The sequence below is a fragment of the Paenibacillus bovis genome (assembly GCF_001421015.2).
GTDB classification, from domain to species: Bacteria; Bacillota; Bacilli; order Paenibacillales; family Paenibacillaceae; genus Saccharibacillus; species Saccharibacillus bovis.
This window is the reverse complement of the sequence record NZ_CP013023.1, coordinates 1208357-1266027: the sequence shown is the minus strand read 5'-3', so window position 1 is coordinate 1266027 and position 57671 is coordinate 1208357. Positions and strand designations below refer to the sequence as shown.

Sequence of the window (57671 nt, the reverse complement as noted above, 5' to 3'; positions counted from 1 at the left end):
GTAGGTGGTCAGCTGGGTCATCTCGCCAGTATCTAGATGAATTGAGAACAGATTGGCGCTGTTATCCCTATCGGATACGAACAACAAACGTCTGCCTTCGTCATACAATCCATTTTCGGTAAAGTACAGCTGGCGGCTATGCCCCCGGTAATCGGTCAGCTGATGCACCTGCACGCCAGTCAGTGGGTCATGATATTGTTTCCACTCTGGAGCCCATATTGTACCTTTTACCATTGCTATTGTTCTGGACATGATACTTCCCTCCTCCACCCGTTACCGAACAGCCGCTCAGGCGATTTCACTTTCTCTTCTCTAACGAGTACCCGGCTCTGAGATTGTCTAATCAATTACGATCTGATATGTAATGCAGGATGCAGCTCCCATTTTCCTGCATTAGAGGCACTGGACCCTTCATCGCCAAATAAAAAATCCCTGCCAATTGTATCTGACAGGGACTCGGTCTATTGATCTTTATACGGCTAGCTTATTTCTCTTTAAAATACTGCTGTAGGATCTTCAGGAACAGATTCGGAAAAGCGTACTTTTCCATGTCTTCCTGGCTGATCCAGCGGTAATCGTAAGCAAAAGCTTCACCCAGCAGCGTACTCGGTACAGCAGCATACACTTCCTGCTGTTCGGCGACCTGGCTGATCGGCTCCACGATGTCCGTTGCTGCACTTGCAGCCAGCTGCTGACGAATATGCTCCAGACTCTCCGCTGTAGCTCCGGACAGCTTGATATCGAGCGTACCCTGCTCCGGTTCCTGTACCTGATTCAGCGGCAGCTGGCGATCAGAAATATCCATCTTCGCACCACTATGCAAGGCGGATGCAGGTTCTGCTTTTTCATCAGATCGTCTGGCCAGCTCATCCGCAGACTGAGCACCGACTAGATTCTGCTCGGCTGTGCTTGCTGCACTAGCCTCCGTACAGAGGAATACACGCATATACCACTGAATATGGCTAAAAGTATGCTCGGCTGTCATCCAGGCTTCTCCAGGACGTACCTCTACACCTTCGTTATGCAGGGCCATGCTTAGCCGCTGCATGGCGGCTTCTTCAGACAGATTGGCTCCAGCCCCGGCTTTTTTGGACTCTTCCGCGATAACATGCGGCAGCTCCCACATCCGCGCCAGCAGACCGGTAGCCGGACGCTGACGGATCAGTACTTTACCGGCGTGCTCTCCCTGGCCTTCGATCACTGCCAGCAGACGATGTTCGGGACGCGGCGGCTTGGCTTTGGTCTTCACCGGCAGCTGCTCTTCCATTCCATTGATTCGTCCTTTGCAGTGCTTCATTACCGGACATGTCAGGCAATGCGGAGATTTGGGTGTACAGATCAGCGCACCCAGCTCCATCAGTGCCTGGTTGAAGTCAGAAGCTCTGCCAGCAGGAATCAGCTCTCCAGCCAGCTTTTCCATTTTGATCCGGGTTGGATTTTTGGCGATATCGTCTTCCAGACAGAAATAGCGCGACAACACACGCATGACATTGCCATCGACAGCAGGTACCGGTACATTGTAGGCAATACTGAGTACGGCACCGGCCGTGTAGGGACCGATACCTTTGAGGGCAGATATTTCTTCCGGCGTATCCGGTACGATCCCCCCATGACGCTCCACGACCTGCTTGGCAGCAGACTGAATATTGCGGGCTCGCGAATAATAGCCCAGACCTTCCCAGCACTTCAGCACTTCTTCTTCCGGTGCATTGGCCAGAATCTCTACTGTCGGGAACTTCTCGACAAAGCGCAGAAAATAGGGGATTACTGTATCGACACGGGTCTGCTGAAGCATAATCTCCGAGATCCAGATATGATACGGATTCCGGCTGCGCCGCCAGGGCAGATCCCGTTTGTGTTCGTCATACCACGCCAGCAGTTCGCGGCTGAAGTAGCGTTTGGCTTCCTGTTCTGCTGTTATATTGGACATTCTGATTCTCCCTTGTTAAGCCTGTATTCTCTCTACAACAGCGAATGCCGAAGCAATCTCTGTCTGATGTGAAATGCTCAAATGTACTTGATAGGCTGCCGCCCCACCTTCCAGATCAAGCCTGTCCCAGGCGGCATGGGACAGCTGGACGACCGGTTTGCCAAGGGCATCCGGCAGTATTTCCATATCGGTAAAATTAATTGTCCGGCCTATTCCGCAGCCAAAAGCTTTGGTGATCGCTTCCTTGGCAGCGAACCGGCCAGCGACGAATTCGTTTAACTTGGCGCCTTTGGTTCTGGAGATAGCGAGTTCCTGCTCGGTCAGTACACGATTCATGAACTTTTCTCCCTGTGGACCGCTGATCAGAATAGCCAGCCGTTTGATCTCAAGTACATCATGCCCTACTCCATAGATCAAGGTTGCTCTACCTCCTGCATGATTGGATTTCTTTATTGTAACAGAGGTTGCCGGATAAATCTCCAATGCCGGATGTATTCATTTTATCTTTATCCTTCTCGTACAAGTCCCTTTTTCGTGCCTGTATCCTCTATAGCCAACCTCAACAACAGCAGGCTTTTGCTCATAAAAAGGACAGCCTTTCCTTTATGGATAAGGCTGTCCCTTTGTAGCTTGCGATTGTTTAGGTTATTCATGGCACAATCGAATTTGCGCCCAGCAACTGACTTGTTGCTTTACTGCTGGGTTTCGAAACAGGATATTAGATACCCGGGATCGGATCGCGTTTGTGCGCTGTACGCTTGTAATACGACTCCAGTTTTTCCGCTACTGCAGGCGCAATCGTTTTGCCTTCCAGATAGTCACTGTTATCGGCATAGCTGATACCCAGTTCGGTCTCGTCCGTCTGATTTTCCCACAGACCGGCTGTAGGAGCTTTGTCCAGAATAGACTGAGGGACACCCAGATGGGAAGCCAGCTCACGAACCTGACGCTTGTTCAGGCTGCTCAGTGGCGTAATATCGACTGCACCATCACCGTATTTGGTAAAGAAACCCGTGATCGCTTCGGAAGCGTGATCTGTACCTACTACCAGCAGATTCAGCGCATTGGCGATACCGTACTGGACGACCATGCGTGTTCTTGCTTTGATGTTGCCTTTGGCCTGCGGAGTGATCGCTTCCTGCTCCAGTTGAGGCATTACGCTGTTCACGATCTCTTCGATCGCGTCCACGCCTTTTTGTACATTGGTTTCGACTTTGTACTTCAGGTCAAAAGCTTCGGCAGTCGCGTAGCTGTCATGAATATCCACCTGGGAACCGTATGGCTGAAACACACCAACCGTTTTGTATTCCTTGCCAGTGGATTCACTGAGCTCGTCTGTCGCGCGCTTGCATAGTCCGGCAGCGACGGCGCTGTCGATCCCGCCGCTGATAGCAATCAGAAGTCCGTTGGAACCGGATTTCTCAATGTAGGACTTGAGGAAATCCACACGTTTGCGAATCTCCGCATCCGGCTCGATTGTAGGCTGTACTTTCAGGTCATCAATAATTTGCTGCTGCATACTCATATTCGTTATCCACTCCTTCGACTATTCTGATCTGTCCTGCGACTGTGCCGATCCTGTCTGCATGGCAATGATAACCACTGCAACAGGGCATCACCTGGTGATATTACCAGCACAGCATTCATTCTATTTATATATACCCAAAACACAAACATCCTGCAACCATCACATAAGGTGACAGGTGCAGGATGTTCATAAAGGAAAGCTGATGATTACTGGCAGTACTTCTCGAAAGCTTCGTTCAGTGCTGCTGCAATATCTTCAGCCGAATGGTTTTCGATATGATGACGCTCGATAAAATGAACCAGCTCGCCGTCTTTGAGCAGTGCGATCGACGGGGAAGATGGTGGGTATGGAGCAAAGTACTCACGCGCTTTGGCAGTGGCTTCTTTGTCCTGGCCAGCGAATACCGTATACAGATGATCCGGCTTCACACTGCCCTGCAGGGCATGGGCAACACCCGGGCGACATTGTCCGGCTGCGCATCCGCAGACAGAGTTGATAACAACCAGTGATGTACCGGAAGCATTATCCAGGCTCGCTTCTACTTCTTCAGGTGTGCGCAGCTCGGTAATTCCGATGCTGGTCAGCTCGTCACGCATCGGCTGAACCATATCTCTCATATATTGATCAAATGACATGGACATCTTATTCACTCCTTACTTTTAATAAGCATTAACTTATATTATACACAGGTTGCCCGATAATACCAATGAACAGGATGGGATTCCTGCGAAATTTTCCGGAATATACAGTCAAAATCCACACTTCGCAGACGTTGTCCCCGGTTTTATCTACGCATAGCTCTATTCATCAGACCGGCTCTTCCGATTCTGCCTCTTTTGATCCAAAGGAATGGGAGAAAATAACGGAAAAAGTCGTTCCTTCCCCCTCTACCGAATCAACCACGATACGTCCCTGGTGGCGCTCCACAATACTGAGACACAACGACAATCCCAGTCCCGTACCTTTGGATTTGGTTGTATAAAAAGGCTCAAACAACTTGTCCAGCTTTTCCTGCGGAATACCGGGTCCAGTATCGCGGATACGCATAATGACCTCGCTGGCTGTAGCTTCTGTCTCGATAATCAGCTCGCCCTTGTCCTCCATCGCTTCCATGCCGTTGCGCGCCAGATTAAGAATCAGCTGCTTGATCTCTTTGGAGTTCAGATCCAGCCGCGGCACATTCTGACCGGGAATAAAGGTAATTGACTGTCCACGCAGATTGGCATCGGCCCACAGCAGCGGCAGCAGCTCCTCTATAATAGAATGCAGATTATAGAGCTGCTTTTCCACAATACGATTCTGGGCCAGAGAAAGAAAGTCATTGATAATGCTGTTCGCACGATCCAGTTCGTCCATTACAATCAGATAATAATGATCAAGCGAAGACGGACTTTTCTCGCGCATCAGTTGAAGGAAGCCGCGGACGACCGCCATCGGATTGCGAATCTCATGCGTAATACTGGCAGCCATTTTGCCGACCAGACTGAGCTGTTCGACATGACTCAGTTCATTGCGCAATCGTTCTACTTCTGTAATATCCTGAGCAATAATTACCGTACCGGTCAGACGATGATCCGGCAGCTGGTGAATCGGCGCTATACTAATATAAAAAGTACCGTAATCCAGACGCATCAATTCACTATGAATATGCTGTTCCTCCGGCAGACGGCGAATAATCTCTATCGTACGCTGCAATCCGGAAGTGACCTTGTCGCTATCCAGGCGCAGCAGATTGATATTAAGCGCTGTCTCACGCGTAATATCCGGTATAGATCGTCGCAGGATCTGCAGAGCATTTTCATTAATAGCCGTAATCTGTCCATCCGCATCGATAGATGTAATCATCATGGGCGCTACATTCATAATCTGGCGCAGCTTTTCCGCTTCCGTGATGACACGATTGGATAGATTCAGCATTTGCTGATTCAGCTGTTTGCGTTCCATGATACGTTCTATCGCCTGAATGGAATAACTGCCTGCGACAATCGCAGCTCCGACAATAAACAAAATAACCCACCAGGTAGCGGTATCGAGATTGTGCAGCCGCATACGCAAGCCGGCAGCTAGCATCGTCAGGATAGCGCTTAACAGAATAAGCAGTCCGGTAATAAGCCTTTTTTTGCGAAGGGAAGATTGAAGAAACATGGATGAGCATAATGCAGCAGCCGGGTATAACAATACGCCGCTATGCACGAGAAAGTCGACGACCCCACTGCCCGAACCGAGCATCAGATACATTATAGTCTCCAGGACCAGCAGCAGAACCCCCCGCGCAGCTCCTATGTAGAGCACTCCAATGACCATAGCTACCAGACTCATCTGAATCTCAAGCGTAATTGCACTATAAATAGAGAGTATCCAGCAAATCACAATGCTGAACGCAGACGAGAGCACAAGAATCGGGGAATATCCCCGCCAGGTCAATCGTACACTGTGCAGGGAATCATCGCCGCTGCGTTCCACGATGTTCGAGAACAAAAACACGGCAGATCCTACAGCCAGCATTTGCAGCAGGATTTCCTTCACTGCAATAATAATGATGTGCCCCTCCCTCTCTCTCTGTCGTAATTCGATTAAAGCATAGCAAGCCAAACATTACAATATATAGTATGTTGACCCAGCATTTTCAAACCACTTATACAATACCCCTAATAATACCAATTATAAACAGAATCGCTGCGCTTCGGCCTTTTCCTGTGCAATGAGATGCCGAAACTGCCGAAAACCTTGAAGATTGGCCGTTTTTCAATATGGATTAATGGTATATTAAAGTAGTGAGTACTAACATTAGATAAAAAGGAAAGATACGATTTGAAATACGATATTATTGTAATAGGCGGCGGCTCCGCAGGTCTGATGGCCAGTGTAGCTGCCAGCGAAGACGGTGCCAGCGTACTGCTGGTGGATAAAGGCAACAAATTGGGCCGCAAACTCGGGATTTCCGGCGGCGGTCGCTGCAATGTAACCAATGCCAAAGAAATCGACGAACTGATCAAATATATTCCCGGCAACGGGCGTTTTCTGCACAGCGCACTTGCCAAATTCAGCAATATGGATATTATGCGTTTCTTCGAAGATATGGGTATTGCTTTGAAGGAAGAAGACAATGGACGCATGTTCCCGGTTACCGATAAAGCCAAAACGGTCGTGGATGCGCTGGTGAACCGTGTACGCGCCCAGGGCGTGGATATCCGGGTGAACAGCCCGGTGGCGGAAGTACTGTACGAGGATGGTAAAGTATACGGCGTGCGTCTGCGTTCGGGCGAGGTTATCCGCAGCCATGCCGTCATTGTTGCTGTAGGCGGCAAATCGGTACCTCAGACCGGCTCTGAAGGAGACGGCTATCCCTGGGCGGAAAAGGCCGGACATACGATTACCGAGCTGTATCCGACTGAAGTGCCGATCACCTCACCGGAATCCTTTATCCAGAGCAAGGAACTGCAGGGGTTGTCCCTCCGCGATATCAGCCTGACCGTATGGAATCCCAAAGGAAAAAAGCTGGTCACCCATGATGGCGATATGCTATTTACCCACTTTGGCATTTCCGGTCCGGCGGCTCTGCGATGCAGCCAGTATGTCGTCAAAGCACTCAAAAAATTTCCGGTGACCTCTGTACCGATTACCCTGGATATTTTCCCGGACAAAACAGCGGATGATATTTACCGTGAAACCCTGCAAATCGCCGAACAGGAATCCAAAAAGGCGATCAAAAATGTACTCAAAGGCTATATTCCCGAGCGTATGATTCCGCTCATTCTGCAGCGTGCGAATCTGCCGGAGGATCTGACCTACCATAACATTCCGAGACAGCAATGGATGGACATGGCTCGCCTGATCAAGCAGTTCCCGATTGCAGCGAATGGTACACTGTCGCTCAAAGAAGCCTTTGTTACTGGCGGCGGGGTGAATCTCAAGGAAATCAATCCGCAGACGATGGAATCCAAAATGACGCAGGGGCTGTATTTCTGTGGAGAAGTTATGGATATTCACGGTTATACCGGCGGCTACAATATTACCGCCGCTTTTACAACCGGGCATACAGCCGGTCAAAGTGCGGCTGCATCGCTGCAATATCAGGGATAATCTTTTCATGTGCAGACGGTACGGTAATTGATCAGTGGATGCCTGTATAACTCCTCTATGACTCCTGTACCGGCTGCCCTATCCTTATACACACCACCAATCGGAATTTGATTATCTGGCAAGCGAAAGGCAGGTAAGCATTCTTATGAACGAGCCTCAGACTCCCTGGATAAACCATCTTCCTTCTATAGAAGAATGTCGTCGTATATTCAGGTCGATCGCCATGCTGGATGCCATTTTGATACCGGAATGGGAGTATCGCTATTACTCCTTTAATTCGGTATGGGCAGAAGGTGAAGAAATGGCATCTATGCGTGACGGGGAAGGCAGTCATTATTTTGCGCTGTTCACCCGTGACGGACTGATGATCAAAGGATATGACGCCGAACAAGCTGCTTCGGGTCTCATGTTGTCAAAAGCCCAATCTATAGATCCCCTGCCCGCTGCTGTTGCTGATTTTTTGCAGGAACCGGCATTTATGGGTGAACAGACGACGTTCTGTCTCTGGTACCTGTATAGTGAGAATCGCTGGTTGTCTGATCGACCTTATACCGAGCAGGAGTGTTCGCTGCTGCAGGCATTATGGAGCGGAGCATCGTATTATCGTGAGTGGGCAGCCGATTATACCGAGACCGAAGTTCATCCGGAAGCGGTACACCGGATTTTTGCCGGAGAGCCGCTGACATCTGCTCTGATAGCACAGCTGAATCCAGAACTGGAATTCGGCGATCTGGAAGAAGATATCGAAGAAATTGATTATCCGGCGACAGCTGATTAGTTCATCGGCAATACGCGAATCCGGTATAAATACCGGCTGTTTTACTTCCCACGATCAGGCAAGGAGAACAGGCTGAATTCTGCCTGAATGATAAAGTGAAGTATCCGTTTATGGTTCATCACAAAGCCCTTTGCATAGGATAGGCAAAGGGCTTTTGCTATTGGCTGTATAATGGCTGGTCATCCTACCTTTTTCAGGCAAGAAATCTGCTGTGTTCCCGCTGCATTTCGGAATCTTACCTAGTCAGCATTTTACCTAGTCAGCAGCATGCTATCCCAGCCACCCATACGCTCCATGCTGTTCATTCAGATAACGGATCAGCGCTTCGGTATAATCGGTCTGGATCATATTGAATCCCCGCTGCTGGTGCCACTGCCAGCCTTGCTTGGGATCGATCAGTGACGCTCCATCGGTATGCCCTCCACATAGTGAATCCCACATCGTATTCACCCACAGCCGGCAATCCTGATCGATAATGGTCTGCAGTACCATCGGATGGATCAGAGCGCTGTCTTCTGTATCAAAGCAGATCTCCACCGCCTGCGGACGTACCTGTTCAAACAGCTGCTCCAGACGGTGTACTAGCGGTTCGTTGGATGAATCGAGAATATGCATATATAGCGGCGGTTTTATTTTATCCTGCAAAAAATATCGCACCTCTTCCGGAGAGGCGCTGCTTTTGAACAGGGCATGATCCACCGTATCGGTACGCAGCAGTGCTGCATAGACTTCTTCGCGAAACTCCCAGCATTTATCCAGATTAAGCATCGCTTTGCCGCGAATCAGGATCAGCGCTTCTTCCAGAGTAGGGATTGTATAATTGGTGAGCGGCTGGCAGACGCCGCCCTGATACTGGCGCAAACGAAGACTTCGCAGCTCGGCTAGCGTCATATCGGCAATTCGTCCTGTACCGTCAGTCATCCGGTCTACGGTCTCGTCGTGCATCAGTACCAGAGCTCCATCACTTGTTCGATGCACATCAATCTCAATCATATCGGCCCCGGCGACAATCGAGTACTGAATCGCCGCCAGCGAGTTCTCCGGCGCCTGCTTCCAGTTGCCGCGATGTGCAGCGACCATCATCCGTCCACGGCTGTCGAGAAAGCTGGACATTATCTCTTCAATCACAGGCCTGTATTCCTCACGCCAGATCGTCACGGAATCATCTCTCATCGCATTCAATCTCCGATTCATGTATTTACTCATATCCTTGCAGGTAATTGTTGGCAAATGACTTTCTATTACTTTACCGCTTCAGCGTTAACGGGAATAGGCATTTTTGCAATCTCTATGTAAAAGCTGGAGAACAGTTACCAACAGTATATGCACAAATTAGGACTAGATATCAACCGATTAGGCACAGGTTATCAACATGTTATACACAGCCTGAGGATAGATTTCAGTAAATTCCTGTCATTCTATACACAGGCAAATATAATTATGCAGACAAACCAAAACGAAAAAGGCTGAAAATAGCCGTTTTTGCCAAATACATTGCATATTGTAACTGAAATATTCATAAAAAGGACTGTATAGAACAGTCTGTTTATTTATACACAAGGTTATCCCCAAATTTTATCCACTTATCCACAATAAGTACACAGATTGCGCACAATGTATTTTCAGCTATTTTTATATCGTAATTGTAAAAAAATAGTTATCCACAATTTCTTTTTTATACCTGTATGCCTGCTTTTGATCCTTACATAAACGCAATTTAAGATTTAAATTTAATATTTAAAATGCCCGGCATTGTGACAAATCACATATTCTTCTATTTTAAATGGAGATAAGATAAAAATAGATCAACGTTCCGCTTTTATCCCATTAACCAATAGATTCTATAGAACTTATCATCAGAAAGGGTGACTGTATCATGATTAATATGTCTATGAACAATACCGAACAATCCATGCATCTATACCGTGTTTTCGCCAAGGCCTTCAAAAGTTTAAGTGAACATGCTGTCGCCGGAAGCAAAATCGAAGGCTTCAACTCTACTGCCTTTTCCGTTATGGAAGTACTATATTTCAAAGGCGCCCAGCCTATCCAGCAAATCGGGGCCAAGCTGCTGCTGCAGAGTGGCAATGTAACCTATGTGATCGACAAATTGGAGCACGGCGGACTGCTGCGCCGTCATCCTTGTCCAACAGACCGCCGTGTGATCTATGCGGAGCTGACAGATCGCGGACGTAATATGATGGATGAGATTTATCCCAAATACGAAGATCGTCTCAGCTATGCACTGGGCGGATTGAATACGCAGGAAAAGGAACAACTGATCTACCTGCTCAAAAAACTCGGCATGGAAGCGGAGCGTTTGTCTCCTGCTGCGCGTAAGTAAGTATTCACGCGGTACCTCTCGCTATCCCCAAAAAGCCATTTCTGTTTCGACAGCCGTATAACAGGCCGGGAAACGGAAATGGCTTTTTGATTTGCAGCTTGTTTGCATTTTGACTTGCGGAAATGGAACAGGAATATTTATCCGGCATCTATATGGAATACTTTTCTTCCACTAATCGCCCCTGCTCCAGGGTGAGCATGCGGGCTCCAGACCCTGCGAACAGCTCCGGTTCATGAGTCACGATGAGCAATGCTGCTCCCTGACTAGCCGCTCTGCGGCACAAATACAGCAGCCGATCTATTGTAAAATAATCGGCAGCCGAGCCCGGTTCATCGAGGATATACAATGGACGGGGCAGCAGGAACTGGCATACTGCCGCGAGCAGACGCTTCTGTCCTCCGCCCAGGCTATACGGGGAATCTTCACGACGTTCCAACAACCCTGCAAAACGCAGCATATCTTCCGCTTCCTTCCGGTAGGACTCGGGCAAAATATCCCGTGAACGCAGATTCAGACTCGCCCGGATCCCATATACGCACTCTTCCCACACTGTAGAAGCAACCCACTGATGATCGGGATGCTGAAATACATAACCGGTATCCGCAGCCCGGTCGTAGATAGACTGTCTGCCGGTATCCTGGCCATTACGATAGATACTTCGTACCGGAGGCTGCAGCAGACCAGACAGTAGACGGGTCAATGTCGTTTTTCCGGAGCCGTTGACGCCGCAAAGCAGCACGATCTCTCCCACATGTATAGTAAATTGAACCCCGTCCAGTGCCGGATAGGCTGCGCTACCTGAATAGCTGTACGTCAGATCGCGTACCTCTACGACAGGCTGCCTGGACACGACAGTCGCAGATGCAGGCACAGCCATACTCATTGTCTCGCTATAGTAATTATGATGCTCTTTCTCACTATGCTGATGATGCTGTTCTGTTTTTGATGTTGTCCTGGTAATAGCCTTATCTGCCTTCATGGTATGATCTGCATGGAAATTCTGATCGGTATCGGAGTAACGGGAATATCCTGCTGCAGACATGACTGCTTTGCTGGCAACAGACTGCCCTGTACGGGGCGGCAAAATATACAGCTGTTCCAACAGGCTCCGATGATGCAGCAGCAGTTCATCCGGTGTTCCTTGCAGTACGATACGTCCTTCGGACAAAATAACTACCCGACTGCAGAGCATGACTGTCTCCTCCCAGCGGGCAGATGCAGTGATCAGCGTCCCTCCCGATTGGTGCCAGTCTTCGATAATACGCAGCAAATCCTGTTTGCCCGCCGGGTCCAGACTCGCGGCAGGCTCATCCAGGATCAGTAGCTGCGGCTGTAGTGACAGTACTGCTGCCAGAGCGGTACGCTGACGCTGTCCACCGGATAGCTGATGGACCGACTCATAGCGAATCGATTGCAGATTCAGCGCCTTTGTCCAGTGATCGATGCGGCGACCGATTTCCTCTGCCGGTACGCGCAGATTCTCCGGCCCAAAAGCAATCTCGTCTTCTACCATGCCTACGACCAGCTCGGCATCCGGGTCCTGACCCAGCGATCCCATACGGCTCGCCAGCAGACCCGGTTCGGCAAACCCGGGGTCGATATCACCAATACGCACATTGCCTTCACGCTGTCCGCCGGCGATTCTCGGCAGCTGACCATTCATCACCCGGCAGAGCGTTGATTTACCACTGCCGCTGCCGCCGATAATCATCAGCCATTCTCCAGACTGAACCTCCAGCGAGATCTGCTCCAATGTGGGAGAAGTACTGTCTTCATAGGTGTACGACACTCCGCTCAGCTGGACAAACGGAATCCATTCTGTAGACATTTAGCGTTCTCTGGAGAAGGCGGCGAATCGGCGCAGTAGTCCTGTTTTGCCAATTGCTTTGCCAAAAATCACTGTCAGCATCCCGCATAGAATCACGCCGCTGGCGATCCGTACGATCATGGCGATGCTCAGTACAGTCATTCCCCATTTGGAATAACCAAACATCTGGACAGCTACAAGGAACCATATTGGTACCATCGCTCCGCCGACCAGCATCATTACACCCATGGACCAGCGGCGGTAGCGCAGCAGTCCGAAGATCAATTCGGCAATAACCATATAACAGAACGCTGCCGCGAGAGCCGAAGCGATTCCGTAAGAAGTACCGACAAAGCACTGTACCAGCGCCCCCAGTGCATAAGTGATTACAGCCGTGCCTGGTTTGCGGATAATATAATAAGCCAGCAGACCGTAGATCATATACAGACCGGTAATACTGGATGTCATAATCGGGCCGCCGATACTGCTGAGCAGCTGGTTCACTCCGGACAGATACATGGTCATTACCGCATTGGCCGTAGCCAGCAGTGCCATCAATACAATCTCCATAGTGGTAAACGACTGCAGCGTTTTATTTACGCTGCGATTCATTACATTACTCATATTGCACTTCGCTCCTCGAATCTACATTGTTAACTACATTTATTAATGTAGGTTAACAATAATGATAAGTCAATTTTTTTATTTATTCTTTAATAAAAGGTCTGCTTATTCTCATACAATCTGCATTGTCCGCTGCTCCTGCTTTTACAGGATTATATACAGCATGATCGTGATCAGCACACTTCCGCTCATCCAGTATAATGCCGATACCGGTAGAACAAATCGATGATAAAATGTGCGATCTGGATACGCTCCGAATCCTTTGGCTTCCATTGCGCCGGCAATATGCTGGATGCGGCGAATCGAACCGGTAAATACCGCTCCCATATAGTCTTTGGTTTGCAGCAGTGCTGCCCATCCCCGGGCTTTGCGTTGACTACGCAGACGACGGGCCGCCAATGCCAGCCTGGCTTCCTCACGCAGCAGCGGCAAAAAAGTCAGCGCAAGAGCCAGTCCGTAAGCAAAGCGATAAGGCACTTTTAATTTCAGCACCAGGGCGCCGACCAGTTCACGATAATCGGTTGTAAGCGACAGCGCTACCGAAGTCAGACACAGGATAAAAATACGCAGCGTCATTACCGCTCCATATTCCAGTCCTCCGGAAGTCAGCTGCAGCGCTCCCCATTGCCACCAGATATCGCCTTGTCTGACCGATAGCATGGATAAGCCAAAATAAGGAATCCCTATCGCAGCCAGTAGCCGGAGCAGCGGTCCACTCACCAGTTGACCGGCACCTATGGCTATTGCAATCCATACTACCGCAAACAGCAGCAGCTGCGGCAGTGCGTGCTCAATATGGACAGCCAGTACCGAGATACAGAGCAGCATGACCATTTTGGTCAACGGATCGATCCTGTAGAGAAACCGGCGAGACTCCGGTCTATTTTTTGTTGAACTCATGCGTTTGTCTCCATCCTTTCTTTCCATACCGCTTCCGCCACTTGTATCCTTTTGTCCAACAGGCGGAACATTCATATATTGACGAAAAACGACATTCCCGTCAATCCCCTGTTTGGTCTTCCGGCGCTGTCAGCAGCAATTCACCAAAAAAAGCGTATCCCATAAATGCATTACGGGATACGCTCTTTTTGCGAAAGAAGACAGCTGCCTCGCGGGTGATCAGCGATTAGACGACAACAGATGATTTCTGTCCCGAGCGAGTACGTTCCGGGAGGTTACCACTCTGATGAGAGACCACTTCACTGCACAGCATCGAAAGGCGCTTGCGAATTTCTTTGAGTTCTCCGATACCTGTGCCGGTGATCATATATTCCTCACCATTCGCAGTCAGCATATTCTCGGTAGTGAGATGTTCCAGCTCCTGCTTCACTTCACGATCCCCCACACGATAGCCGTGACTCTCCAGAATCGGCTGCATATCGTTGATCGTCAGTTTATGCTGAGTAGCCTGATGCAGCATATGAATTCGAATAAAAAGATTTTGTACCTCCGCGTGCATATACTCTTCTCTCCTTCCAGTGATGTGTTAAGTATGAAGGCCGTGTATCCATTCCTGGCTAAGAGTTCGTTCAAACAGGGATATAGCCGCGGCAGATCGAGCCTTTTCTGTCCTTAAGGTATTCATGCTGTACTTACCCTTGCTGCCTGTCTAATAAACAGGTTCGCTGCGCTTTATTCCAAATTTTACCTTACAGGCTTAATCGACTACTCGGCAGTCAATTACATCGTATCTTCATTTGCAAAAACACCTGTGAGCGGTATACTATCCCTATGCGCTGTTCTGCGATAATTTGGTACGGATGCAGCCAGCATGTCTGCAGTCGATCCGGCTGTAAATTTTATATCGAAAAGGTGAATCCCATGTTTGAAAATATAGCGTATTCCGGTTCCCGTGAAGAGCAGTACAGTATGGCACTCAGCCAGCTCAAAGGTCTTATTCATGACGAACCCAATCGTATTGCCAATCTGTCCAATGCTTCTGCGCTGCTGAAGCAATTCCTGACCGATACTAACTGGACAGGCTTTTATCTGTATGATGGCAAAGAATTGGTGCTTGGCCCATTCCAGGGTCTGCCAGCTTGTATCCGTATTCCGCTGGGCAAAGGGGTGTGTGGTACATCCGCAGCCGAACGCCGTACACTGCTCGTGGCGGATGTGCATGAATTTCCGGGACATATCGCCTGCGATGCTGCTTCCAACAGCGAAATTGTGGTTCCACTGGTCAAAGACGGCGAGCTGATCGGCGTAATCGATATCGACAGCCCGCTCAAATCCCGCTTTGACGAGCAGGATCAAAAGTTCCTGGAAGAGTTTGCCGAGATTCTGGTTCAGTCTTTCTAATTGCATAAGCATGTCCGTTACAGACAGCCCTGTTCATTATTCGATGAATCGGGCTATTTTTGTACAGCATGGATCCTGTTTATATTGCTTCTGTTATGTAGTTTTTGTTTCCATTTCTCCAATCCGCTGTCAGATGATAGAAATCTGGCTTACATTTTATTTTGTATTTTTATCAACTATAATGAAGATATGGCATTTTATTTTACATAATATCAGGAGGGAATAAACCGTATGTCAAAAATATTGACCCGATCTGAAGTCCCTGTCTCCTCAACCTGGAATATAAGTGATCTCTATGCAACAGAAGCTGACTGGGAAAAAGACCTACGTGCCTTGCAGCAGCTTACCGATAACATTCAATCCTATCAAGGGCGTCTGGGTGAGTCGGCGCAGACGCTATACGAATGTCTGAATCAACAGGAATCCCTGATACAAAAAGCGATGAAAATAGGCAGCTATGCCAGTCTTCAGCAGTCCGAAGACGGAACCAACCCAGCCAATATGTCCCGTGCCGCGCGTTCCGGCGATGTACTGTCCGCTGTCTACGCCCGGCTGACCTGGATCGACTCCGAGATTCTTGATCTGCCGGAAGGCACGATTACACAATATGTTGCCGGATATCCGGCACTGGCCGTCTATGAACGCAGCCTGAATCTGCTGCTGGATACACGACCGCATCGTCTGTCACCCGATGTGGAAGCAACCCTGGCAGCTATGGGCGAAGTGACTGGCGCTCCTTATCGGATCTATCTGCGCAGCAAGCTGGCAGATATGACGTTTGACGATGCTGTCGATCAGCAGGGTCAGGTGCAGCCTGTTTCGTTCCGGCTGTATGAGAATGCTTATGAGGTATCGCCGGATACCGAGCTGCGGCGCAGTTCATTTGCATCCTTTACCCGCACGCTAAGCCAGTATCGCAATACGATAGCCGAGACCTATGCCACCGAAGTCAAAAAGCAGATCGTACTGGCTCGTCTGCGCGGCTATGAATCGGTCACCGATATGCTGCTCCAGCCCCAGCAGGTGACACGCGATATGTACGATAATATTCATAATGTACTGCTTCGGGAACTGGCCCCTCATATGCAGCGGCTCGCCCGGCTCAAACAGCGCGTACTGGGACTGGACCGCATGACTTTCTGCGATCTCAAAGCACCGCTGGACCCGGACTACAACCCGTCGGTGTCTTTTGCAGAAGCGGAAAATACGGTCAAGGAAGCGCTCCAGATCATGGGAACGGAATATATGGCTATTATGGAAGAAGCCTTTTCTTCCCGCTGGATCGACTATGCGGATAATGTCGGCAAATCGACCGGTGCTTTCTGCTCTTCCATTTACGGGGAACATGCCTATATTCTGATGGCATGGGCAGACAATATGCGCAATGCTTTTACCCTGGCGCATGAGCTTGGACATGCCGGACACCTGACGCTGGCTGCCCGTAATCAGCGTCTGTCCAATTATCGCCCGTCGCTCTACTACATTGAAGCACCATCCACCATGAATGAACTGCTGCTCGCCGATCATCTTATGAAAAGCTCGCAGGATAAGCAGCTGCGCCGCTGGGTTATCCTGCAGCTGCTGAGCACGTATTATCATAACTTTGTCACTCATTTGCTGGAAGCCGAGCTTCAGCGCCGGGTATACGATGCCGCTATGCATGGGCAGGCGATTACGGCAGACTGGCTGTCTGCTACCAAAGGCGAAGTGCTGGCCGGCTTCTGGGGAGATACGGTCGAGATCGATGAAGGTGCTCGCCTGACCTGGATGCGTCAGCCGCATTATTACATGGGACTCTATCCATATACGTATGCTGCCGGACTCACTGCTTCTACAGCAGCTATGCAGCAAATTCGCGATGAAGGTCAGCCTGCTGTGGATCGCTGGCTCACCGCACTCAAAGCAGGCGGATCATTGCCACCTCTGGAACTGATGCAGCTGGCAGGCGTCGATATGTCCGGACCACAGCCTATTTCGACCGCTGCTGATTATGTCGGCTCCCTGATCAGCGAGCTGGAATCCCTGTACGAATAATTGGTAAATAGCACCGAGAATCGTAGCGCCCAATCATCTCCGGAGTAAACACCATTTGCTTATTTTAATAAACATCCACTAGCTGGTGACCTCAACTATCCATACTGCATTTCGAGCAATGCAGTCATGGATAGGCAGGCACCAGCTTTTTAGTTATCTCGTATTTTGTATGTATATCTGGTGATTCTGTTACATTTTGAACCTTTATTATCCATAGGTAGACAGATATTTAACGTTTTTTATCTCTAAGTAAAGATTTTTTTCGAAAAAGGGGTTGATTTATGAAGAATATGTAGTATCATTAAAAAAGTAAGTAACAAACATTTACATACAACCAAGGAGGATTATCCAATATGTCTACTGAATTTATGAAAGCTCTTGAGAACCGCCGCTCTATCTACGTGATCAGCAAAGAATCGCCTATCGAAGACAGCAAAATCCAACAAATCGTTGAAGAAGCTGTTAAATATACACCGTCTTCCTTCAACTCCCAAAGCGCACGCGTTGTTGTACTGCTCGGCGAACAGCATGATCGCCTGTGGGATATTACGACCGAGACACTGCGCGGTATTGTTAACAACGAAGAAGTATTCCAAGCAACCGCCGACAAAATGAACATGTTCAAAAACGGCTACGGAACTGTACTGTTCTTCGAAGACATGGATATTATCGCCAATCTGCAAAACCAATTCGAAGCTTATCGTGACAACTTCCCACTGTGGGGACAACAGGCTAACGGAATGCTTCAACTGGTTATCTGGACAGCTCTGGAAGCAGAAGGTCTGGGCGCTACACTGCAGCATTACAATCCAGTTATTGATGAAGAAGTAAAATCCACGTGGAACATTCCTGCTCAATGGCAAATGGTTGCACAAATGCCTTTCGGTAAACCAGCTGCTCCTGCAGGCGAGAAAACATACCAACCGGTTGAAGAACGCGTGAAATTTTTCAAATAATCTATTGATATAATGTATTGCAAATATCATTAGAATTAAAAAGGACCTGCCTTTTCCTGAGGCAGGTCCTTTTTGGTATGCTTTTCTGATATGCTTCATCGGAAATGATCGGATAGAGCATGATATGCACGGTGTACCTGTATGCGGTTCGTTATCCGCGTCTACAGTGCATACTCTATATCCAGCCAGCATCAATCTCCTACTGTACTGCCATCCTGATACTGGGTACGAATACGCAGTACATTACCGTCTTTGTCCAGATCCAGGCGCACGGTTGTACCCTGCAGCTTCTCGTTATCCGGATCTTTTTGTGCTTCGTATTGAGCCGACTTGGTATAGGTCATTTCTTTTTCACCCTGCTTGATCACGACCTGGGTATCTGTCTGGGACACATACATACCTACAATATCCTGCTGGGAGTTATCCGCATCGTCTGCTTTGTCAGCAGGCTGTGCGACTGTAATACTGCCATCCTGTGCACTCAGGGTTACACTGATTTGCTGACCGGGAAGGTCGGTAGATGGCGGCAGAGCAGATGCCGGCTCGTACGAGTTGCTTTTCGGAATAATCAGCTGTTTGCCGTTAACATCCAGCGTCATCGTATCTTCATTCTCCGCTACATACTTACCCACTACATTATAGTCCGAGTTGGGATCACTTTTGTTGGGATCGGAAGAATACTGGCGATAGTCGGTTTCCGTTGTCTGCGGATTCGAGTTATCCTGTCCGGTATCATCCGGTTTGGACTCGGAGGCACTCTGTGCGGCAGAAGTAGGATCATTGCTTTTACTTTCCTGTGTATCGCTGCAACCTGCTATTACGCCGGATAGCAGAAGCGCAGCAGCTGCGCTCATTGTTAAAGACTTCATCATCATGACAAGCCCCTCTCTGTAATCTCCGTTACGGGATCAATTTACACACTCACATGTTCCTTTACCCCAAATCCGGGTAGTTCCAAACCTTAACTTAGAGGGGCTGCCCTGCCTGAGGTAGTCCAAAAGCTGCTGCCAACTGCTCAATAGCGCGCATCCGGTTCGCAAATCCGTACATCAACGGCAGCAGGAGCACTTCGTCTGCTCCATAGTCTGCAGCCAGCGCTTCGATACCCTCGCGTACGCTGTCGGCGGTACCTACCATCATCCGGCGGCGATTGCGGGCTATAACTTCCAGATCTCCTATCGTATAGTCATAAGACTGAATCGTTGCCGGAGCCGGAAAAGAAGAACGACGCTGTCCCTTGTTCTCCGACATCAGCAGCCAGTGATCCCAGCTTCGTGCCAGCTGCTCCGCTTGCTCTTCGGTATCCGCTACCGTCACGAAAATACCGACTATGCCCCGCGGCGCCGGCAGGGAAGCCGAAGGCCGGAAATTGGCCCGATACTGCTGCATCGCAGCGATCCCTATCGATGATGAATTAATAAAATGGGCAAAAGCCAGCCCGATTCCATGTGCCGCTGCCAGCTCGGCTCCTCCGCGTCCGGTACCCAGCATCCACAGCTCCGGCTGCGTGTCGATGATCGGTGTTGCTTTGAGACCGGGAAAGCGATGATCTGCCGGCTCCTCATCATTCAGATAACGGATCAGATCGATCAACTGCTGCTCGTAGGAAACAGCTTCGGTACGTCCTTCATTGAGAGCCTGTTTGCCGATCCGACCGGCTCCGGCGGCTCTGCCGGCTCCAAGATCGATTCGTCCCGGATGCAAAGCCTCCAACATGCGAAAATTCTCTGCGATTTTGTAGGCACTATAATTCGGCAGCATGACTCCGCCCGATCCGATGCGAATACGGTCGGTCTGATCCGCCAGATGCATCATCAACAGCTCGGGATTACTGCCAGCAAGCGGCGGCAAATAATGATGCTCTGACACCCAGAATCGGTGATAGCCCAGCCGATCGGCTGCGCGCGCCAATTCGGCGGTTTGCTGCAGCGCTGTCCGATCATTGCTCCCTTCGTCTACAGGAGAATAATCCAGTATCGATAATGAAATCATGCGTCATTCCTCCTTTTCCAACAGTAATGTCCATTATTTACCATGTTTCGCTATAGGGATAATGCGTTACATTCACATAGGCGTATAGATTCCTAAATACAGATATTATTTTTTACGATTCCTAAAATATTATCAGCAACTAATTCTATATAATCGTGTATAATGAATCAAATGCGTTTTACATAAAAAACCAGCAGAGAAATATTCACCCTTTCTGTGCTGCGGGGGGCTTTATACCGTCATCTATTGTTAAATTCATATATAAAGGAGCTACTCATGAACATATTTAAGAAAGTAAGTATGTTATTTCTTACTTTAACCATTTTACTGCCAGGTTTGTTTGGATTTCATTCGGTTTCCGCTGCGGATATGGGCGCGGCTTCGGATACAGCAGTGTCTGCGGCAGCACCGGATTCTGCTCCTACAAGTGTACAGTCCGATACGTACGGTCAGACAGGCAGCGGAGGTACGGATACCTCGCCAGGTACATCTACGCCGCCCGGGAATACGGATACACAGCCTCCTGTAACTCCCGAAGATCCGGCTACTGATACATATCAGAACATTATTACCCGGATATTCCTTACGGATGCCAACCTCAATGAAATTAATGGTCAGGTCAACCCTGACACCCAGATTGACCCGAATGCACCGGTCTATCTGAATTATGAGTGGGCATTGCCGGATAATGGCTCTTTCCACAGCGGATCTACTTTTGAATTCGATCTGCCATCTGCTTTTCAGTTATACAATGATATCAATAATGTCCCGCTGCAGTTTGAAGATGGAACTGTAGGCAGCTTCAGTGCTACACGCAGTGGACATGTGACGATGACATTTAATGATACGATTGAACAATACTCGAATATTCACGGAACGATGCAGTTCCGCACCGCATTCAGCCAGGAAGTGATTCATGGCAGCACCGAGGTACAGATTCCGGTGCCGTTGAATGGAGACTCCAACTTTATTCTGGTGTATTTCAAACCGGATAAAGGAACGTCTATCAGCAAGCGTGGTCAAGCACTGGATCAGAGTCATATCCAGTGGACGATTGATGTGAATACGACCAAGGAAAAAGTCGAAAATGCTGTAGTTACCGATCCTATCGCTGCAGGCATGTCTTTGGATACAAGCTCTATTCAGGTACACGAGCTGAATGTCAATGTAGATGGAACGACAACCCGCGGACAACAGCTGACATCCGGCTATCAACTGGAATCGGACAGCAGCAGCTTCAAGCTGACATTCGACCCGGTAATCCGCTCTGCCTATCGCATTACGTATGTTACGGATATTACAACTGACACACAGAGCAAATTTACCAATACGGCATCTTTTGCCAGTAACAAAGGTACACTGACTGCCAAAGCGGAAGTTTCTGTCGAACAGAAATTCCTGACCAAAAAAGTGGAAAGCTATGATGAACAGACCGGTATAATCTCCTGGTCGATCGGCTATAATCTGAGCAGCCGCTCGATTCCTCAGGATCAGGCGACACTGCAGGATCGGTTTAACGCCAGCCAGCAGCTGGTGACCAATTCGATCAAGGTGTACAATACGAACACCAACAGTCTATTGAGCGAAGGTCAGGACTATACTATTACACAAGCGCCTGTCAAAAATGGCCGTACCGGATTCGATCTGAAATTCCTGTATGCGATTGATTCTCCTTACACGATCAAATATCAGACTCAACCGATCAATCGTGTAGATAATGATGAAAAAGTAAGCAATACGGTAACCTCAGGCGGAGTCAGCGATAATGCCTCCCAGGTCATCAAAAATGTGGTCTTTACCAAAGCACTGGTGGATGCCAACTATGTACGCAAGGAAGCAACCTGGATGCTGTCGCTTAACCGTGATGGTTATGCAATGTCCAATGTGATCATCAATGATACCTTCCCGAATGGCGGACTGGAATTCCAGCCGGATTCCCTGCAAATCCTAAATGCGGATGGCAGTGAATACCCTGCTTCCGACTATACAGTGAGCAGCGAGAATGGACGATCCGGATTCAAAATTACATTTAATGAAGATATTACTGCTCCATTGACGATTATGTATCGCACCCTGTTCGATGTCGAATGGAAAACGAACAAAACCGATACTTCCTTTTTGAACCGGGCGCAGCTGTCCTGGATTGAAAATGGAAAAACACGGACAGACGATGCAGAAGCACGCTTCTGGCCGGATAGCATGACAATCAATAACGGTTCCAAAGACGGCTCCTACAATGCAACGACCAAACAGGTTACCTGGAATATCAAAGCCAATTACAGCAGCCGTCAGCTGACCAATGCATATATCGAAGACATGCTGGAGCCGGGTCAATCGTATGTGCCAGGTTCACTGCAGGTCAATCATATGAATCTGGTCGGTGTATGGAACAGTGTAACCCGCGGCAAAACGGTAGCTCCGTCCGATTATCAGGTGGTACTGCCTGCTGCTGGTGAAGACGGTGGCAAGCTGCAGGTACGATTCAACAAGCCGATTAATTCACCGTACTGGATTACCTTTAAAACAACGGTGGAGAATCATATCGTAAAACCGACGATCCGCAACAATGCGATGCTGCACAGTGACGAGGCTGTCTATCCATGGGCCGCATCTGTCAGTATCCCCAAAGGCGGAGAATATGTATCCAAAACCGGTACACAGGACGGCGACAAAATCTATTGGACTGTCTACATTAACCGTGGACAATCCTATGTAGAAAATGCTCGCATTACCGATCAACCGACACCTAATCAGATTTTGCTGACCGACTCCTTTAATTTGTACTCAGCGAGTGTGGCGAGTAACGGTGGATTAGCCAAAGGAGCCAAACTGGTACGGGGTACCGATTATAAGTTAACTATTACTTCGGGCAGTCCCGAGAAATTCGAACTGTCTTTCCTGAAGCCTATCCGCTCGGCCATGATTCTGGAGTATTCGTCCATGATTACGGCAGAAGACAGAGAGCAGATCGGTAATACGGTACAATTTGCCGGAGACGGTGTTACGACCGGTACGGTAGATACAAGCAAGGAAATCACTGTCCGCACTTCCTCGGCTTCCGGTACAGGAACCGGTGTAGTCGGCAATCTGGTAGTCAGCAAAGTCGACAAAGATGATCCTTCGCTACCGCTGGAAGGTGCAACCTTTGTATTGCAGGATGCTGCCAAAGCTAAACCAGCTATCAAATTGACTACCGATCCGCAGGGTCGCGCTTTGTTCACCCGCCTGCTGTATGGCAAATACACGCTGCAGGAAACAAGTGCTCCTGCAGGTTATATACTGGACTCCACTGTACACACGGTGACGATTAATTCCAGTATCAAGCAGTCCAACAATGCGGTATTCCTGACCTTGACGAATACCAAGCAACCGACCGTACCTCCGGGTACGCCGGATAATCCAGGTACACCAGACAACCCTGGTAATCCAGGTAATCCAGGCACTCCCGATAATCCGGGCACGCCAGGAACACCTGACAATCCAGGTAGTCCAGATAACCCGGGTACACCGGATAATCCAGGCACTCCGGGTACGCCGACAGACAACAAGCCAGATAAAGACAAGCCTGGCACACCGTCTACTCCACCGGGAGGTACCAATCCATCAGGAGGTACGCCTGTAAACGAACCAACGATTCCGGTTGAAGATGAACCCACCCCATCGGGTACAGTTGATCCAACACCGTCTAATCCATCGGTTCAGCCGGAGACACTGCCTCCGGTACCGGGTAATCCTTCAGAACCGGAAATTCCGGTACCGGATGAACCTGTACCAAGTGGTACCGTTCCACCAGCACCTGCTCAACAACCGGATATCCCGGTCAATGAAGAGCCTGTGCCAAAAGGAACAACACCGCCGGAGCGTACTCCTTCCCAGCAGCAGCAACCAATGCTGCCACAGACAGGGGAATCAAGCCGTATGCCATTCTGGCTGACCGGTGCAGCGCTGCTCGTAATGGGTGTTGTATTGCACCAGATGCAATCGGCACGTCGACGTTCCGAAGGACGCGGCGGCTCCAACAAATAAACGCATATTCTTTTAAATAAAAGCACCTGTTGTTTGTTCGATGAATAGAACTCATCGTATACAGACAACAGGTGCTTTTTCATTTGCAGCATTCTAGATTTTCAGCATATAACTGAGATCGGAAGCCGGAGTTGGATAAGCGTACAGTACTTCACGCATCTGATCGATCGTGAGATGAAGACGAATCGCTATAGCAAAGTAATTAAGCATCTCATCGGCCTCACCACTCAACAGATGCGCTCCGAGAATTTGCCGACTGGATGTATCGATAATAATTTTGGCCATGGCCGTTTGTTCATTCGTGCGCTTGTACGTATACCAGGTTGATGTATCAAACGTATTGATCGTCACCCGATCACCCAGCTTGCGGGCTTCTTCTTCGGTCATGCCGATAGCACCCAGCTTGGGAATCGTAAAGGCTATGCTCGGCATTGCCCGGTAATCCGGCTTGCGTGTATTGCCATGGAGCAGATTGTGGGTAGCCACCTGCGATTCCAGACTGGCCAGCGGGGTAAGCGGCAGCCCAGGCGAGTCCGTACAATCTCCTGCAGCGTATACTCTGGGGTTGCTGACGCTCTGCATATACTCGTTAACATGAACCCCTTTTTTGCCGAATTCGACTTTTCCCTGATCCAGCTGGATGTCCATAATATTCGGTACTCTACCGGCGCCATGGACGACCAGACCGCATTCCAGACGCAGCTCCTGATTCCCTTGCTCTCCATCCTGCTGATTGGCACGGATCATATAACGTGCCTGATTCGCTGTGCCTTTTGTCAGCTGCTCTGCGCCGGATGGCTGCGAATCTGCTGCCACCTCGCCTTCCAGCTGTTCTATCGACTGCAGCGATGTATTCAGATGGATATGGATACCGATCTCCCGGCTTCGCTGCACCAGTTCCTGCACCAGTTCCGGATCGAATCCTTTGAGTGGCTGCTCATCCTTGTGCAGAATATGTACCTCTGCACCTGCGCGGGCAGCAATATGGGCAAATTCAAAAGAAATGTATCCGCCACCAACGAATACCAGCGGAGACGGCAGCTGTTCCAGATTCAGAAAATGGTCGCTGTTCGCCAGATACTGCTCGCCTTCCACCGACAATGGTGCAGGCTTGGCACCCGTAGCGATCAGAATATGTTTGCCGGTCAGTCGATGACCGTCTACATCTATCGTGTCTTCACTGACAAATTTGGCGTGACCATGAAAAGTATGAATGCCTGCATCCTTGAGCTTTTTCTCATGGGCACCCGGAATATAGTCTGTAAATGTATGCTTGAAAGCCATTAAATCCGGCCAGTTGATCCGGACGCTGTCCTGTAGTCCTTTGCCAATCATTCGTTCGGTACGATCGACCAGCTCGGCTGCTCCGACCAGTACCTTTTTGGGATCGCATCCGCGCAGTGCGCAGGTGCCGCCATATTCGCGTGAATCTACAATCGCAACTTCCCAGTTTTGTTCGCGGCATGCCTGGGCGGTAGCTGCGCCTGCACTGCCGGTACCGATTACAACCAGATCAAAAGTCTGTTCCATGGATTATCGCCTCATTTATATAAATTCAAGTCACCTGGTTACAGTCACTCTTCTATTCTTTTAAACTACAAATGAGGACAGCAATCGGTGCCAGCTATCTTGCAGGGTTGCGCAACACCTGATTCGGCAGTCATAGGCTGCTACCCGGCCTTTTCTGACGGCATCTGAGACTATTCAACCAATTTGGCAAATATTCGATGCGATCTGTAATAATCTTGAATTTCTTACCTTTTCAGTCTTTCTTTTTATTGACCTCACGTGTTAAATTGTAAAAATAATCTAATAAATACATAATAGAGGGGTAACTTACATGAAAAACAAACTACTGCTGACCTTGATGCTCGCAGCATTGGTCACCGCTTCTTCCGCACTGCCTGCCAGTGTAACTTACGCAGCGACAGACGATGCACCTGACGGCAACTATACGATGGATCTCACTACCTCTGCAGATGGCGCGGCAGATAACTCGGCTGCGGCTGAAGAGAGCGCGGACAGCGATACGTACGGAGATGAAGACAGCTGGGCTGACGCTGATCCAGCCCTGGTCGAAGAAGCTTCCGGTTTCCTCGATTACTCCGATCAAATGGACCCGCTATTCACGTATGAGACCAAAGCATGGGATGCCTACAACATCAATGAATACGTAAAAAGCTCCAACCGCAAACAGGAATACAAGTTGATGACCTACACAGTCGTACCCAACTACACCAAATTCGTATCCGGTATCAAACTAATCAAACCACAAAATAGCGAACTGGCCAAAATTCATGCCAAATATGTAAAAGGCGCTTATCTGGAGCTGGAAGGATTTGTACTGTACAAAAAATATGTATCCAGTGCCAAGCTCGATGATGCAATCCTCAAAAAATCCAAACTCAAGCTGCAAGCAGGCGGGAAATTGATCGATCAGTTCAACACGGAAATCGACAAATATATTACCAAATTCGACGCGCTGCAATAATGATCGGTATCCTACATTATCCTATCTATGGACCAAGGAGCGAATAGAATGATAAATCGGAAAACACTATTTGTGCTGACTCTCTCTTTGCTGCTGACAGGCACCAGTCTATTTTCTGCCCGTGCTGTCCACGCTGCTGACGAGTCAGCTTCCAGCAGTTCTGCGCCTGCAGCAGATACTACCAGTAATGATCTGAGCGAAAATAATGACAGTCAGCTCGCAACCGAAGTCAATCCGTTGCCGGATTATCTGCGTCAGATCCAAAAGATTGATTCCTATGAAGACAAAGCGGTAAAAACCTATAATTCCTATCGTTATGTGACATCTTCGAATCGCAAAAAAGCGTATGCAGCCATGAGCAATATCGTCGTGCCCAACTACACTCAATTTGTGATCGGTCTCAAGCAAATCAAACCGGAAGATCCGCAGCTTGCCAAAATTCATGGCAAATATATCAAGGCGACTTCCCTGCAGCTGCAGGCGCTGACGTTGTTCCAAAAATATGTCTCCACTCCCCAGCTCAATGCCGCTACCCTCAAACAGGCTAACCTGAAAGTCGATGCCGGTATCAACATGCTAAAAGAGTATCGGAACGATATAGATCAATATGAGGAACAATTCAAATAAGCTACAGAACAGAATGGAAATACGATAGCACAACTCTATCAATCAAAAGCCCGGATCATGCTCTTCCTGTCAAGGAATGAATGATCCGGGCTTTTGTCTTTATACTAAGTCAGGATGGATTAAGCTGGATGCAGTACAGTGTTATCGATAATGTTCCACGTTACATTTCCATCTGCGCTAAAATCATAACAGCCGCTCCTACAGATACGGCATTTTCCTGCAGTACTCCTCTGGAAAAGACCGGCTGAAGACGTTCTTCACCATAGATCTGCTTTTTCGCCACAGCGATAGCTGTATCATAATAACCCTGATCCGCATTGATGAGTGCACCGCCCAGAATAACTTTTTCGGGCTGCAGGGTATTGATCAGATTGGCCAGGCCGATACCCATATAACCGGCCGATTGGTTGAACAGTTCCCGCAGGACAGGATTACCGCTTCGCAGGGCATCCACCAGCGTATCAAAGTGGATCTGTTCCGGCTGCAGAGGCTGTCCGTCCCTGGTAAATTCCATCCCCATCCGGCTCCGCTGACGTACCTGCTGCTCCAGTGCCTGAATCGATACATAGGCTTCCAGCGCCCCATAATTGCCCTGCTCCTGCAGCCTGGCGCCGCCAGCTTGTACGACCATCTGTCCTACAGCACCTTCTTTGTCCATTGCACCGCGTACCAGTTGGCCGGAGGACAGAATCGCCGAGCGAATCCCTGCTCCTGCATTAACATACAGCATATGCTGTATATTGCTTTCGCGCATCGCCCAGTGTTCTCCGATAAGTGCCGTATTCGCTCCGTTATCCAGCACAGCCGTCAGACCGGTACGTTCGCTCAGCATCCTGCAAATATTCACATTCTGCCAGCCAGCCGCCGGGAAATAGGCTGGATTCAGGATCGTTCCCTGTTCATGATCCAGCGGACCGACAGCGCCAATCCCGATTCCCATAATCCGCTGACGGCTCAGATGCCGCTCGGCCAGCGCTTCCTGAATACGTGCGGCTACATAGTCTGCCAGCACTTCCGGTTCCATCTGTTCATCCATCTGCCAGCGATGCGTATACAGTGCATTCATTCGCAGATCATACAGTCCGAGTACCGAATAGATACGGGAAATATCCAGTCCAAAAATATAACGATGGCCTGCATTGATCCGGTATAATGTCGGTCTTCGCCCGCCGGTGGAAGGGCCCAGGCCGGATTCCACAATCCATCCTTCATGCAGCAGTTCATCGAGCGTACGATTCAGACTGCTGCTCGTAATATCGATATCTTTCATCAGTTCAAGCTTATAAACGTCATCCTGAACGGCTATCCGGTCATATACCTGCCGTTTTAACGTTTTGGCTGTAGTCTGATACACAATCATTCATTCTCCCGTCCATGATAACATTGGCTGCACGCAGCACTTGATTCTATTGTAGCTTCCGAACTGCCGAATAACCACCCGTATCTTGTTTGTGCGACTTTGACAAGGTTGAGGCTTCTTTTGGCTTGATCTCGATCATAATACGTGTCACATAATCCTCTTTGTCCTTTGCTGCTACATCATCGATCAAGTATTCTTCATACAGAAACTCACCGGTCGACAATCCCTGCTGCTCAATCCACCGAAACATAGCCTCATACGTATCGCCCATCCGTTCGTAGCTGCCATGATGGTAGCCGATGGCATACCATCCCTTGGGCTTAATAAATATATTCAAATCTTTGCGCTTGCTGGCCGTCTTCACGAAGAAATAAAAGCCTGGCTCTTTGTTTTCCAGAAGATCTACGACTGAAGTCATCGTGCCAATAAATGAAGACGCATCAGACTGGGTCAAGCGATCAAATTGCAGAAATTGGTTCGTCCATTCCAAATAAAACGTACCCGAATCTTCTTCCATGATCGGCCCGCTTCGAATCAGCCTCTCTTCTTCATACTCTGCCAGTTTGAATTGCCCTGGTTTCGCAGCAATTCCCTCTTCCGCCAGAACGATAGTCTCTTTCAGCATTTTGTGAATATTCTGCAGCTTCTCAATCTCCTGCTGAATATGGGGCAGTTCCAGATTCGCCATATCAATCATATGCTGCGGTGTCCGATTATTCATATATTCGCGAACCTCTTTCAGAGGCAGCTTCAATTCTTTTAATGCCTGTATCAGTAAAAATACATCTAATTGATGATGGGAATACGAGCGGTATCCTTTCTCATCCGTGAAAGCAGGCTTGAGCAGATCAATATCATCGTAATGGAACAATGTGCGTTTGTTGACGCCACATAACTTTGCAAACTCTCCGGTTGTCAGATAAATCTCTGTGTTTCCTTTTTCCATAAGCCCTCCTTGACTATCCCGTTACGGTATACCTTATTGTAAACAATATGAATAGATAAAAGGAGATTAAATACTATGCTTCATGTTCAAAAGAACATCTTGGATGTTTTATTTATCTTTTCTCAGGTCCAGGCTGTTCTCCGCTACATTCAGTTCCCCCAAATCAGACGCAGGCACTTCATCCTGACGAGGAGAAATCAAATATGACCTCATTGTTTAAAAATCGTGTTTTTATGATCGTGGCCAGTGCCGATCTTCTTCAGCAGATGGGTATCTGGATTCGTAATATGGCGCTCTTGTTTTATGTGATGGAGCAAAGCGGCAACAATCCGGTTGCAGTGTCCTTGCTGACCGCATTAGAGTATCTGCCGATCTTCTTGTTCTCGCTGATCGGAGGCACATTCGCCGATCGCTGGAATCCCAAAAAGACGGTGATTATAGGCGATGCGCTGAGTGCCCTTTCCGTCCTGTTAATCCTGCTGCTGGTGCTTGCCGGTCACTGGCAGGCTGTATTTGTCACTACTGTTGTATCGGCGATTGTCAGTCAATTTTCCCAGCCCTCCTCCTCTGTTCTGTTTCGGCAGCATGTTCCCATCGAGCAGGTGGGCAGCGCTGTCGGAATCACGCAGAGCCTAATGGCGATCTTTACTATTCTGGGACCTGTGCTGGGTACATTCATCTATACCCAGTTAGGTCTGTATGCTTCATTAATCGCATTAATCATCGTTTTTCTGGCTGCAGCAGGTATTCAGCTTCTGTTGCCAGATTCCAAGCGCGAAGCGAAGCAGGAAGCCACTTCTCCCTGGGCAGATCTCAAAGAAGGACTTCATTATATATGGGAGCGCTCGAATCTTCGCATTACTGCCGTATTATTCCTGATCAGCGGACTTTCGATCGGATTGACGCAGCCGCTGGATGTATTTTTGGTCATTGAACGACTGGGTTTGCCCAAAGAAGGCGTACAATGGCTGACTGCTTCCGAAGGAATCGGTATGCTGATTGGTGGACTTGTCGCCGTACTCCTCTCCGGTTGGGTCGGCCGCCATCGCCGGGGCGTGATGACCGGTATTATGCTGATCTGGTCATTGCTGACCTTTATCGAGGTGCTGTCTGTATGGACGCTGGTTACTGCAGGCGCACGTGTATTATCGGGCTTATGCGGTGCATTTTTTGAAGTCATCTTTACGGCGTTCATGATTCAGGAAGTGAAGCAGGAATATATCGGACGTGCCAACGGCGTGATGATTCCCCTGATGATGGCGGGAATACTGCTCGGTACCGGTATCTCCGGCGTACTCATGAATGTCTCTTCATTATTTGTCGTATATGGTCTGTCTTCCTTACTGACATTGTCCTGTTGTGCACTGACTCTCAGACTCAAGCTTGAAACAACCAGCTTGAAGCTAACGAGCCGACAATTCACACTTTAATTCTTAAACGGTAGGCTCTGTGCATTCCTTTCTTCCTGTATACATTGCTCTGACAGGTAGAGCCTACCGTCTTTCTTTTCTATTCAAATGCATAATAGATCTTCCATTTTCCTTCCAATATGCCGATAGATATAAAGGAGACTACTATACATAGATTTAAAGGAGAGAAAGAATTGAATAATAATCGTCTACTCACAGGAATACTCAGTATTGTATTACTGATCTCTGCCATGCTAACTTTACCATCGCCGGCTTCGGCAGAATCTGATGCAAACGCTGCATCAGTTCCAGCTATTACGTACGAAGATATTCTGAACTACCCTGAATTGCAAACTGCGTTAAAACAATATCTGAGCGATTATCGTGAACTGGTAGAACCGGATATGCTGGATGCTTATGATGATTACGTATTGTATCTGACTACCATTATAAAATACCGGAAGTATGAAGCGTTGGCCGGCAAATCCTATGAACAACATCGGGTAGATTCTGTAAAAACACGGGTCCAATCCTACAACGCCATGACGCAGACTATTATTCCCAATTATCAGCGATTTATTTATTTGATAAAAACTATAAAACCGGCAGAGCCCCAACTAGCCAAACTCCATCAGCAATTTATCAAGGGTACGATTCTTCAGTTGGAAGGCTTTAAATTGATGCGTGAATACCTCAGCAAAGCCAAGCGTAATGATACTCTTTTCTATAAAGCAAATAACAAAATAAAAGCCGGTAAAACGATAATTGATCAGCACAATGCAGCAATGATGAAATATGCAGCCCAGTTCTAAGATCTAATTGCTCTCCGTCATACCGATAATTTTCTTTAGGCTTTTGCAGTCATTTCATGCTGCAAAAGCCTTTTTTGTATATATGCCAAATTTGAACCTTCTTCCGATTAATGGTAAAGTCTACCTAAACATCTATGTATTATGCAAAAGGAGAAAGATTACATATGAAGAAATATACGCTACTGCTACTGACACTGGTTATGAGCACGTCGCTACTGGGCTGTACACAGCAAAGCAGCAAGCCAGCAAGTAACAACGAACCAGCAGGTGCAAGCGGAACAGAAGCTGCCGCAACGACAACTACGACCGCCCCTGCAGCGACGACAAGTGAACCTGCTGCTGCCGGCAAACAAGGAGACACAGTAAACGAAGAACAGCTCAAAGCAGCGATTGAAGTCGCCAAAAAGTACAAAGAAACGGAATACACTGTACCTGATTACACCAGTCTGGATCTGGAGTTCGAAATTCCAAAGAAAACAACAGATCCGGTGAAGCTGCCACCTTCTATGCAGCAACAGTATGACAATTTGCTTCAATATGCGACCCAGACAGCCATGGATAACAGTTTGCGTAATCGTCTTATTGATCTTCCACTGCAATTGGCTGTGAAGGAAAAATCGCCTATCAGTCCGCAGCATCTGGAATTCCATGCTGATCCGGTGCTCAAGGTAAAAGGTATTCTGGAGATCGACTATACAATGAAAGTACAGCTGGATCGAACCAAAGAACAACTCCCTCTGCAAGGTACCGTGCAGCTGCAGCAAATCGATGGAACATGGAAAGTTATCAATGATAAGTATGACTCTGATGATCGCAATAAACTATTCACTCGCAGGACGCCAATCAGCAAACCATAGTAAGCGCATATACAAATACACCCGGAAGAGTCTTATACTCTTCCGGGTGTATTTGTGCATCTGCCCGGGTTCATTATAGAACCTGGCGGATTTTTGACGACGTCCTGCTTTGCCTCAGTTAGAATTCGGATTTCCTGCAATAATCAGTCTGCGATTATTTGCGTGTAACGGTATATCCTTTGTTTTCGAGCAGTTTGATAATACCGTCATTGCCCAGATAATGGGCTGCTCCGACGACGACAAAGTACTGCTGGTTATTATTGCTTTTCAGATAGGTATCGATCTTGTTCGCCATATTGATATTACGGTCAACCAGGATCGCTTTGTGGTATTCCGGCTCTACCATCGAGCTGTTGGTCACTTCCATCAGCGCTTTTTCATCACCGGTTTTCCACATTTCACCCAGCTCTTTCTCATGATCATCGGCTGGCTGGTTCTGCTTGTTGTCATCAAAGGAAGCCAGTGTGGAATACAGCAGCTTTTCCTGCAATTCATCCGAGAAGTTGTTCAGCATCCGAAGCTGCGATTCTTCGGTCTCCAGTCCAATTACCGGAATATCCTTGTCTTCTGCCTTTTTGATAAAATGCAGATCAATTCCCAGATCGGCGTCATATCCGGAATCATCCGGCGCAAACGATGAGACGATCATTTCCGCGACCCAGGGCTTAAAGCGATCCAGCGCACCAGACTTCATGTCGTTGGCCTCTAAAATCCGGCCAAGCTTCTCGTATGTATAGGTGGAAATATGATTGCGGAGTGTGCTTCCATCATGGTACATGCCTGTATCCAGTACATGCTTCTGGAAGTCTTCCGATGTGTCTTTGGTAATATCGACTTCTACGCTCAGTGAATCGGCTTCGGCAAATGCCTGCTCATATTCCTGACGAAGCGGGTAAAAGCTGTCATCTGCTACATGAATCGAGCCAACCAGATAGACGGTATTACCATTGCTTTTTACTTCCCACATAAATCCGCGAGCTCCGGTCTGAACAGGTGCTGGCGCTGTAGTAGTATTAGTTGTTGCTGGAGCAGTCGTTGGTGCTGGTGTTGAGACTGCTGGTAGTTCTGCATTGGTAGTATTGCTGTCTGTAGGAGCAGCTGGTGCGGGTGTACTATCCGCCGGGCTGCTGGCTGTTTCATCGGCAGCTGGTGCTGATGGGACAGAGACAAGCTGGATCGTACGGGATTTGGCATTCCAGCTTACCGTGTAGCCTGGCAGTTCGCCAAAAGTACGAATCGGTACGTAAGTAACACCTTTGATCTGGGTAAGTTTGCTTTTGATCGTATGACTCTGACCCTCAACTACTACGGTAATACTGTTTTTGGTTACCGAAGCCAGTTGAATGCCCATAGCCTTCAGGGTGGAGCGGAGTGGTACCAGTGTGACCTGCTTTTGTACGGTTGGTGCACCGCCGGTACGGTATTCGACTTTGTGGTCATTGACTTTGACAACCAGCGGCTGTGCTGCGGCGCCAGCCATGGTTGGTGCTGCCGTCGTAAGCAGTCCTGCTGCCAGTACCAGAGTCAGTAATTTATTATGCCAGGATTTCATCGCAAAACTCCTTTTAAATGTTATTTTTCTGAGTATACCAAAGCGATTGGCAAGCCTATGAATTCCGGCATAGAGGCAAAGATAGACGTGTCTCTCTAACTATTGCATATCCGTCTGGCAATCACAATATATTCTTGCAGAATAAGAATATATTGTGATTTATTCCAGAAGATATACTTACTTTCAGTCCAAGTGCAATCGAAGATTTTACTCGCTGTCCTGTATAATCTGGCTGCTGGAAGCATCCACGATCTGTCCTTTGACAGGTTGTATATCGTTTTTCCAGCGAATACGAATCGACTTGTTGGTCATTAGATCCGGCCCGTCAGATACCTGAAAATGCATATGAGCTTCACTGGAATTACCGGAGTTGCCCACTTTGCCGATCGGATCACCTGCCTGTACCGAATCACCCGGCTTGACCGTTACAGAGCCTTTTTGCAGATGGGCCAGCATACTGTATTCACCACCGTGATCGATCACGACCATATTGCCGCCGGGCTGCTTGGGATTCATTACACCGACCGGTTCGTTATCCGCAATAGTATTGACTACCGATACGACTTTGCCGTCTGCCGGAGCGAGTACCGGCTGACCAAAAGCATAATAGCTCTCGTTCTTTTTCGGATCGCCACTGTAGGACATGCGCTTTTTGGACTGTACCAAATCATACGCGTAACGCTGCGATTCGACAGCGTAGTGATAATTCTGCATCACATTGGTTCCGCCCCAGAATACATACCATTCTCCGTCAAAAGGCATCCGGTAGGTAGTCTTGCTCAGACTCTTGTCCGTTGCCGGAAAGCTCTCTACCGGCTGCAGCTGCATTGCTGCAATCCGATCCTGCTTATCCAGCATGGTGGTCAATCCCAGCTTGCCGTTATCGCTAAGCCAGCTGTCCTGCCGATATCCATTCAGTTCACTGCTGCCGCCTACAGACTGGAATGACTGAACACCCTGCAACATGGAGCGGGCAGTGCTTTGAAGATCCTCTTCGGAGACCATCTGCTTGAAATCGTCGGTCATCTGGGCATGAATCCGGCTCGTATTACCAGCCAATAGTGCAGCAGGAATATCTTTCGCCTGCAGCTTGCCTGCTGTGGAGTTCTCACCTGTATCATTGTTATTTTTCATATCTGCTGCCTCCTTCGTCTGCTGGGATGCGGTCGGTGTGTTGTCATTAGTCGTGCCGGGATCATTATCTGTACTCTCCTGTCCACATCCGGCCAGCAGTATAGCTGCAAGTATCCCGGAAGCAAACAAAACATTTCGTTGCCTTATTTGCTGCTTGTTTGTCCATCTATTTAGTGTAATGGGCATGATTATCTTCCTCCTCGGTTATCAGGTAGAATGATTCGGATATAGCAAAAGAGCTGGCTTGAAATAAAACTGCTCTTTTGCAGATGTCATGATGTCTCGTATAAACGGAATTCCATGAATAAAGTAAACTGGCTAAAATAAATCATAGGTCGCACCAGATGGATAGACTTGATCCTTCTATATGTTGTCTTACTAAATGCTGGGCAGCAAGATTATTTCCGTACGACATCGTATCCTTTATTCTTCAGCAGTTGAACAATACCCTGATCTCCCAGATAATGCCCTGCACCGACAACGATGAAATATTCTTCCTTATTACCATTTTTCAGATAGCCATCGATCTTGTTGGCCATATCTATATTCCGGTCTGTCAGCATCGCTTGATTGTATTCGGCATCATCAGACATCGTATTAGTGAATTCCAGCAGTGCCTGATCATTGCCGGTTTTCCACATTTCTGCCATTTGATCCATAGCGGTACCCATTTCATCATAATTGTCCAGTGCAGTATTGAGGTTTTTCTCCTGCAGCTGTTTGGAGAAATTATTGAACATATTCAGCTGGGATTCATAGCTTTCCAGTTCGATGACCGGAATCTTGCGTTCCATGGCTTTCTGGATAAAGTGCAGATCAATCCCGGCAGACGCTTCATATCCAGCTTCCATCGGTTTCAGGGTACTAATCATTACTTCGGCGACCCATGGTTTGAAAGGATCGAGCGCATCCCGTTTCATTTTGTTTTTCTCCAGTATATCGCCAAGCTTGGTATAAGTCTCGCTGGAAATATGATCCTTGAGCGTGCTGCCATCCTGGTACATCCCCAGCTGCATAATCAGCTTTTGCTGTTCTTCTCCAGCTGCTTTGCTGATATCTACCTCTACACCGAGATGATCGGCTTTGGCAAAGGCTTCTTCATATTCTTTGCGCAGTGGATAAAAGCTTTTGTCCGCCAGATGCATGGAGCCGACCAGATAAACAGTATTGCCGTTGCTTTGTACTTCCCACATGAATCCGCGGCCGGTCTGGGAGGCTTCGGCTACAGGAGCCTCTGTTCCACCTAACCCCGGACTTGTGGATACCAGCTGTACGGTACGTGTCTGTGCATCCCAGCGAACACTGTAACCTGCCGCATCACCAATAATCCGGACAGGGACATAAGCCACACCATTGATCTCGGTAAGCTTGCTTTGCAGGGTGATACTTTTGCCATTCACGACTACTGTAATGCTGTCTGGCGTCGTACCTGTCAGTTCTGCATCCAGCGCCTTCAGTGTAGAGCGCAGCGGTACCAGTGTAGTCTTCTCACTGATTACCGGCGCATCAGTGCCGTAATTCACCTTTTGCATATTTACTTTAACGGTGGCTGGCTGTGGCGCAGCCATAGCGGCAGGTACGGAAGCAGCTGTGAGCAGACTGGCAGATACGGTAAGGGATAACAGCATTTTTCTCCAGAGTTTCATTTGCATGGGTGATTTCTCCTTTGAGAATGGGATGACAGGATGAACGGCTGACGATATAAAGCCCGAATAGACGATCAAGCCGCTCACCTGCAGGATGGGTACTGCTGGATACGAAGACGGAACAGCAATGTTTAACAGCTTGTGATGTAATGATTGCCTGTATTTAGATTTTGTAGGCCTTCATCGCTTTGCGAATTTCTTTCCAGCTTGGACGCTTGCCGTACATCAATACGCCGGTGCGATAGATTTTGGCAGACAGCCAGCCGAATATAAAGATCGCAATGACCAGAATAAGCAGTGAAATAGTCAGCTCCCACCATGGCATATTGCCAAGTCCGATCCGCACGATAGCAGTCGTCGGTGAGAAGAATGGAATATACGATGAAATCTTCATCAACATGGAATCCGGATTGGTCATACTGAAAATTCCGATATAAAAAGCGGCCAGTGTCAGTACGGTCAAAAGCGAAACTGCCTGCCCCAGGTCTTCTGTTCGGCTGACAATCGACCCGACTGCCGCATACAGGGTAGAGTAGAGGAAATATCCCAGTACATAATAGACCAGACCGAGTACCGCCACTTCCCAGGACAGATTGCTAATATGAATATCGAATTGTGCCAGTACCTGCTGATAATACGGCAGCATAAGATGAACGATAAAGACAAGTGCATACAGCCCCATCTGCGTCAGTCCCACCAGGAAGATACCGATGATCTTGCCAAACATCTGTGTTAGCGGAGACACACTGGTAATCAGGATCTCCATGACTCTTGAGCTTTTCTCTGCTGTAATCTCTGACGCAATCATATTGCCGGTCATGGTCAGGGAAATAAAGAACAGAATCAGCAGCAGATAGACGAGGATATAATTTTCCATGGTCAGTGCGCCCGATTTGCCATCTGCACCCTTCATATTATCCAGTGCAATTCGCGTCAGATTGACCGGTGTGCCAATTTCATTCAGCTGGGCTTCCGTCAATTGTCCACTGGTGACAGAGCGAACCTTGGCTGTCTGTGCTGCGGCCTGCAGCATCGCCTGTACACTCGCATTATTTTTCTCACTAATATAGGTGATAGACGGGAAGATCTCACCCGCCGCAGGCTTTTGCAGCTGCAGATAACCGTCGAGCTTGCCGGCTTCGATCTGCTTACGCAGCTTCGCCGGATCTGCCGGTTCCGCCTGCCATTCGATCCGGGTGACGCCTGTTCCTCTGAGCGCGTTCACTTCTGCAGCCCCTGCATTATCGGTATTGTTGGCAGCTACCGGTTTTGTTGCAGCTGTTTTGTCTGCAGCTTCCTTGATCTGCCCGGCGATCTGCTGATACGATCCGCTTGCTATACCAATACGAACAAGATCCTTGTCTGACTGTCCGGAGAATAACTGGATAAAATAAGGAATATTCAGTCCTACGACCAGCAGCAGCAGCAAAATGAACGTTGTCCAGCGAAAAGACTTGGTCTTGGTTTTGTTCCGATAGGTAAATCCGATAACTGCACCCAATTTATTCATGAGAGGATCCCACCACCTTAATGAAGATTTCATTCAGCGTCGGTTCTTTGACCTCAAATTGATCGACAGCTCCCTGCGACATGGCCAGCTGCAGAATCTGCTGGGCCGCCTGCTCCTGTTCGATCCGGATCATATAACGCCCACTGTCCTGACGTACCACTTCGGTGACTCCTTCGATCGTATCCAGACCCTGAACTTCGGTGGCCGTCCGCAGCACAACCTTTTCGCGAGGATAACTGTTCTTGATCTCGTTCAGATCTCCCTGTAGCACCGGCTTGGAGCGGCGCAGTACGGTAATGTGACGGCACAGTTCCTCTACATGCTCCATGCGGTGAGTGGAGAACAGGATCGCTGTTCCTTCTTTGCGCAGCTCCAGCACGACCTGCTTGAGCATTTCTACATTGACCGGATCAAGTCCGCTGAATGCTTCGTCCAGAATCAGGATCTTCGGCCGGTGAATAACAGCAGCGACAAAGCCCATTTTCTGCTGATTGCCCTTGGACAATTCCTCGATCCGCTTTTCCCGGTATTCCATCGCATCAAAGCGCTGCAGCCAGTAATCCAGACTCTGGCGCGCATCGGCAGCTTTCATGCCGCGCAGCTGCGCCAGATACAGCATCTGATCACTTATTTTGACCTTGGGATACAGTCCGCGCTCTTCGGGCAAATAACCCATCATCGCCTGCAGCTCGGTGCGGTAAGGTTGTCCATGATAGCGGATACTGCCTTCATCGGGATGAATAAGCCCCAGTACCATACGCATGGTGGTCGTTTTGCCTGCACCATTGGCTCCCAGCAGCCCGTAGATCTCGCCTTCTTCCACTTCCAGTGACAAATGGTCTACCGCCGTATGACCAGCATATCGTTTGACGATGTGATCCAGCATTAACGGATTCATAAACGTGCCTCCCTGTCTCTTTTGAGATGATAGTCTTTCACCCAGCAGGACAGAAGCTCTTCCCATTCCAGCCCGTGTACCTGTGTGACAATACCGCTCTCCTCTGCAGTCTGCTGAAGGATCTGTGCATCCGATGTCAGGATGCGAACCGAACCGTCCGGCTTGTCATCCCACTCGATGATGCCCGGACATTCCTGCAGCCAGCTCAGTGTCTGCATATCCTGTACCGGATTGATCCATACTTCTTTCCACTGCTGATACAGCTCATCCTTTTCCTGCATCCCGCAGATCTGTCCCTGATGCATGAGTACGACATAGTCAGCCAGCCGCTTGACCTCCTCCATCCGGTGGGTGGTAATCAGAATCGTGAGTTCTTCCTGCTCCATCGCCTGATTGAGCATAATAATCATGTCTTTCCAGGCAAAAGGATCCAGTCCTGATGAAGGCTCATCCAGCAGCAGCAGTCTGGGCTTGGCGGCAATCGCTGCGGCCAGCTCAAATTTTTGCCGTTGTCCTTTGGAGATTTTGGACAACTGTGCATCTGTCGGTACATCAAATGTCTGCAGTAGCTGTTCAAATTGCTGCTCATCCCAATTTGGGTACCAGTAGGAACGGAACGCTGCTGCTTTGCGGGCAGTCATGCGGTCTTCTTCACGGGAGGGATTTTCCGAGACGTAGGCAATTTGCTGTCTCAGCGCAAGCGGCATCTCGCCCTGCACTGTCTGACCAAACCAGCTGATCTCTCCGCTGTCTGGATAAAGGGTACGCAGCAGCATATGCAGCAGGGTACTTTTGCCCGTACCATTCTCGCCGACCAGTGCGGTAATGCAGCCGCGCGGCAAAGACCAATTCAGCGGCCCTACTGTATGCTGTCTGCGCTCCTTGCTTACATTTTTCAGTACGATAACCGAATCTTTGGCTGCATGGCCATGTTCCTGTATGTCATAAGCTATAGTCCTGTTCATTATTCATCATCTCCCGTTTAAGAATCCGATTCTCTGGCATCCAGTATTTCCTGAAAAAGCTGTTCCAGCTGCTGGCGATTCCAGCCCAGGTTGTAGCTGCGGCTGATCATCTCGTTTATGAGCTGCCGCACACTTTCTTCCCCCATCCGCGTGCGCAATTCCTGCTCTACTCCGGTAACAAAGGTTCCGGTGCCCTGCCTTGTTCGCAGTAATCCTTCATTCTCCAGATCTTGATAGACCCGCCGCACCGTGATTACGCTGCATCTGAGATCCGAAGCAAATTCACGGATCGAAGGCAGCAGTGTGCCTTCTTCCAGCTGACCGCTGATAATCAGCGCCCGCAGCTGGTTCTCTACCTGGCGGTACAGCGGCTCTGCACTGTTCTCATTAATTTGTACCGGTATTCTCATCGTTGTATCCTCCGTATCGTATACTTCTCGACCTCCCTGGGCTGTATTCACATCAGATCACGCTTTTTGGCTTTCCGATCCGTCCACCAGAATGCAATAAACATGGCTGCAACTCCCGCTGCCATCAGAATCCAGACCATGGGTGACGCTAGTCTGTCCTGGATAGAGATTCGCAGCAGCTGACCCGATATATTGCTGTGGCTGAATGTTCCTACTGCGCCGAAAATAATCAGCACGACCAGCACAATCAGGTTATAGGTACGATATTGCTTATAATTTGTAGTAAATTCCCAATAGATATAGACGCTCAGCAGCAGCAGTCCAATCCCTGCCCAGCACAGGGCAAAAGCGAAATAGCCATCCAGTGTCATATTAGGTATATGCCGGGCTCCAAAAACATAGACAACAGTGAAAAAGATAATCCAGTTATACACGAACATGATGATCATCTGCTGCAACCTGCTGCCCAGAACTGCCGCAAATGGAATAGGAAGCGTACGATAGTAGGCAAGCAGCTCGGTGTACATATCTTCTCTCATCATACGGAACGCTCTGCGGGAATAATCCGTACCGAGCATCAGAGCAGAGATCAGCATAATAAAATCAATCATTCCGGAATCCAGTACTTCACCCACACTTATAAAATAGAGACCGCCTACAAGCAGGCTCATATATAGCATGAATGCAGCAGCCCATACAAACATAATCCGGTTCTGCGAAATTTCCTTGCGTGTCAGAACCCAGCCATTTTTGAAATCAAACATGATAACACCCTCTCTGTGATCATTGTGTATAGTGTGTATATCCTTAAGCACAGTATATACACACTATACACAGTTCACAACCCCTTTTCGCAAAATAAATAAAAAAAGCCCTCTGGCATAAGCTGCCAGAGGACATGTATTTACAATTTCAGTATGGTTACAATCAATTTCAGGTGGTGCGTGTAATGTGAGCGGTAGCCGCTCTTGCAATGTGCTGATACACGGGTTCATTAAGAGACGGATGAATTCAGTCGAATCAGTTCATCCTCCACAAGAAGCGTGAGTTCTTCTTCGTATCCTCCAGTTATGTGGTATTTTCGCACATATTCTTTCACGAATTTCTTTGGATCCTTAGGCCGGAAAATTCTTGTCATCTCCCGTAGACTTTCCTTGACTTCGTTATGACCTTTAGTTGCCATGGAATTCCCTCCCCAAAACGTGCCTTGTTTTTGAGAACGCCGAAAAGATCCGTGATGTGTAGTGTGATATGAAGTTGTGTGTCGTCTGTGATCTTTTAGCACTTTCGGTAGGCATTTATCCTTAACAATACCCCTGCAAAGTCGTGCTGAATCATTCCGGCTGCCCGCTCCTATCTTGGTTTACAAGGCCGATCTTGCCTGCATAATTCTGGAATCTCTGTAATGACTGTGCCTCTCTGGCGCACTGACTGTGCAGGCATGGCTGTCTACAATCAGTACTTATCTAAGCACCATCTAGCTTTATCATACCACATATTGTGGCGGCATATCATCTTTCTGGCATAAGTTATTTAGCGAAATTGGTTTTAATTTGGAATATGGATCTTTTAAAAAGCATAGATTTGGCAGTAATCACGGCATTATGCACAAATTCGGGTAAAAGACAGTAACCTATCCGAAGGAGAATCCCGATGAACGAGAAAATACCCATTCTAATCTCATCCAATCTGCTGCGTCCTGCTCTGCCTGCCACTATGGCTCTGAACCCTGCGATTGACGAACAGCAGCTGCGGAAAACAGATCAGCGGCTGGAGCAGGAATATCCGCGTATCAACAGCTTCCTCGTCGCCCAAAGTGGACAACTGGTATACGAGAGCTATTATAATGGCAATACAGCCGGCAATCTGGCGGATCTGCGCTCCGCGACCAAAAGCTTCACCTCGGTACTGGTCGGTATTGCCAGACAGCAGGGACTATTCCAGGATATTGATGAACCGATCGAGCACTATATGGCGGATCAGTTCCCTGCGCATCCGTCTGCCGAGCTGTGCTCTACCACGATCCGGCATCTGCTTACGATGACAGCAGGCTTTGAATGGCAAACCGGCAAAAAGCTGGGCGAGCCGGATATTCATCAGTTTCACCGTACCCGTCACTGGACGCGTGCTGCACTGAAGCGGCCTATTATGCCGGAGACCAGGGATCATTTCCAATATCGCAGTATTGATTCCCATCTGCTCTCGGTACTGATCAGCCGCTGGACCGGACAGGATGCCTTTACGTATGCGCGCGAGAACCTGTTCGGCCCTCTGGGTATTGAGCAGGCAGCCTGGTCACCTTCTCCGGAGGGAGACTCCATGGGTCATGTAGGTCTTTGCCTGACACCACGGGATATGCTGCGCTTTGGAATTTGCTGTCTGCAGCAGGGCAAATGGCAGCAGCAGATTATTCCTGCGGATTGGCTGGAAGAGTCATTTACTCCCCAGTCCGAAGGCTATGCAGGTTATGGTTATTACGGATATGGATGGTGGACCGGCAAGCAGGATGGGCTGGAGTATGCCTGTGCGCATGGTCATGGCGGGCAGGAGATCATTATTTTGCCGCAGCTGGATACGGTAGTTGTATTTACATCGGACAGCAAAGTGCGCAAATACAAAAATCCCCGGCATCTGCTGCCGGAGATGCTGTTCCCTGCACTTCAGGAGGCACAACAAGCGGATGGTACATGAATTTGAGCAGGAAAGGACTATCTATATGCAGCATGATTCACCCTGTGTTCTGATTGTATATGCGAGTTATGGCGATGGACATCTGCAGGCAGCCCGCTCCCTTCAGAGCCGTCTGCACCAGCAGGGCATCGAGCGGGTTATTCTGCTGGATCTGATGGCAGAATCCCATCCGTGGATCAATGAAATGACGCGGTGGGTCTATATGCAGAGCTTCAAGACTATTCCGCATCTGTATGGCTGGGTCTATTATCGTACCCGGCAAATGAAAACCGGAACAGTGCTCTCCAACTGGCTGCATTCGTTTGGAACACGACGCCTGCGTAAAATAATGGAACGCGAGCAGCCGCATCTGGTTGTACATACTTTTCCACAGCTGGCACTGGCGCATCTGAAGACCCGCTGGGAACTGACGACTCCACTCGTAACGATCCTGACTGATTATGATCTGCATGGGCGCTGGCTGCATCCGCATATCGATCATTATTATGTGCCCTCCGAAGAAATGAAAATCGAAGCTATGGATCGGGGCATCGCAGCCGAGCGCATCAGTGTAGCAGGAATTCCGCTGCATTACAGCTTTGAACAGGACGTGCCGGACAACACCAGTCCCCAGCAGCTGCGACTGCGTGCAGGACTCGATCCGGAGCGCCGAACAGTTCTGCTGCTCGCCGGAGCCTACGGAGTGCTGCAAAATATACAGGAGATATGTGAAATGATTCAACAGCGCGATGATACCCAGCTAATTGTCATCTGCGGTAAAAACAAAAAGTTATGCGAGGAATTAAGCCACCGTTATCAGTCGTATTCCTCTATACGGATCGAGGGATATACAGACAGGATGCAGGAGTGGATGAGCATGAGCGATTGTGTCATTACCAAGCCTGGCGGCCTGACAATGGCGGAATGTATCAGCTGCCGACTTCCGGCATTTCTGCTCGCTCCGGTACCTGGACAGGAGCTGGAAAATGCGCGGTATCTGGAAGCGAGACAGGTGGCGCGGATATGTTATTCTCCGCAGGAGCTGAAAATGGCGCTGCATAGCGCACTGGATCAGCCGGAGCTGCTGGAACAGATGCAAACGAGTATGGATACTCTGCGTATGCCTCCAGCCTCGGCGCAAATTGCCGAAGACCTGGTGAGCCGCTACCTCACCCATATTACCGGTGAAGCAGCTGCGATACGGCCCAGACTTGCTTTTCCGAATAGTCGTTATGTCTGATCCTGCCTTCTGTAAGGATATCAATCAGCGAATTGTACCTGTCCATCTGCGAGACCGGCAATGCGTACGAGAGATTCGAGTCGGTAGCCTTCATCGGTCAACAGCTTGGCTCCCGGCTGAAAAGACTTTTCGATTACAATACCGATACCGGCTACCTGTGCTCCCGCCTGCTGCACAATACGTGCCAGTGCAAACGCCGCTTCTCCATTGGCCAGAAAATCATCAATAATCAGCACCCGGTCTCCGGGATGCATAAATTTTTTGGATACGGTAATATCATTGCTCTGCTGCTTCGTATAGGAGTAAGCCGTCTCCACATAAATATCTTCCGTCAACGTCAGCGACTTTTGCTTGCGCGCAAAAATCAGCGGCACATTCAGTTCCAGCGCTGTCATAATGCCCGGCGCAATGCCCGAAGATTCGATGGTCAGTACACGCGTGATCTGTTCACCGGCAAACCGGTTGGTGAATTCCCTGCCAATTTCCTTCATCAATACAGGGTCCATCTGGTGATTCAGAAAAGAATCGACCTTGAGTACATTGCCTTCAAGTACAATACCTTCATTAATCACCTTGTTGCGCAGTAGTTCCATAGGGCTCATCTCCATCTCTTTTTTGATTATATTGTATATACCATATTCACGGTCGGACATCTACAATAAGCTCTTGGAATAAGCTCTCCGGGCATTGGCAAATGTATACTACCGGAGATGTATTCGACATTTCCTTTTATCGGTTTTGTGAAATACACTTCTGGGACCAGGCAAACAAAACAAGCGTTCCCGAGACTTTGGATACAGACTGATTTTGAGAGTTAACCGTGTCTTTATTTCTATAAATCATCTAACAACCTCTTAATGCGCATGATTACATTTTCCATTAAAATGGATTTTCCCCGATTTGGCGGTGAATTCGGCGGAAAACTTATGATTTTGGAATCAAATCCGATATATAATAGGGACTGCATTGATCAGTAGCTCTTTTTATTCCAGTATCTTGCTGGTCACAGTTCGCAGCTTGAATAATAGTTAACAAAAGTATTACATACTGTAGACTTCCCTGTTTTCCTTGCCAGCGTATTATAATACTTTCAAATCTATTATTTATATTTTTTGTAAAAATTGCCTATATGGTAGTGAATAGGCGTATACTATTGAAAATGGAAGTATATTGGTTATGCAGCACTGTTATGGAAGTTATCCAAAGTAGGCAATAATATCGCACCGTGATATACTTTATGTATTGTCTGCGGCTTTTCTCCTACTTCTTATATTATTCAGGTCGCATACATTATAGCTTCATTAGGAGGTCTTTGTATTGTTCGCCCAACGCCTCAAACAACTTCGCAAACGGCGAAATATGTCGATGAAAGAAGTCGCAGATTATATTGGAGTAGCCAAAAGCACCTATGCAGGCTACGAGTCCGGCTATCGTCAACCCACACTCGAAACGATTCAGGCTATTGCCCGTAAGCTGAATACCACTTCGGATTATCTGCTTGGCTTGACAGAGCAGTATGACCCTATTTCCTCAAATACGAACGCTCGTGAATTTCTCAACCATGCCCATCTTCACTGGGATGGCGTTCCCCTCGAGGCTGATGATCTTCAGTTGATCCGTCAGCTGCTGGAGCGTGTCGTACGGGATCGTGCACACTCTGAAGAAGAACAGCATTAGTACTTTCACTTCTTTCCTGCCCAACATCATGATTATAATATAGATTCCTACCTACCTGTTTCTCTATACTATATGCAGCAATATAAGCCGGTCTGATCGGTCATAAGCAGGCCGGCTTATTCGTGTCTTCTGATCCGGATTTTGTCGAATACACCTGAAATTCAAAAAACCACCGGGCCGCCATAACAGCGACCCGGTGGTTTTTTGACAAAAATTGGTTCAAATTTAGCTTAATTGGCTACTATAAAACTATCACGCAAGAGTGCTGGACGACCCATGGAGTGGTAGTCCAAACCGGTTGCTTTGATCCGGTCGGCACTGTATACATTGCGTCCGTCGATCAATACCGGGTTGTTCATAACCGCCTGAACTTCTACCAGATCGACATTGACGAACTCGCCCCATTCGGTAAGCAGGCAGATCGCATCGCAGCCGCGCGCAGCTTCGATTGCATTTTCTGCATAAGTGACGGATGGGTGATCGTACTCACGACGGAAGTTATCTGCTGCTACCGGGTCAAATACCTGTGGCAGCGCACCGAATTCAACCAGTTTTGGCACGATCTCCAGGGATGGTGCATCACGAACATCATCGGTATCCGGTTTGAACGCCAGACCCCATACGGCAATCTTTTTGCCACTCAGCGTACCGAGTGAATCCAGCAGCTTGTCGATCACAGCCCAACGCTGGGACTGATTCACTTCTACAACGGATTTGAGCAATTTGAAGTCATATTCTACGTTACCAGCAATCTGGATCAGTGCATGTGTATCTTTCGGGAAGCAAGAGCCACCATAACCGATACCTGCATTCAGGAAGGACGCACCGATACGACGGTCCATACCCATACCTTTGGCTACCTGATCCACATCTGCGCCTACTTTGTCGCAAATGTTGGCAATCTCGTTAATAAAGGAGATTTTTGTAGCAAGGAATGCATTGGATGCGTATTTGATCATCTCGGCACTGCGGATATCCGTGATAACCAGATTCTCTGTCAAAGGTCTGTGCAGAGCAATCAGCATATCGGCTGCTTGCTGTGTCTCTACACCGATAACAAGACGATCCGGGTTGAATGCGTCTTTGACAGCAGAGCCTTCACGCAGGAACTCCGGCATGGATGCTGTAGCAAACGGCTGATCAGTCAGGCTCGCGATAATGCTGTTTACGCGCTCATTGGTACCGACAGGTACGGTACTTTTCACAGCTACTACGGTGTAACCGTTAATTGAAAGCGCAATCTCGCGTGCAGCGGCCTCGATGTATTCCAGATTCGCTTCACCGGATGGCAATGGCGGTGTACCTACAGCGATGATAACCAGATCGGAATCAGGTACAGAAGCACTCAGATCCGTTGTAAAGGAAAGACGACCTTCCTCTACGTTACGCAGCATGATTTCCTGAAGGCCTGGCTCATAGATCGGAACGCCACCATTTTTCAGTGTTTCGATTTTGGCAGGGATTTTATCTACACATGTTACGGTATTGCCGACTTCTGCAAAGCATACACCAGACACCAGACCAACATAACCTGTACCAATAACTGTAATTTTCATTATTCACACTCCCATTTCTGTTTATTGTTAATCCATGCTATTTTCACCAAGTGATTGGGCAACCTCTATTCACGTATAATGTTAATCAACCGATATAGTCTGTATAAGCATTGGTGTATCCAATCTCATATCTATATTTGGAGGCTGATCATTATGAGAAACCAGGGAAATCCGACATTTGCCAAAGGTTGTCTGTGGGGCACTGCCCTGTCTCTGCTGCTGTGGGCCGCTATCTTCTGGATGGTTATGCACTAACTCACCGGCAATACATTCCATGTACTACACTTTTACATGCTGTAAAAGATTATGAATATAATCCGTAATATCGTTCAGTGCTGAACGTGAATTCTTATCCTGCTTTTCATAAGGGAAAGGATCAGAAGGTTCATCGTTCCATACTTCCAGACCGGCTCCCGACATCAGATCGAGCTGCCGCATTTCTTCCCATGACATTAGCGTTACCGGATGTTCCAGCGGAATAGCCGCGATAGTATGACGATCTTCATAGAAACTGCTTCGGTTCAGCAGAACCAGCGGCTTGTTCAGCTCTACCGCTTCACATATGGTGCCCCAGCCTGGCTTGGTAATTACGAGGTCGGCGGCAGCCACATAGTTCTGCGATTCACTGTAATGTGCAGGAATGCGGGAAATATTCGGCCGCTCGATATCCATATTCGCGGATACGATAAACCGGCAGTTGTCACTGTCCCACAGCTTCAGCGCAGACAATTCATCTACCTGAATACTCATACCCAGTGCGAAAAAGATCAATTTGCTGTCGCCATCCGGATTTAGTTCCTGACGGATACGCTGTACTTCAACCGGATCGGGACGCCGGCAGAAAAACCCGGTATCGATCCTGCCTTTGCAGCCCCACGCTGGTTCGGCGCAGCCCGCCAGACCGATAAAATGATCCATCCGTGCATAGGCTTCGCGCAATCCATTCAGCTCATGCAGCTCCAGCATATCGCGGTAAGCGGTATACCAGGTAAAGTTGGAGATACCCAGCGATTCCACGCCTGCTCTCCATGCGGCTGCAATCGGGATCGGCGAAATATCACTGATTACCAGCTGCGCACCACTTTCCTGCAAAAAGCTTGCTTCCATGCTTACTGATTCGTCAAACAACGACATGTCGCTATTATATTGTTCGCGTAGCTTTGGAATATCGGCAGCGATAGAATCGGTCTGCAATACATAGCCCGTATCCGAGAACGTACGCCGGAATTCCAGCTGGTGTGGTCCGCTGGCCTGCAGGGATTCCTGCAAAAACGGTAGCGCCCGGCCCGAATTGATAATCAGACGTATAGGTGTTCCTTTACAGCTCTCCAGCATCTGCCGAATAACGGCTATACTGCGTGTAGCATGTCCATATCCATAATCAGAGACGTAGTAACAGATAGTCGTCAGATCTTCAGGCAGTTTTGAGCGATATCTTCCCATGAATGGAACAGCTCCACCAGTTGATTGTTGCGTTCATACATTCCTGTCTGAACGACGATAAATTCCATCGAGCTTGACGCGCGCATACTATGCATTGCTTTGACCGGAATATGCAGTACATTGCCTGCACTTACCTGCATTACATTACCGTTAAGAACAAATTCGCCTTCGCCTTTGACGATTGTCCATACCTCTTCGCGTTCGGTATGGCTGCGATAGCTGAGGTTATGGTCTTCTTTGAGTCCGATCCGTTTGGTAGACACGCAGCGTCCATCTTCATACTGCTGATCGTCCAGCACATGAACCCAGCCCCACTGACGTTCTTCGAACATCGGTCCCTGATCAAAATTCACCAGTTCTTTCAGCTTGGGACTGCTGGCTTTATCGGAGACGAGGATACCATCCGGGCTAACTGCTACTACAACATCTTTCATGCCGAGTACCGTAACCGGAATATTCGTTTCATTGACCAGATGCGTGTTTTCGCAATCTACGCTGATAATGCCGCGTCCGATCTGCACACTGCTCATTTCCTCGGTCAATGTGTTCCAGGTACCTAGGTCTTTCCAGTAGCCGGTATAAGGAACCGCTACGATATTTTCCGCTTTTTCCACGACTTCATAGTCAAAGCTGATTTTCGGCAATGCTTCATAGCTGCGCAGGAATTGCTCATAATGGATCGGCATGCCTTTTTGCTCCAGCAGGTTAATGATGTAACCGAGCTTGAAGGCGAATACGCCGCAGTTCCAGAGCGCTTTCTCGGCAATCAGCTGTTCAGCGTATTCTTCCGTCGGCTTCTCCTGGAAACGGCTGACCGAACGAAGACCGGTCACGCTCGTCTCGCCGGACGGAATGATATATCCATATTTGGAAGACGGATACGTAGGTTCGACGCCAATCAGCGCCAGATCTGCACCGGATTCTTCAATAGCATCCTCCAGGCTGCGTACCGTTTCAAAGAAATGATTATCGACATAAGGATCCACCGGGAGAATCGTCACGACTTCGTCCAGGCTTACACCCTGAATGGAATACAGATAGGTTGCTGCCAGTGCAATGGCAGGAAACGTATCCCTTCTTTCCGGTTCAATGATCAGCGGTACATCGGCTCCGACTTGACTGCGCATAATCTCCACCTGAGACTTGCCGGTGGCAATATAGCTGGACTCGCTCAGTCCGCTGATGTCCAGCTGATTCCATACACGCTGAACCATCGATACCAGCTCACCCTGCTCATTTTCCAGCACTCTCAAAAACTGTTTGGATCTCGCATCATTGGATAGAGGCCACAGACGCTTTCCTGAACCTCCGGATAAAAGGATAAGTTTCACTCCGATCCCTCCTATGTTTTCTATATATTTGTTGTCTTGCTGGCGAATCATCGGTGATATGGCTTACCTGGATTCAGGCAGCATGCTTGGTGACGAGGACGGGGCAACCATGGACAGCAGCAGCTGGCGGTATTTCTCCAGCGATACATCACGGCGAAGATGTTTCTCCAGATAGTCTCTTCCGTTTTGACCGACCGTTTGCAGTTCCAGACGATCCATTGCATACAATGTCCGGAGTTTTACAGCGACATCATCATAATTTTGAGGCTCTGCCACCAGACCACAGTAGCTTTCCACAATCAGGCGATGCGCTTCACTTCCTTCCTCGAGTACACCGAGTACCGCTTTACCGGCAGCCATGACTCCGTAGATTTTGCTGGGAACCGATACGCCCTTGATTCCCTTCTGATTGACAACCAGATGAACGTCAGCGGCATTGAGTGAATATTTCAAATCCTCTTTCGGTTGAAAGGGGAGAAAACACACCTGACCGGATTGAATCAATCCGTGTTGTTCAGCATAATCCATCATTTTTTTCTTCATGGCCCCTTCGCCGATAAAAGCGAAGACCATGTCTTTGCATTCTTTCAGCTTCGGTACAACGCTGATCAGGTTTTCGAGGTCATAATACAATCCGAGATTACCGGAGTACATTACGACGAATTTGCCTTCCCAGCCATTGTCGCGGATAAACTGGGCAACACGCGGATGGTCTTTGCCCACCGGTACAATCTCTTGCTCATTGGTCCAGTTGTTAATCACCGTATTGGCAATCTGCTTGCGACCGCCAAACCGCTTGTCCAGCGTCTCCTGCATATCCTTGCCGACTGTAATCACATGATCGGACATGGAGCAGTTAAAGTTATCCACCGCACGGGCCATATTGAAAATCCATTTGCGATCCGTATAACCGACCGCTTCGGCCTGCTCGGGGTTGAAATCTTGAATGTTGTAAATATGTTTGGAACGTTTCAGGATTTTGCCGATTGTTCCGATCAGTCCACCCAGTACCGGTGGTGTCGAGATCGTGTAAATAAAATCGGTGTTCTTTTCCTTGAGCAGCTGATACGTTGCGAACCAGAAATACGTCGAGATGTACTTGATCCGGCTCAGCTTGTTCTGCTTATCTACCTCCGGCAGACGAATACGGACAACCTCAATGTTTTCCAGGCGATCACGCATAACCCGTCCTTTGGCTCCGGAAGGACTTACATATCCGGGAGGACATTCGGCAATGACGGTAATATCAAAGTCATGCTGCAGATACAGACACAACTCGGTCAACAATTGTCCCGTTGAGGCATAATCGGGATAAAAGTAGTTAATGACAAATACGATTTTCGGTTTATCCTTCACATTTATCCCTCTCCAGCGTTTGGATTTTAAAACGCGATGTTCTATAGTGCTTCATCCGCTTCGGCAAGGGATTCGGTCACGTCCTCCGGTGGACCATGGGAATCTTGAATAGGTTGGTAATGATGGATTCCCACGGTCCAATGTCGTCCTTTGACCGAATTCCCTTGCCTGCGCTTGGTGCGTGTGCATGATGTGTTTTACATCAAAAGATTTCAATAATCTAAAAGGCTTATTTACAGCCTGATTGCTTAAACGCTAACCATGAAGACTCTCTACTTCACGATGTGTACAGCAGGGGTCTGTTGTTCTTCCGGGAACCGGTGCTTATGGAAAGCAGCGGGGAAGCCGATGTGGACTTCGTTTCTCGGGATGTCTTTGACCACTGTGCTGCGTGCTCCGGCGACTCCAAGTTCATGGATTGTGATACCTGGGTAGACAAATACGTCGCTTGCCACCCAAGCGCCATCCTTGATAATGATCGGCTTGGTAATCAGGCCGAAGGTAGGGTCGCTGAGCTTGTGGCTGCCAGTGCACAGATAGGAATTCTGTGAGATGACACACTGGCTACCGATAACGATCTCATCCAGACTATAGAATTCAACGTTGTCTCCGATCCAGGAGTGTTCACCGATGGTGACTTTCCATGGATAGGTGAATTTGGCAGTTGGACGAACTCTTACGCCGGGTGCCAGTCTGGCACCAAAGGCATTAAGCAGGAATCGTCTCCAGCCGTACATATTATGCAGCGAGAAACGGAACAGCGTCCCTTGAATGAACCACCAGATCAGGCAGTACCAGCCGGGTTTGCCACGCGAGTATTCTGCCTGTGTGTATTGATCCAGTCTGATTTGCGTCATTTCCGTCTCCTCCCTTCCGGCGGCAGGGCTGCTGCCGCTCTACTCTGCCGGTGCGGACTCGGAATATACCGATGCTTCCGGCTTGCCGCTGATAGCGCGGCGCAGTACTTTGTCGAGCTTACCGGCTACCACTTCGTGGGCACAGTCGCTGACCAGCCATTCCATGGCTCTGACAGGATACGCGCTGTACTGCTGAGGATGAGCAAGAATCTCGTTCAATCCGGCAGCCAGCTCTTTGGGATCGTCATTATCATAAGTAACAAACATATTCTGGTTAATCACATTGATATCGGACACGCCGGAAGTGAGAACCAGCTTGCCGTATTTGATGTATTCCACGACTTTGGACGGGAACGAACATTCACTGAAGCTGATTTTCTCGCGCTGCGTGTTAACGAACAGGTCAGCGGTCTCCATCAGCTGTGCATAATCGTGATCATCCAGGAATCCATGGAAGGTAATCTTGATTTGTGGATTCTGATGGCTCTGGATAAACTGCTTGAGCTTGTCTTCCAGCGGACCGTAACCGGTAATATCGAGCTCCAGCTTGCGGCCGGTGTTCACATAAGGAAGGGCATCCAGCAGAATCTCAATACCGCGATCATAATCCAGTCGTCCGGAGTAGACCATTCGGAACGGGCGCTCGTCCGTTCCCAGATCGACTTCGCGGACCGGTTTCAGTCGGGACGGATGAACCGTACCGCCGCGTACGACAGTGTAGTTATCCGTGCTGACTCTTTTCTTTAGTACCGATGTGACGAGTACGGCACCATCGAGCAGCTTGTTGGCAAATTTCTCAACTGCTACGGATAATTTTTTGTAGTGTTTGTTGGTCTCGGTAACAGCGTAGATACCATCTTCGTATTCCACGATCAGCGGTACGCGATACAGCAGTTTGAACAGGATCGCCGGCAGCGCCGTCTCCAGGCGATAGTTGTAAAACACTACCGCTCTTGGTTCCTTTTTGTGTTCCCGGTTCCAGCGTACGAGCTGGAAAAAGGTAGTGAACAACGTCATCAGCAGGCTCACGCCTTTGAAATCCACTGTTCCGGGATAGACTACTTCACTGTTGTTACCGATGGGATAAGCATCCCTGCTAAACCATTTCATCGTGTTTTGCTTGAGCAGCAGTGGAGAGATTACGGTAATATCATTGCCGCTCTCTTCCATGGCCAGCAAAATGCAATCGATTTTTTTGTTGCCCGCCGTATGCTTGGCGCTATATCCCCTCTTTTGCTGTAACTGGGTGTTGACGTAAGGGGCGACGTATGCGACTGACTTCGTTTCCACGGATTTCACCACTCTCTATCTTTTCGTTTAGTCTCATTCTGCTGGTATCCAGGAACATCAGGACGATGAACACGGGCTGGAACAGCATATTCTCCGTTGAGAAGACAATCACCAGACCGATAAAGATGAGCAGTGTCTGAAACACCCCGCCAATCGGCCTGAGCAGTTGGAAGAAATAATAAATCATTAGAATCAGCAGCAATGGCAGTCCGAACTGATATCCAAAAGTCAGCAGTGAGTTGGAAGAATCGGGTATACCATATCGCTCCATCAGCACTTCATTATTCTGGAATCCCCAGCCCACAAGCGGCTTCTCTACCAGCAGCTGCAGATTGGATGTTGTATCCAATGAACGCCGGTTAAAGGAAGCATTATCATCCTGGAACTTGTCGGTAATGACGCCGCTCTGGACGATGAAGAGTGCGAGCGGGATAAATACAATCAGTGACATGACCATTCGCGCCATCTGCTCGCGCTTGCCGTTGCGAATGACATAAGCCAGGTAAATCAGCGCGCAGATCATATACCCCGAGGTAGACATGGTCGTCAGCAGGGTAGCCGTCAGGATAAGCAGTTTCCATTTCGGCACTTTCCGGTTGGTGAACAGCATCAGGAAAATGCCCAAATTCAGAAACACCTGATAAGCGCCCGGCTCCCAGAAGATTCCCTGGTTACGTGTCATGTTCCACAATCCGTATACATGGAAAGGCGTAATCCGATACGCGCCTCCCCATACCGGAGTCGGCGGAACAAGCTGGCGCACCAGCGCCGCATCCAGCACACCGGCCAGATAAAATGGCATACCCAGCAGGGCAAGGGCCACGATCAGCCACTGATAACTTTTGGCTGCCTGCCGGAGATCGATCCGGTTCAGCACCATGAATACCGCCGCCATCTTGAGAATCAACCCGATATAGCCATTCAGATTATTCTGATACATCAGCATATTAAACAGGAGAAAAATAACGATTAGCAGCAGAATCAGGAACTGTTTGGGTTCAATCCGTTTCGGAAAATAGAACACCAGCGCAATCGCGAATAAAATCATGATGAATTCGGAGTACAGCAGTTTACCGAATAATACAGAGCCCGATGTAATCACAATGAGCATGACGGTCAAAAACGTCAGGAACTTGCTTTTGACCGTGATGTCATTAGGATTGGACAGCGTATATGGATTTAACGTCATTATCATTCACTTCCAAACGTTTGATCACTTTGGCAGGCACTCCGGCTGCAATACAGTTCGGAGGGATCGAGCTTGAGACGATACTGCCTGCGCCGATGATGCTGTTTTTGCCAATCGTCACACCTTTTAACACAATCGAGTTGGCGCCGACCCATACATTGTCTTCGATGGTCGTTGCCGCTGTGCCGATATCGTCAGGCTGCTTGTTAAAGCGCCGTCCTTCCGGCTTGATCGGATGAAAATCCGTATCGCTGATCTGCACATTCACACCCAGCATGACTTCGTTGCCGATATGAACACTCGACATGGCACAGATACTGGCTCCGCTGATGCCTACATCGTTGCCGATTGTAATGCTCGCTCCACTGCGCAGCGTACGAATCACCGTCCGGTGATTCAGCCCGATCGGATTACTGTAATCCGATGAACACAGAATCGCGTTGCTGCCGATCGTAATCTGGCTGCCCGGCTCCTGGTCTACAATCGGCATGCCGACTGCGATCAGGTTGGGACCAAAGGCGATTCGCTGTTCCTTGAATATCCGGCGGGTCATCCAGGTCGAGCATTTCTTGGCTACTTTGCGTTTTACTTTGATAAACGAATTAATCATACAGGCTCCCTGACAAAGAAACGGTTGTAAAAGTCAAAAGTACGCTTGGCATTTTTACGGGCATCAAAGTTCTCTTCGGCAAAGGACAATGCATTCTGTCCCAGCTTCTCGTACAAGGCAGGATCTGTACCAATCTTGATCATGTACTGTGCCATTGCACTGTAATCACCGGCTTCAAACAGATAACCGGTCTTGCCTTGCAGAATCAGTTCATTCGGTCCGCCAATGTTGGTACCGATCGCCGGCTTCTTCATCGCAGCCGCTTCGATAATGCTGCGCGAGAAATGCGGTTCGACGAACGGGCACATCATCACGTTGCTGGCAGCAATCATCTGTGGTACATCATCACGGAAAGCCAGCGGATAGATCTGGTCATTGCCTTTGCAGGCTTCCATGACTTTGTCTTCATACGCATTGTTTTTGTTAAAGTAAAAACCGCCAACGATCAATTTGAATTTCGGATGATCTTTGCTGATTTTGTTGAATGCTTTGACCATATCCAGTACGCCGTTGCCGCTAACGATCCGGCCGATATACAGGAACACGATATCGTCATCCGCCAGTCCCAGCTCTCTGCGTACGCCGGCACCACTTACGTCCGGATTATAGGATTTGAAGTCTACAAAGTTATATACGATTTCCAGTTCGCGGCCTGCACTATCCACTGTCTCGGAATCGAACTGGTCAATAGAGATGTAGCCGTCCACGTATTTGTGATTCATGCGTTTCAGGATATTACCGGCAAAGGAATTCAGCAGCGGCTCGCGCACATGGCAGACCACTTTGGTATCCGGAGATACTTTTTTGGCTGCACGCGCTACCTGGAACAGACAGGTGCTGTTGAGATGAATAATATCCGGTTTGTATTTGCGAATGTATTTTTTAGCCTGAAAATAAGTAGGCAATGCGCCGATCAAGTTACGGACAAACAGTTTCGGTGACATGCCGGATACTGTAGATCCGTGGAAAGGAAACATGCCTTTCGCCACTTCCACCGGTAGTCCGCCGGATTCCAGCAGCTTGACCGCAGGACCATTTCGAATCGTGAGTACATTTCCCTGAAATTTTTGCTTGTCCAGATGACTGATCAGGTAGGTCAGGCTTCTCGGTGCGCCACCCATGTAACCCGAATGATGGACATACAGTACTTTTTTCAATGCCTACGCCTCCTTGTTTCTTTGCTTGAATTTCTTTGCTTAAATTCACTTGAATATGAAGCAGTGTGTTGTATGAGACACCGCTTCGGCATGAGATCGTTCCTTCAGTCGCTGTTAAAAATGATTATCCTGAACTACTGCTTTCAGCAGGGGATATTCATTTTTAAAGGCTTCTTCCGGAACGATTCTCCTGCCTCCGCTCCGGTGCTCTGCCCACCCTCTGCATCACATTCAAAAATATTTAAGAGAAGATATTGCGTCGGCTTACCTCTGGG

Annotated in this window: 50 protein-coding genes (1 of these 50 cut by a window edge); 15 read left to right on the top strand and 35 right to left on the bottom strand. The window is 48.6% G+C overall.

Annotated features, from left to right (window positions below; translation table 11 throughout):
• From AR543_RS05405 to AR543_RS05380, 6 genes are all read right to left on the bottom strand, one after another.
• Positions 1-252, bottom strand: partial view of an oligogalacturonate lyase family protein gene (locus tag AR543_RS05405; protein ID WP_060532476.1) — the start only. Its footprint begins 1011 nt before the window's first position; the window shows 252 of its 1263 coding nt (coding positions 1-252); the start codon lies at positions 250-252; its stop codon lies off the left edge, out of view.
• Positions 253-484: 232 nt separating this feature from the next.
• Positions 485-1930, bottom strand: a complete 1446-nt coding sequence (gene mutY / locus AR543_RS05400) for an A/G-specific adenine glycosylase (protein ID WP_060532474.1) — start codon at positions 1928-1930, stop codon at positions 485-487.
• A gap of 15 nt (positions 1931-1945) precedes the next feature.
• Complete coding sequence (gene acpS, locus AR543_RS05395) at positions 1946-2347, bottom strand: holo-ACP synthase (RefSeq protein WP_060532472.1); 402 nt, start codon at positions 2345-2347, stop codon at positions 1946-1948.
• A 301-nt stretch (positions 2348-2648) separates the two neighbouring features.
• On the bottom strand, positions 2649-3455 hold the full coding sequence (nadE, locus tag AR543_RS05390; RefSeq protein ID WP_060532470.1) for an ammonia-dependent NAD(+) synthetase: 807 nt from the start codon (positions 3453-3455) through the stop codon (positions 2649-2651).
• Between the two features lie 209 nt (positions 3456-3664).
• Complete coding sequence (locus AR543_RS05385) at positions 3665-4099, bottom strand: BrxA/BrxB family bacilliredoxin (protein WP_060532468.1); 435 nt, start codon at positions 4097-4099, stop codon at positions 3665-3667.
• Between the two features lie 166 nt (positions 4100-4265).
• Positions 4266-5984, bottom strand: coding sequence for an ATP-binding protein (locus AR543_RS05380; RefSeq protein ID WP_060532466.1), 1719 nt, complete (start codon positions 5982-5984; stop codon positions 4266-4268).
• A gap of 285 nt (positions 5985-6269) precedes the next feature.
• Here AR543_RS05380 and AR543_RS05375 point away from each other — a divergent pair, with 285 nt between their 5' ends.
• Positions 6270-7541: a BaiN/RdsA family NAD(P)/FAD-dependent oxidoreductase gene (locus AR543_RS05375; protein WP_060532464.1), complete on the top strand. Its 1272-nt coding sequence runs from the start codon at positions 6270-6272 to the stop codon at positions 7539-7541.
• 145 nt (positions 7542-7686) lie between these two features.
• Positions 7687-8319, top strand: a complete 633-nt coding sequence (locus AR543_RS05370) for a hypothetical protein (RefSeq protein WP_064505559.1) — start codon at positions 7687-7689, stop codon at positions 8317-8319.
• Positions 8320-8589: 270 nt separating this feature from the next.
• Here the strand turns inward: AR543_RS05370 and AR543_RS05365 are convergent, their stop codons facing one another.
• Positions 8590-9492, bottom strand: a complete 903-nt coding sequence (locus AR543_RS05365; protein WP_060532459.1) for a glycerophosphodiester phosphodiesterase family protein — start codon at positions 9490-9492, stop codon at positions 8590-8592.
• 703 nt (positions 9493-10195) lie between these two features.
• Between AR543_RS05365 and AR543_RS05360 the strand changes: the two genes are divergently transcribed.
• On the top strand, positions 10196-10663 hold the full coding sequence (locus AR543_RS05360; protein WP_060532457.1) for a MarR family winged helix-turn-helix transcriptional regulator: 468 nt from the start codon (positions 10196-10198) through the stop codon (positions 10661-10663).
• 148 nt (positions 10664-10811) lie between these two features.
• Here the strand turns inward: AR543_RS05360 and AR543_RS05355 are convergent, their stop codons facing one another.
• The 4 genes from AR543_RS05355 to AR543_RS05340 form a co-directional block, all read right to left on the bottom strand.
• Positions 10812-12491 (bottom strand): ABC transporter ATP-binding protein, encoded by a 1680-nt coding sequence (locus AR543_RS05355; protein ID WP_060532455.1) that lies wholly within the window; start codon positions 12489-12491, stop codon positions 10812-10814.
• Positions 12492-13094 (bottom strand): ECF transporter S component, encoded by a 603-nt coding sequence (locus AR543_RS05350; RefSeq protein ID WP_060532452.1) that lies wholly within the window; start codon positions 13092-13094, stop codon positions 12492-12494.
• Positions 13095-13238: 144 nt separating this feature from the next.
• Positions 13239-13994 (bottom strand): energy-coupling factor transporter transmembrane component T family protein, encoded by a 756-nt coding sequence (locus tag AR543_RS05345; protein ID WP_064505626.1) that lies wholly within the window; start codon positions 13992-13994, stop codon positions 13239-13241.
• A gap of 226 nt (positions 13995-14220) precedes the next feature.
• Positions 14221-14553 carry a hypothetical protein gene (locus tag AR543_RS05340; RefSeq protein ID WP_060532448.1) on the bottom strand — a complete coding sequence of 111 codons (333 nt, stop codon included), beginning with the start codon at positions 14551-14553 and terminating at the stop codon, positions 14221-14223.
• 362 nt (positions 14554-14915) lie between these two features.
• Here AR543_RS05340 and AR543_RS05335 point away from each other — a divergent pair, with 362 nt between their 5' ends.
• The 3 genes from AR543_RS05335 (at position 14916) to AR543_RS05325 (ending at position 18385) form a co-directional block, all read left to right on the top strand.
• Complete coding sequence (locus tag AR543_RS05335; RefSeq protein ID WP_060532447.1) at positions 14916-15395, top strand: GAF domain-containing protein; 480 nt, start codon at positions 14916-14918, stop codon at positions 15393-15395.
• 231 nt (positions 15396-15626) lie between these two features.
• On the top strand, positions 15627-17429 hold the full coding sequence (gene pepF, locus AR543_RS05330) for an oligoendopeptidase F (RefSeq protein ID WP_060532444.1): 1803 nt from the start codon (positions 15627-15629) through the stop codon (positions 17427-17429).
• Positions 17430-17782: 353 nt separating this feature from the next.
• Complete coding sequence (locus AR543_RS05325) at positions 17783-18385, top strand: nitroreductase family protein (protein ID WP_060532442.1); 603 nt, start codon at positions 17783-17785, stop codon at positions 18383-18385.
• A gap of 191 nt (positions 18386-18576) precedes the next feature.
• On the opposite strand, the gene AR543_RS05320 is transcribed toward AR543_RS05325, so the two are convergent.
• Both AR543_RS05320 and AR543_RS05315 read right to left on the bottom strand, forming a co-directional pair.
• On the bottom strand, positions 18577-19260 hold the full coding sequence (locus AR543_RS05320; protein WP_145953893.1) for a hypothetical protein: 684 nt from the start codon (positions 19258-19260) through the stop codon (positions 18577-18579).
• 91 nt (positions 19261-19351) lie between these two features.
• Entirely contained in the window at positions 19352-20377 is a 1026-nt protein-coding gene (locus AR543_RS05315) for an LLM class flavin-dependent oxidoreductase (protein WP_060532438.1), read from the bottom strand.
• Positions 20378-20653: 276 nt separating this feature from the next.
• Between AR543_RS05315 and AR543_RS05310 the strand changes: the two genes are divergently transcribed.
• Positions 20654-24403, top strand: a complete 3750-nt coding sequence (locus tag AR543_RS05310; RefSeq protein ID WP_060532436.1) for a collagen binding domain-containing protein — start codon at positions 20654-20656, stop codon at positions 24401-24403.
• Between the two features lie 93 nt (positions 24404-24496).
• On the opposite strand, the gene AR543_RS05305 is transcribed toward AR543_RS05310, so the two are convergent.
• Positions 24497-25933, bottom strand: a complete 1437-nt coding sequence (locus AR543_RS05305; protein WP_060532434.1) for a dihydrolipoyl dehydrogenase family protein — start codon at positions 25931-25933, stop codon at positions 24497-24499.
• A gap of 310 nt (positions 25934-26243) precedes the next feature.
• Here AR543_RS05305 and AR543_RS05300 point away from each other — a divergent pair, with 310 nt between their 5' ends.
• Positions 26244-26894, top strand: coding sequence for a hypothetical protein (locus tag AR543_RS05300; RefSeq protein WP_060532432.1), 651 nt, complete (start codon positions 26244-26246; stop codon positions 26892-26894).
• Positions 26895-26942: 48 nt separating this feature from the next.
• Complete coding sequence (locus AR543_RS05295; protein ID WP_060532430.1) at positions 26943-27521, top strand: hypothetical protein; 579 nt, start codon at positions 26943-26945, stop codon at positions 27519-27521.
• Positions 27522-27681: 160 nt separating this feature from the next.
• Here the strand turns inward: AR543_RS05295 and AR543_RS05290 are convergent, their stop codons facing one another.
• A complete protein-coding gene (locus tag AR543_RS05290; protein WP_060532428.1) occupies positions 27682-28881 on the bottom strand; it encodes an ROK family protein in 1200 nt (399 codons plus the stop codon).
• A gap of 46 nt (positions 28882-28927) precedes the next feature.
• Positions 28928-29827, bottom strand: coding sequence for a MerR family transcriptional regulator (locus tag AR543_RS05285; RefSeq protein ID WP_064505558.1), 900 nt, complete (start codon positions 29825-29827; stop codon positions 28928-28930).
• A gap of 203 nt (positions 29828-30030) precedes the next feature.
• On the opposite strand from AR543_RS05285, the gene AR543_RS05280 reads away from it, so the two are divergent.
• The 3 genes from AR543_RS05280 (at position 30031) to AR543_RS05270 (ending at position 32905) form a co-directional block, all read left to right on the top strand.
• Positions 30031-31257: an MFS transporter gene (locus AR543_RS05280; RefSeq protein WP_060532426.1), complete on the top strand. Its 1227-nt coding sequence runs from the start codon at positions 30031-30033 to the stop codon at positions 31255-31257.
• Positions 31258-31430: 173 nt separating this feature from the next.
• Complete coding sequence (locus AR543_RS05275) at positions 31431-32048, top strand: hypothetical protein (protein WP_060532424.1); 618 nt, start codon at positions 31431-31433, stop codon at positions 32046-32048.
• A gap of 164 nt (positions 32049-32212) precedes the next feature.
• Positions 32213-32905 (top strand): hypothetical protein, encoded by a 693-nt coding sequence (locus AR543_RS05270; RefSeq protein ID WP_060532423.1) that lies wholly within the window; start codon positions 32213-32215, stop codon positions 32903-32905.
• Between the two features lie 154 nt (positions 32906-33059).
• Here AR543_RS05270 and AR543_RS05265 read toward each other — a convergent pair whose 3' ends face one another.
• From AR543_RS05265 to AR543_RS05225, 9 genes are all read right to left on the bottom strand, one after another.
• Positions 33060-34457, bottom strand: a complete 1398-nt coding sequence (locus tag AR543_RS05265; protein ID WP_060532422.1) for a TraB/GumN family protein — start codon at positions 34455-34457, stop codon at positions 33060-33062.
• 207 nt (positions 34458-34664) lie between these two features.
• Positions 34665-35777 carry a M23 family metallopeptidase gene (locus AR543_RS05260; RefSeq protein WP_227871838.1) on the bottom strand — a complete coding sequence of 371 codons (1113 nt, stop codon included), beginning with the start codon at positions 35775-35777 and terminating at the stop codon, positions 34665-34667.
• 212 nt (positions 35778-35989) lie between these two features.
• Positions 35990-37237, bottom strand: coding sequence for a TraB/GumN family protein (locus AR543_RS05255; RefSeq protein WP_060536650.1), 1248 nt, complete (start codon positions 37235-37237; stop codon positions 35990-35992).
• A gap of 163 nt (positions 37238-37400) precedes the next feature.
• Entirely contained in the window at positions 37401-38747 is a 1347-nt protein-coding gene (locus AR543_RS05250; RefSeq protein WP_060532421.1) for an ABC transporter permease, read from the bottom strand.
• Positions 38740-39645: an ABC transporter ATP-binding protein gene (locus AR543_RS05245; RefSeq protein WP_060532419.1), complete on the bottom strand. Its 906-nt coding sequence runs from the start codon at positions 39643-39645 to the stop codon at positions 38740-38742. The genes AR543_RS05250 and AR543_RS05245 overlap by 8 nt, the downstream gene beginning before the upstream one ends.
• Complete coding sequence (locus AR543_RS05240; RefSeq protein ID WP_064505557.1) at positions 39642-40610, bottom strand: ABC transporter ATP-binding protein; 969 nt, start codon at positions 40608-40610, stop codon at positions 39642-39644. The genes AR543_RS05245 and AR543_RS05240 overlap by 4 nt, the downstream gene beginning before the upstream one ends.
• A 17-nt stretch (positions 40611-40627) precedes the next feature.
• Positions 40628-41020 carry a GntR family transcriptional regulator gene (locus AR543_RS05235; protein ID WP_060532418.1) on the bottom strand — a complete coding sequence of 131 codons (393 nt, stop codon included), beginning with the start codon at positions 41018-41020 and terminating at the stop codon, positions 40628-40630.
• A gap of 47 nt (positions 41021-41067) precedes the next feature.
• On the bottom strand, positions 41068-41784 hold the full coding sequence (locus AR543_RS05230) for a hypothetical protein (protein WP_060532417.1): 717 nt from the start codon (positions 41782-41784) through the stop codon (positions 41068-41070).
• Between the two features lie 230 nt (positions 41785-42014).
• Positions 42015-42203: a hypothetical protein gene (locus AR543_RS05225; RefSeq protein WP_017812600.1), complete on the bottom strand. Its 189-nt coding sequence runs from the start codon at positions 42201-42203 to the stop codon at positions 42015-42017.
• Between the two features lie 470 nt (positions 42204-42673).
• On the opposite strand from AR543_RS05225, the gene AR543_RS05220 reads away from it, so the two are divergent.
• Positions 42674-43711, top strand: a complete 1038-nt coding sequence (locus AR543_RS05220) for a serine hydrolase domain-containing protein (RefSeq protein WP_060532416.1) — start codon at positions 42674-42676, stop codon at positions 43709-43711.
• On the top strand, positions 43701-44930 hold the full coding sequence (locus tag AR543_RS05215; RefSeq protein ID WP_060532414.1) for an MGDG synthase family glycosyltransferase: 1230 nt from the start codon (positions 43701-43703) through the stop codon (positions 44928-44930). The genes AR543_RS05220 and AR543_RS05215 overlap by 11 nt, the downstream gene beginning before the upstream one ends.
• Positions 44931-44950: 20 nt before the next feature.
• Here the strand turns inward: AR543_RS05215 and AR543_RS05210 are convergent, their stop codons facing one another.
• The gene (locus AR543_RS05210; protein WP_060536648.1) at positions 44951-45523 is read right to left on the bottom strand and encodes a xanthine phosphoribosyltransferase; all 573 of its coding nucleotides are present in this window, start codon (positions 45521-45523) and stop codon (positions 44951-44953) included.
• 724 nt (positions 45524-46247) lie between these two features.
• Here AR543_RS05210 and AR543_RS05205 point away from each other — a divergent pair.
• On the top strand, positions 46248-46607 hold the full coding sequence (locus tag AR543_RS05205) for a helix-turn-helix domain-containing protein (RefSeq protein ID WP_060532413.1): 360 nt from the start codon (positions 46248-46250) through the stop codon (positions 46605-46607).
• A gap of 230 nt (positions 46608-46837) precedes the next feature.
• On the opposite strand, the gene AR543_RS05200 is transcribed toward AR543_RS05205, so the two are convergent.
• The 9 genes from AR543_RS05200 to AR543_RS05160 all read right to left on the bottom strand — a co-directional run bounded on the left by AR543_RS05200 (position 46838) and on the right by AR543_RS05160 (position 57396).
• Entirely contained in the window at positions 46838-48163 is a 1326-nt protein-coding gene (locus AR543_RS05200; RefSeq protein WP_060532412.1) for a UDP-glucose dehydrogenase family protein, read from the bottom strand.
• 279 nt (positions 48164-48442) lie between these two features.
• Positions 48443-49606 carry a glycosyltransferase gene (locus AR543_RS05195; RefSeq protein WP_145953892.1) on the bottom strand — a complete coding sequence of 388 codons (1164 nt, stop codon included), beginning with the start codon at positions 49604-49606 and terminating at the stop codon, positions 48443-48445.
• Positions 49570-50937: a sugar phosphate nucleotidyltransferase gene (locus tag AR543_RS05190; RefSeq protein WP_060532409.1), complete on the bottom strand. Its 1368-nt coding sequence runs from the start codon at positions 50935-50937 to the stop codon at positions 49570-49572. Before AR543_RS05190 ends, AR543_RS05195 begins: the two co-directional genes overlap by 37 nt.
• A 63-nt stretch (positions 50938-51000) precedes the next feature.
• Positions 51001-52293, bottom strand: coding sequence for a glycosyltransferase family 4 protein (locus AR543_RS05185; protein ID WP_060532408.1), 1293 nt, complete (start codon positions 52291-52293; stop codon positions 51001-51003).
• 272 nt (positions 52294-52565) lie between these two features.
• Complete coding sequence (locus tag AR543_RS05180) at positions 52566-53150, bottom strand: WcaF family extracellular polysaccharide biosynthesis acetyltransferase (protein ID WP_017812590.1); 585 nt, start codon at positions 53148-53150, stop codon at positions 52566-52568.
• A gap of 39 nt (positions 53151-53189) precedes the next feature.
• Positions 53190-54320 (bottom strand): glycosyltransferase family 4 protein, encoded by a 1131-nt coding sequence (locus AR543_RS05175; RefSeq protein WP_060532407.1) that lies wholly within the window; start codon positions 54318-54320, stop codon positions 53190-53192.
• A 49-nt stretch (positions 54321-54369) separates the two neighbouring features.
• Positions 54370-55629 carry an O-antigen ligase family protein gene (locus AR543_RS05170; RefSeq protein ID WP_060532406.1) on the bottom strand — a complete coding sequence of 420 codons (1260 nt, stop codon included), beginning with the start codon at positions 55627-55629 and terminating at the stop codon, positions 54370-54372.
• A complete protein-coding gene (locus AR543_RS05165; RefSeq protein WP_060532405.1) occupies positions 55595-56239 on the bottom strand; it encodes a DapH/DapD/GlmU-related protein in 645 nt (214 codons plus the stop codon). Before AR543_RS05165 ends, AR543_RS05170 begins: the two co-directional genes overlap by 35 nt.
• Positions 56236-57396 (bottom strand): glycosyltransferase, encoded by a 1161-nt coding sequence (locus tag AR543_RS05160; RefSeq protein ID WP_060532403.1) that lies wholly within the window; start codon positions 57394-57396, stop codon positions 56236-56238. The genes AR543_RS05165 and AR543_RS05160 overlap by 4 nt, the downstream gene beginning before the upstream one ends.
• Positions 57397-57671: the final 275 nt, after the last annotated feature.

Coding starts and splice junctions, on each gene's coding strand:
- nadE (WP_060532470.1), bottom strand. CDS start 3,455: ATGAGTATGCAGCAGCAAATTATTGATGACCTGAAAGTACAGCCTACA.
- AR543_RS05345 (WP_064505626.1), bottom strand. CDS start 13,994: ATGAGTTCAACAAAAAATAGACCGGAGTCTCGCCGGTTTCTCTACAGG.
- AR543_RS05200 (WP_060532412.1), bottom strand. CDS start 48,163: ATGAAAATTACAGTTATTGGTACAGGTTATGTTGGTCTGGTGTCTGGT.
- AR543_RS05270 (WP_060532423.1), top strand. CDS start 32,213: ATGAAGAAATATACGCTACTGCTACTGACACTGGTTATGAGCACGTCG.
- AR543_RS05235 (WP_060532418.1), bottom strand. CDS start 41,020: ATGAGAATACCGGTACAAATTAATGAGAACAGTGCAGAGCCGCTGTAC.
- AR543_RS05215 (WP_060532414.1), top strand. CDS start 43,701: ATGGTACATGAATTTGAGCAGGAAAGGACTATCTATATGCAGCATGAT.
- AR543_RS05305 (WP_060532434.1), bottom strand. CDS start 25,933: ATGGAACAGACTTTTGATCTGGTTGTAATCGGTACCGGCAGTGCAGGC.
- AR543_RS05265 (WP_060532422.1), bottom strand. CDS start 34,457: ATGAAATCCTGGCATAATAAATTACTGACTCTGGTACTGGCAGCAGGA.
- AR543_RS05335 (WP_060532447.1), top strand. CDS start 14,916: ATGTTTGAAAATATAGCGTATTCCGGTTCCCGTGAAGAGCAGTACAGT.
- AR543_RS05310 (WP_060532436.1), top strand. CDS start 20,654: ATGAACATATTTAAGAAAGTAAGTATGTTATTTCTTACTTTAACCATT.
- AR543_RS05250 (WP_060532421.1), bottom strand. CDS start 38,747: ATGAATAAATTGGGTGCAGTTATCGGATTTACCTATCGGAACAAAACC.
- AR543_RS05325 (WP_060532442.1), top strand. CDS start 17,783: ATGTCTACTGAATTTATGAAAGCTCTTGAGAACCGCCGCTCTATCTAC.
- AR543_RS05295 (WP_060532430.1), top strand. CDS start 26,943: ATGATAAATCGGAAAACACTATTTGTGCTGACTCTCTCTTTGCTGCTG.
- AR543_RS05220 (WP_060532416.1), top strand. CDS start 42,674: ATGAACGAGAAAATACCCATTCTAATCTCATCCAATCTGCTGCGTCCT.
- AR543_RS05165 (WP_060532405.1), bottom strand. CDS start 56,239: ATGATTAATTCGTTTATCAAAGTAAAACGCAAAGTAGCCAAGAAATGC.
- AR543_RS05290 (WP_060532428.1), bottom strand. CDS start 28,881: ATGATTGTGTATCAGACTACAGCCAAAACGTTAAAACGGCAGGTATAT.
- AR543_RS05170 (WP_060532406.1), bottom strand. CDS start 55,629: ATGACGTTAAATCCATATACGCTGTCCAATCCTAATGACATCACGGTC.
- AR543_RS05340 (WP_060532448.1), bottom strand. CDS start 14,553: ATGCACGCGGAGGTACAAAATCTTTTTATTCGAATTCATATGCTGCAT.
- AR543_RS05175 (WP_060532407.1), bottom strand. CDS start 54,320: ATGGAAGAGAGCGGCAATGATATTACCGTAATCTCTCCACTGCTGCTC.
- AR543_RS05240 (WP_064505557.1), bottom strand. CDS start 40,610: ATGAACAGGACTATAGCTTATGACATACAGGAACATGGCCATGCAGCC.
- AR543_RS05370 (WP_064505559.1), top strand. CDS start 7,687: ATGAACGAGCCTCAGACTCCCTGGATAAACCATCTTCCTTCTATAGAA.
- AR543_RS05195 (WP_145953892.1), bottom strand. CDS start 49,606: ATGGGAAGATATCGCTCAAAACTGCCTGAAGATCTGACGACTATCTGT.
- AR543_RS05280 (WP_060532426.1), top strand. CDS start 30,031: ATGACCTCATTGTTTAAAAATCGTGTTTTTATGATCGTGGCCAGTGCC.
- AR543_RS05355 (WP_060532455.1), bottom strand. CDS start 12,491: ATGTCTACAGAATGGATTCCGTTTGTCCAGCTGAGCGGAGTGTCGTAC.
- AR543_RS05365 (WP_060532459.1), bottom strand. CDS start 9,492: ATGAGAGATGATTCCGTGACGATCTGGCGTGAGGAATACAGGCCTGTG.
- AR543_RS05225 (WP_017812600.1), bottom strand. CDS start 42,203: ATGGCAACTAAAGGTCATAACGAAGTCAAGGAAAGTCTACGGGAGATG.
- AR543_RS05315 (WP_060532438.1), bottom strand. CDS start 20,377: ATGATTTCATTATCGATACTGGATTATTCTCCTGTAGACGAAGGGAGC.
- mutY (WP_060532474.1), bottom strand. CDS start 1,930: ATGTCCAATATAACAGCAGAACAGGAAGCCAAACGCTACTTCAGCCGC.
- AR543_RS05320 (WP_145953893.1), bottom strand. CDS start 19,260: ATGATGATGAAGTCTTTAACAATGAGCGCAGCTGCTGCGCTTCTGCTA.
- pepF (WP_060532444.1), top strand. CDS start 15,627: ATGTCAAAAATATTGACCCGATCTGAAGTCCCTGTCTCCTCAACCTGG.
- AR543_RS05255 (WP_060536650.1), bottom strand. CDS start 37,237: ATGAAACTCTGGAGAAAAATGCTGTTATCCCTTACCGTATCTGCCAGT.
- AR543_RS05260 (WP_227871838.1), bottom strand. CDS start 35,777: ATGCCCATTACACTAAATAGATGGACAAACAAGCAGCAAATAAGGCAA.
- AR543_RS05350 (WP_060532452.1), bottom strand. CDS start 13,094: ATGAGTAATGTAATGAATCGCAGCGTAAATAAAACGCTGCAGTCGTTT.
- AR543_RS05210 (WP_060536648.1), bottom strand. CDS start 45,523: ATGGAACTACTGCGCAACAAGGTGATTAATGAAGGTATTGTACTTGAA.
- AR543_RS05360 (WP_060532457.1), top strand. CDS start 10,196: ATGATTAATATGTCTATGAACAATACCGAACAATCCATGCATCTATAC.
- AR543_RS05300 (WP_060532432.1), top strand. CDS start 26,244: ATGAAAAACAAACTACTGCTGACCTTGATGCTCGCAGCATTGGTCACC.
- AR543_RS05285 (WP_064505558.1), bottom strand. CDS start 29,827: ATGGAAAAAGGAAACACAGAGATTTATCTGACAACCGGAGAGTTTGCA.
- AR543_RS05180 (WP_017812590.1), bottom strand. CDS start 53,150: ATGACGCAAATCAGACTGGATCAATACACACAGGCAGAATACTCGCGT.
- AR543_RS05385 (WP_060532468.1), bottom strand. CDS start 4,099: ATGTCCATGTCATTTGATCAATATATGAGAGATATGGTTCAGCCGATG.
- AR543_RS05245 (WP_060532419.1), bottom strand. CDS start 39,645: ATGAATCCGTTAATGCTGGATCACATCGTCAAACGATATGCTGGTCAT.
- AR543_RS05230 (WP_060532417.1), bottom strand. CDS start 41,784: ATGTTTGATTTCAAAAATGGCTGGGTTCTGACACGCAAGGAAATTTCG.